Source organism: Paraburkholderia sp. SIMBA_030 (assembly GCF_046535245.1).
GTDB lineage: Bacteria > Pseudomonadota > Gammaproteobacteria > Burkholderiales > Burkholderiaceae > Paraburkholderia.
Genome location: NZ_JAWRXB010000027.1, coordinates 56,269 through 111,625, shown reverse-complemented (window position 1 = coordinate 111,625; position 55,357 = coordinate 56,269). Strand labels below are relative to the sequence as shown.

The 55,357-nt window shown below is 63.5% G+C and carries 60 protein-coding genes and 1 riboswitch (2 of these 61 running past the window's edge); of the genes, 48 read left to right on the top strand and 12 right to left on the bottom strand.

The window, feature by feature from the left end:
- Positions 1–137 carry the end of an iron donor protein CyaY gene (gene cyaY, locus SB772_RS34850; RefSeq protein ID WP_341314110.1) on the top strand. It extends 181 nt beyond the left edge of the window, so 137 of the gene's 318 nt are visible here — the last part of the coding sequence; its start codon lies beyond the left edge, outside the window; its stop codon occupies positions 135–137.
- A 110-nt stretch (positions 138–247) separates the two neighbouring features.
- On the opposite strand, the gene SB772_RS34845 is transcribed toward cyaY, so the two are convergent.
- The gene (locus tag SB772_RS34845) at positions 248–2,650 is read right to left on the bottom strand and encodes a penicillin-binding protein 1A (protein ID WP_410837662.1); all 2,403 of its coding nucleotides are present in this window, start codon (positions 2,648–2,650) and stop codon (positions 248–250) included.
- A gap of 254 nt (positions 2,651–2,904) precedes the next feature.
- On the opposite strand from SB772_RS34845, the gene pilM reads away from it, so the two are divergent.
- The 7 genes from pilM (at position 2,905) to SB772_RS34810 (ending at position 10,267) form a co-directional block, all read left to right on the top strand.
- A complete protein-coding gene (pilM, locus tag SB772_RS34840) occupies positions 2,905–3,909 on the top strand; it encodes a type IV pilus biogenesis protein PilM (RefSeq protein WP_410837661.1) in 1,005 nt (334 codons plus the stop codon).
- Complete coding sequence (locus tag SB772_RS34835) at positions 3,909–4,628, top strand: fimbrial assembly protein (protein ID WP_410837675.1); 720 nt, start codon at positions 3,909–3,911, stop codon at positions 4,626–4,628. The genes pilM and SB772_RS34835 overlap by 1 nt, the downstream gene beginning before the upstream one ends.
- Positions 4,625–5,545 carry a hypothetical protein gene (locus SB772_RS34830; protein ID WP_410837660.1) on the top strand — a complete coding sequence of 307 codons (921 nt, stop codon included), beginning with the start codon at positions 4,625–4,627 and terminating at the stop codon, positions 5,543–5,545. Before SB772_RS34835 ends, SB772_RS34830 begins: the two co-directional genes overlap by 4 nt.
- Positions 5,545–7,248: a type IV pilus secretin PilQ gene (locus SB772_RS34825; protein WP_410837659.1), complete on the top strand. Its 1,704-nt coding sequence runs from the start codon at positions 5,545–5,547 to the stop codon at positions 7,246–7,248. Before SB772_RS34830 ends, SB772_RS34825 begins: the two co-directional genes overlap by 1 nt.
- Positions 7,249–7,354: 106 nt before the next feature.
- On the top strand, positions 7,355–7,906 hold the full coding sequence (locus SB772_RS34820) for a shikimate kinase (RefSeq protein ID WP_410837674.1): 552 nt from the start codon (positions 7,355–7,357) through the stop codon (positions 7,904–7,906).
- Positions 7,906–8,991, top strand: a complete 1,086-nt coding sequence (gene aroB / locus SB772_RS34815; protein WP_410837658.1) for a 3-dehydroquinate synthase — start codon at positions 7,906–7,908, stop codon at positions 8,989–8,991. The genes SB772_RS34820 and aroB overlap by 1 nt, the downstream gene beginning before the upstream one ends.
- A gap of 73 nt (positions 8,992–9,064) precedes the next feature.
- On the top strand, positions 9,065–10,267 hold the full coding sequence (locus SB772_RS34810) for a deoxyguanosinetriphosphate triphosphohydrolase (protein ID WP_410837657.1): 1,203 nt from the start codon (positions 9,065–9,067) through the stop codon (positions 10,265–10,267).
- Between the two features lie 96 nt (positions 10,268–10,363).
- Here SB772_RS34810 and SB772_RS34805 read toward each other — a convergent pair whose 3' ends face one another.
- Both SB772_RS34805 and SB772_RS34800 read right to left on the bottom strand, forming a co-directional pair.
- Positions 10,364–10,744 carry a YqjD family protein gene (locus SB772_RS34805; RefSeq protein WP_410837656.1) on the bottom strand — a complete coding sequence of 127 codons (381 nt, stop codon included), beginning with the start codon at positions 10,742–10,744 and terminating at the stop codon, positions 10,364–10,366.
- 306 nt (positions 10,745–11,050) lie between these two features.
- On the bottom strand, positions 11,051–11,773 hold the full coding sequence (locus SB772_RS34800; RefSeq protein ID WP_410837655.1) for an OmpW/AlkL family protein: 723 nt from the start codon (positions 11,771–11,773) through the stop codon (positions 11,051–11,053).
- A gap of 187 nt (positions 11,774–11,960) precedes the next feature.
- On the opposite strand from SB772_RS34800, the gene SB772_RS34795 reads away from it, so the two are divergent.
- From SB772_RS34795 to SB772_RS34780, 4 genes are all read left to right on the top strand, one after another.
- Positions 11,961–12,668, top strand: coding sequence for a transposase (locus tag SB772_RS34795; RefSeq protein ID WP_410837654.1), 708 nt, complete (start codon positions 11,961–11,963; stop codon positions 12,666–12,668).
- Between the two features lie 297 nt (positions 12,669–12,965).
- A complete protein-coding gene (locus SB772_RS34790) occupies positions 12,966–17,669 on the top strand; it encodes a glutamate synthase-related protein (RefSeq protein WP_410837653.1) in 4,704 nt (1,567 codons plus the stop codon).
- Between the two features lie 120 nt (positions 17,670–17,789).
- A complete protein-coding gene (locus SB772_RS34785) occupies positions 17,790–19,259 on the top strand; it encodes a glutamate synthase subunit beta (protein ID WP_410837652.1) in 1,470 nt (489 codons plus the stop codon).
- Between the two features lie 316 nt (positions 19,260–19,575).
- Positions 19,576–20,508 carry a tyrosine-protein phosphatase gene (locus SB772_RS34780; protein WP_410837651.1) on the top strand — a complete coding sequence of 311 codons (933 nt, stop codon included), beginning with the start codon at positions 19,576–19,578 and terminating at the stop codon, positions 20,506–20,508.
- A 191-nt stretch (positions 20,509–20,699) separates the two neighbouring features.
- Here SB772_RS34780 and SB772_RS34775 read toward each other — a convergent pair whose 3' ends face one another.
- The 3 genes from SB772_RS34775 to SB772_RS34765 are packed head-to-tail and all read right to left on the bottom strand — an operon-like array spanning position 20,700 to position 22,991.
- On the bottom strand, positions 20,700–21,971 hold the full coding sequence (locus SB772_RS34775; protein WP_410837650.1) for an ATP-binding protein: 1,272 nt from the start codon (positions 21,969–21,971) through the stop codon (positions 20,700–20,702).
- On the bottom strand, positions 21,968–22,708 hold the full coding sequence (locus SB772_RS34770; RefSeq protein WP_410837649.1) for a response regulator: 741 nt from the start codon (positions 22,706–22,708) through the stop codon (positions 21,968–21,970). Before SB772_RS34770 ends, SB772_RS34775 begins: the two co-directional genes overlap by 4 nt.
- A gap of 46 nt (positions 22,709–22,754) precedes the next feature.
- Positions 22,755–22,991 (bottom strand): hypothetical protein, encoded by a 237-nt coding sequence (locus SB772_RS34765; protein ID WP_410837648.1) that lies wholly within the window; start codon positions 22,989–22,991, stop codon positions 22,755–22,757.
- A gap of 128 nt (positions 22,992–23,119) precedes the next feature.
- Between SB772_RS34765 and SB772_RS34760 the strand changes: the two genes are divergently transcribed.
- From SB772_RS34760 to SB772_RS34745, 4 genes are all read left to right on the top strand, one after another.
- Positions 23,120–23,302: a hypothetical protein gene (locus SB772_RS34760; RefSeq protein WP_410837647.1), complete on the top strand. Its 183-nt coding sequence runs from the start codon at positions 23,120–23,122 to the stop codon at positions 23,300–23,302.
- A gap of 43 nt (positions 23,303–23,345) precedes the next feature.
- A complete protein-coding gene (locus SB772_RS34755; protein WP_410837673.1) occupies positions 23,346–23,513 on the top strand; it encodes a DUF6726 family protein in 168 nt (55 codons plus the stop codon).
- A 3-nt stretch (positions 23,514–23,516) separates the two neighbouring features.
- Positions 23,517–24,227: a hypothetical protein gene (locus SB772_RS34750; protein ID WP_410837646.1), complete on the top strand. Its 711-nt coding sequence runs from the start codon at positions 23,517–23,519 to the stop codon at positions 24,225–24,227.
- A 90-nt stretch (positions 24,228–24,317) separates the two neighbouring features.
- Positions 24,318–24,989: a flagellar basal body L-ring protein FlgH gene (locus tag SB772_RS34745; RefSeq protein WP_410837645.1), complete on the top strand. Its 672-nt coding sequence runs from the start codon at positions 24,318–24,320 to the stop codon at positions 24,987–24,989.
- A 48-nt stretch (positions 24,990–25,037) separates the two neighbouring features.
- Here SB772_RS34745 and SB772_RS34740 read toward each other — a convergent pair whose 3' ends face one another.
- From SB772_RS34740 to SB772_RS34720, 5 genes are all read right to left on the bottom strand, one after another.
- Positions 25,038–25,778 (bottom strand): response regulator, encoded by a 741-nt coding sequence (locus tag SB772_RS34740; RefSeq protein WP_410837672.1) that lies wholly within the window; start codon positions 25,776–25,778, stop codon positions 25,038–25,040.
- An 88-nt stretch (positions 25,779–25,866) separates the two neighbouring features.
- Positions 25,867–26,445, bottom strand: coding sequence for a hypothetical protein (locus SB772_RS34735; RefSeq protein WP_410837671.1), 579 nt, complete (start codon positions 26,443–26,445; stop codon positions 25,867–25,869).
- A gap of 122 nt (positions 26,446–26,567) precedes the next feature.
- On the bottom strand, positions 26,568–27,029 hold the full coding sequence (locus SB772_RS34730; protein WP_410837644.1) for a hypothetical protein: 462 nt from the start codon (positions 27,027–27,029) through the stop codon (positions 26,568–26,570).
- Between the two features lie 166 nt (positions 27,030–27,195).
- Entirely contained in the window at positions 27,196–27,321 is a 126-nt protein-coding gene (locus SB772_RS34725) for a hypothetical protein (RefSeq protein ID WP_410837643.1), read from the bottom strand.
- Positions 27,318–29,069 carry an ABC transporter ATP-binding protein/permease gene (locus tag SB772_RS34720; RefSeq protein ID WP_410837670.1) on the bottom strand — a complete coding sequence of 584 codons (1,752 nt, stop codon included), beginning with the start codon at positions 29,067–29,069 and terminating at the stop codon, positions 27,318–27,320. Before SB772_RS34720 ends, SB772_RS34725 begins: the two co-directional genes overlap by 4 nt.
- A 364-nt stretch (positions 29,070–29,433) precedes the next feature.
- Positions 29,434–29,558: riboswitch (TPP riboswitch) on the top strand.
- Between the two features lie 220 nt (positions 29,559–29,778).
- Between SB772_RS34720 and SB772_RS34715 the strand changes: the two genes are divergently transcribed.
- The 29 genes from SB772_RS34715 to tatC all read left to right on the top strand — a co-directional run bounded on the left by SB772_RS34715 (position 29,779) and on the right by tatC (position 51,841).
- Complete coding sequence (locus SB772_RS34715) at positions 29,779–30,909, top strand: FAD-dependent oxidoreductase (protein ID WP_410837642.1); 1,131 nt, start codon at positions 29,779–29,781, stop codon at positions 30,907–30,909.
- A 72-nt stretch (positions 30,910–30,981) separates the two neighbouring features.
- Positions 30,982–31,179, top strand: coding sequence for a sulfur carrier protein ThiS (thiS, locus tag SB772_RS34710; protein WP_410837641.1), 198 nt, complete (start codon positions 30,982–30,984; stop codon positions 31,177–31,179).
- A gap of 56 nt (positions 31,180–31,235) precedes the next feature.
- Positions 31,236–32,051: a thiazole synthase gene (locus SB772_RS34705; protein WP_410837640.1), complete on the top strand. Its 816-nt coding sequence runs from the start codon at positions 31,236–31,238 to the stop codon at positions 32,049–32,051.
- A complete protein-coding gene (thiE, locus tag SB772_RS34700) occupies positions 32,048–33,151 on the top strand; it encodes a thiamine phosphate synthase (protein ID WP_410837639.1) in 1,104 nt (367 codons plus the stop codon). The genes SB772_RS34705 and thiE overlap by 4 nt, the downstream gene beginning before the upstream one ends.
- Before the next feature lie 94 nt (positions 33,152–33,245).
- A complete protein-coding gene (locus SB772_RS34695) occupies positions 33,246–34,067 on the top strand; it encodes an ABC transporter ATP-binding protein (RefSeq protein ID WP_410837638.1) in 822 nt (273 codons plus the stop codon).
- Positions 34,064–34,831 (top strand): lipid asymmetry maintenance ABC transporter permease subunit MlaE, encoded by a 768-nt coding sequence (mlaE, locus tag SB772_RS34690; RefSeq protein ID WP_410837637.1) that lies wholly within the window; start codon positions 34,064–34,066, stop codon positions 34,829–34,831. The genes SB772_RS34695 and mlaE overlap by 4 nt, the downstream gene beginning before the upstream one ends.
- Positions 34,832–34,922: 91 nt before the next feature.
- The gene (gene mlaD / locus SB772_RS34685) at positions 34,923–35,480 is read left to right on the top strand and encodes an outer membrane lipid asymmetry maintenance protein MlaD (RefSeq protein ID WP_410837636.1); all 558 of its coding nucleotides are present in this window, start codon (positions 34,923–34,925) and stop codon (positions 35,478–35,480) included.
- 11 nt (positions 35,481–35,491) lie between these two features.
- Complete coding sequence (locus SB772_RS34680) at positions 35,492–36,499, top strand: VacJ family lipoprotein (RefSeq protein ID WP_410837635.1); 1,008 nt, start codon at positions 35,492–35,494, stop codon at positions 36,497–36,499.
- A 114-nt stretch (positions 36,500–36,613) separates the two neighbouring features.
- Positions 36,614–37,246 carry a phospholipid-binding protein MlaC gene (locus tag SB772_RS34675; RefSeq protein ID WP_410837634.1) on the top strand — a complete coding sequence of 211 codons (633 nt, stop codon included), beginning with the start codon at positions 36,614–36,616 and terminating at the stop codon, positions 37,244–37,246.
- A 20-nt stretch (positions 37,247–37,266) separates the two neighbouring features.
- Positions 37,267–37,545, top strand: a complete 279-nt coding sequence (locus SB772_RS34670) for a lipid asymmetry maintenance protein MlaB (RefSeq protein ID WP_410837669.1) — start codon at positions 37,267–37,269, stop codon at positions 37,543–37,545.
- Positions 37,546–37,774: 229 nt separating this feature from the next.
- Complete coding sequence (locus SB772_RS34665; RefSeq protein WP_410837633.1) at positions 37,775–38,707, top strand: ABC transporter ATP-binding protein; 933 nt, start codon at positions 37,775–37,777, stop codon at positions 38,705–38,707.
- A complete protein-coding gene (locus tag SB772_RS34660; protein WP_341314141.1) occupies positions 38,704–39,468 on the top strand; it encodes an ABC transporter permease in 765 nt (254 codons plus the stop codon). The genes SB772_RS34665 and SB772_RS34660 overlap by 4 nt, the downstream gene beginning before the upstream one ends.
- Positions 39,469–39,483: 15 nt before the next feature.
- Positions 39,484–39,723 carry a BolA family protein gene (locus SB772_RS34655; protein ID WP_006052280.1) on the top strand — a complete coding sequence of 80 codons (240 nt, stop codon included), beginning with the start codon at positions 39,484–39,486 and terminating at the stop codon, positions 39,721–39,723.
- 111 nt (positions 39,724–39,834) lie between these two features.
- Positions 39,835–41,097: a UDP-N-acetylglucosamine 1-carboxyvinyltransferase gene (murA, locus tag SB772_RS34650; protein ID WP_410837632.1), complete on the top strand. Its 1,263-nt coding sequence runs from the start codon at positions 39,835–39,837 to the stop codon at positions 41,095–41,097.
- Positions 41,094–41,792: an ATP phosphoribosyltransferase gene (gene hisG, locus SB772_RS34645; RefSeq protein WP_410837631.1), complete on the top strand. Its 699-nt coding sequence runs from the start codon at positions 41,094–41,096 to the stop codon at positions 41,790–41,792. The genes murA and hisG overlap by 4 nt, the downstream gene beginning before the upstream one ends.
- A 48-nt stretch (positions 41,793–41,840) precedes the next feature.
- On the top strand, positions 41,841–43,163 hold the full coding sequence (gene hisD, locus SB772_RS34640; protein ID WP_410837630.1) for a histidinol dehydrogenase: 1,323 nt from the start codon (positions 41,841–41,843) through the stop codon (positions 43,161–43,163).
- 216 nt (positions 43,164–43,379) lie between these two features.
- The gene (gene hisC, locus SB772_RS34635; RefSeq protein WP_410837629.1) at positions 43,380–44,450 is read left to right on the top strand and encodes a histidinol-phosphate transaminase; all 1,071 of its coding nucleotides are present in this window, start codon (positions 43,380–43,382) and stop codon (positions 44,448–44,450) included.
- Positions 44,451–44,553: 103 nt separating this feature from the next.
- A complete protein-coding gene (hisB, locus tag SB772_RS34630; protein ID WP_006052285.1) occupies positions 44,554–45,141 on the top strand; it encodes an imidazoleglycerol-phosphate dehydratase HisB in 588 nt (195 codons plus the stop codon).
- A 48-nt stretch (positions 45,142–45,189) separates the two neighbouring features.
- Positions 45,190–45,810: a MarC family protein gene (locus SB772_RS34625; protein WP_410837628.1), complete on the top strand. Its 621-nt coding sequence runs from the start codon at positions 45,190–45,192 to the stop codon at positions 45,808–45,810.
- Positions 45,807–46,448, top strand: a complete 642-nt coding sequence (gene hisH / locus SB772_RS34620) for an imidazole glycerol phosphate synthase subunit HisH (protein ID WP_410837627.1) — start codon at positions 45,807–45,809, stop codon at positions 46,446–46,448. Before SB772_RS34625 ends, hisH begins: the two co-directional genes overlap by 4 nt.
- A 214-nt stretch (positions 46,449–46,662) precedes the next feature.
- Positions 46,663–47,415, top strand: a complete 753-nt coding sequence (hisA, locus tag SB772_RS34615) for a 1-(5-phosphoribosyl)-5-[(5-phosphoribosylamino)methylideneamino]imidazole-4-carboxamide isomerase (protein WP_410837626.1) — start codon at positions 46,663–46,665, stop codon at positions 47,413–47,415.
- A 169-nt stretch (positions 47,416–47,584) separates the two neighbouring features.
- Positions 47,585–48,358 (top strand): imidazole glycerol phosphate synthase subunit HisF, encoded by a 774-nt coding sequence (gene hisF / locus SB772_RS34610; protein WP_410837625.1) that lies wholly within the window; start codon positions 47,585–47,587, stop codon positions 48,356–48,358.
- 1 nt (position 48,359) lies between these two features.
- Positions 48,360–48,770, top strand: coding sequence for a phosphoribosyl-AMP cyclohydrolase (gene hisI / locus SB772_RS34605; RefSeq protein WP_410837624.1), 411 nt, complete (start codon positions 48,360–48,362; stop codon positions 48,768–48,770).
- Positions 48,767–49,141, top strand: coding sequence for a phosphoribosyl-ATP diphosphatase (locus SB772_RS34600; RefSeq protein ID WP_410837623.1), 375 nt, complete (start codon positions 48,767–48,769; stop codon positions 49,139–49,141). The genes hisI and SB772_RS34600 overlap by 4 nt, the downstream gene beginning before the upstream one ends.
- Positions 49,142–49,226: 85 nt before the next feature.
- A complete protein-coding gene (locus SB772_RS34595; RefSeq protein ID WP_410837622.1) occupies positions 49,227–49,622 on the top strand; it encodes a DUF4870 family protein in 396 nt (131 codons plus the stop codon).
- Positions 49,623–49,722: 100 nt separating this feature from the next.
- Positions 49,723–50,088 carry a histidine triad nucleotide-binding protein gene (locus SB772_RS34590; protein WP_410837621.1) on the top strand — a complete coding sequence of 122 codons (366 nt, stop codon included), beginning with the start codon at positions 49,723–49,725 and terminating at the stop codon, positions 50,086–50,088.
- 135 nt (positions 50,089–50,223) lie between these two features.
- On the top strand, positions 50,224–50,463 hold the full coding sequence (gene tatA, locus SB772_RS34585; RefSeq protein WP_341314152.1) for a Sec-independent protein translocase subunit TatA: 240 nt from the start codon (positions 50,224–50,226) through the stop codon (positions 50,461–50,463).
- Positions 50,464–50,502: 39 nt separating this feature from the next.
- A complete protein-coding gene (tatB, locus tag SB772_RS34580; RefSeq protein WP_410837620.1) occupies positions 50,503–51,027 on the top strand; it encodes a Sec-independent protein translocase protein TatB in 525 nt (174 codons plus the stop codon).
- 34 nt (positions 51,028–51,061) lie between these two features.
- Positions 51,062–51,841 (top strand): twin-arginine translocase subunit TatC, encoded by a 780-nt coding sequence (tatC, locus tag SB772_RS34575; RefSeq protein WP_410837619.1) that lies wholly within the window; start codon positions 51,062–51,064, stop codon positions 51,839–51,841.
- A gap of 48 nt (positions 51,842–51,889) precedes the next feature.
- Here tatC and SB772_RS34570 read toward each other — a convergent pair whose 3' ends face one another.
- Entirely contained in the window at positions 51,890–53,107 is a 1,218-nt protein-coding gene (locus SB772_RS34570; protein WP_410837618.1) for a Do family serine endopeptidase, read from the bottom strand.
- A 19-nt stretch (positions 53,108–53,126) separates the two neighbouring features.
- Between SB772_RS34570 and SB772_RS34565 the strand changes: the two genes are divergently transcribed.
- From SB772_RS34565 to SB772_RS34555, 3 genes are all read left to right on the top strand, one after another.
- Complete coding sequence (locus SB772_RS34565; RefSeq protein WP_410837617.1) at positions 53,127–53,873, top strand: Nif3-like dinuclear metal center hexameric protein; 747 nt, start codon at positions 53,127–53,129, stop codon at positions 53,871–53,873.
- 221 nt (positions 53,874–54,094) lie between these two features.
- Complete coding sequence (gene petA, locus SB772_RS34560; RefSeq protein WP_410837668.1) at positions 54,095–54,715, top strand: ubiquinol-cytochrome c reductase iron-sulfur subunit; 621 nt, start codon at positions 54,095–54,097, stop codon at positions 54,713–54,715.
- Positions 54,716–55,357, top strand: partial view of a cytochrome b gene (locus SB772_RS34555; protein ID WP_410837616.1) — the 5' end (the start) only. It continues 741 nt past the right edge of the window; 642 of the gene's 1,383 nt are visible here — the first part of the coding sequence; it begins with the start codon at positions 54,716–54,718; its stop codon lies off the right edge, out of view.

Below are 55,357 nucleotides of genomic sequence, written 5' to 3'. Positions count from 1 at the left end.
CCGCGAAAGCGGGCGGTTTTCACTTCCGTTTCATTGACGGCGAGTGGCGCGATACCCGTAGCGGCACGGAGTTCTTCGCAGCCTTATCGGACTACGCAACGCAGCAAGCCGGCGAGCCGATCCGCTTTGAAGCGTAAATTTGCAGCGTAAAGTCCGCAATCGATAGTGCAGTTGAAACGAAACCGCCGCGCATCGAGCGCGGCGGTTTCGTTTTTGAACGTTCTGCGCAGTTCGGGCGCTACAGGCGCTAATGCCCGCGGAACAGATTCATGATGTCCTGCTTTTCCTGCTCGCCGACTTGTTGGGGCGCGGCCTCCGCCGCCGAACCGCTGGCCGCCGCATCGAGCGTAGCCTGGCTCACGCCGACTGTCGCGATGAAGCCGTGCCCAGGCGTGAAGTCGTCGAAATACAGTTCCGAACCGATCTCGGTCACGTCGTCCGGCGTCGGCATCGTGTATTCCGGCACGCCTTTGAGCGCACGCCCCATGTAATCGATCCACACCGGCAACGCCAGGCCACCGCCGGTTTCCTTGTCGCCCAGACTGCGCGGATTGTCGTAGCCGATCCATGCGATGGCCGTCAGCGAGTGCTGATAACCGGCGAACCACGCGTCGCGCGAATCGTTGGTCGTACCTGTCTTGCCGGCGAGATCGGTGCGTTTCAGCACATTGGACTTCGCGCCCGTGCCGCGTTGCGCGACGCTTTGCAGCAGGCTGTTCATCACGTATGCATTGCGCGGTTCGATCGCATGCGGCGCGCTTTGCGCGGCGACCAGCGGTTGCGCATGCGCCACCACGACACCGCGCTGATCGGTGACTTCGGCGATCAGGTACGGGTTGATCCGATAACCGCCGTTGGCGAACACCGAGAACGCGCCCGCCATCTGCAACGGCGTGACGAGACCCGCGCCGAGCGCCATCGGCAGGTAGGCCGGATGACGATCCGCATCGAAGCCGAAACGCGTGATGTACTGCTGCGCATACTTGGTACCGATCTGGTTCAGGATGCGAATGGATACGAGGTTCCGCGACTTCTGCAACGCGGTGCGCATCGTCATCGGGCCGTCGAATCCGCCGCCGTAGTTCTTCGGCTCCCACGCCTGACCGCCGGTTTCAGCGGCGCTGAAAAAGAGCGGTGCGTCGTTGATCACCGTGGCCGGTCCGAGTCCTTTTTCAAGCGACGCCGAATAGATGAACGGCTTGAAGCTCGAACCCGGCTGACGCCACGCCTGAGTGACGTGGTTGAACTTGTTCTTGTTGAAGTCGAAGCCGCCGACCAGCGCGCGAATCGCGCCGTCCTGCGGAATCACTGACACGAACGCGCCTTCCACTTGCGGCAATTGCGTGATCGACCAGCTGCCGTCGTCGCCTTTGACGAGGCGAATGATCGCGCCGGGCCGCAGGCGTTGGTTCGGCTGCGCGCGCGTGCCGAGCGCGAACGCGGCGAAGCGCAGACCGTCGCCCTGAATGGTCGCGACATTGCCGTCGATGAAGGTTGCCTGCACCTGCTTCGGGTTCGCCGCGGTCACCACGGCGGCGATGAGTTCACCGTTGTCGGGATGCTCGAGCAGCGCGTCGTCGATTGCCTGTTCACGCTCGTCCGCGTCGGACGGCAAGTCGATGAACGCTTCCGGGCCGCGATAACCGTGGCGCCGTTCATAGTCCATCAGACCTTTGCGCAGCGCACGGTAAGCGACGTCCTGGTCGGCCGAGTCGATCGTCGTCACCACGTTCAGGCCGCGCGTGTAGGCTTCTTCGCGATACTGCGCGTACATCATCTGCCGCACCATTTCCGCGACGTACTCCGCGTGCACGCTGAATTCCTTGCCCGCGCCCTTGACGACGAGCGGCTGTTTGCTCGCCTCGTCGTACTGTTCCTGGGTGATGTAGTGCAGTTCGTACATGCGCTGCAGGATGTACTCCTGCCGTACCTTCGCGCGCTTCGGATTGACGACCGGGTTATACGCCGACGGCGCCTTCGGCAGCCCGGCCAGCATTGCCGATTCCGCCAGTGTCAGATCCTTCAGATTTTTGCCGAAGTACACCCGCGCCGCGCTCGCGAAGCCATACGCGCGCTGGCCGAGATAGATCTGATTCATGTACACCTCGAGAATCTGATCCTTGGTTAGCTTCGACTCGATCTTGTACGCGAGCAGCATCTCGTAGATCTTGCGCGTGTAGGTCTTCTCGCTCGACAGAAAGAAGTTGCGCGCCACCTGCATCGTGATCGTGCTGGCGCCCTGAGTGGCGTGGCCGTTGGTCAGCGCGACGAAGCCGGCCCGCGCGATGCCGGTCAGGTCGACGCCGCCGTGATCGTAGAAGCGCGCATCTTCGATTGCGAGCACAGCCTTTTTCAGGCTATCGGGTACGTCCTGGATATGGACGATGTCGCGCCGCTCTTCACCGAATTCGCCGATTAGCACATGGTCGGCCGTATAGATGCGCAGCGGCACCTTGGGCCGGTAGTCGGTGAGCGCATCGAGCGACGGCAGGTTCGGCGTTGCCACCACCAGTGCATAGCCGAGCACCAGCAGCACGCACAGAATGCCGGCGACGATCAGACCCACAAAGCCAAGGATGAGCTTGAGCCACAACGGGCGTTTGCGCTTCTGCGGCGCGGGCGGCGGGGACGTAGGAGACGTGGATTGCATATGGGCACCAAAAAACAGTCCCGCGATTATAGCCGCCTCGCTTTTCAGCTTTCGGCATGCTTACTGACAGTTTTTGACAGGTCTTCGCGCCGCGCAGGAATGACTTCACTGTAGTCGCTTTGAGCGCATGCAGGGCGCGCGGTACGCAATGTTAGCCATTCGGCTGAGTGTCGCGCAGCGGCGCGGCTGCGCACAATTCTTCCTGGCTACTCGCGTTCGAATGGTTCGTCGCGTGAGTCTGGAGGGAGGGCGTGATGACGTTCAAAAGTTCGTGGCTTCAGGGAATGCAAATGGGCGTGGAGCGCTTGGGAGAGCGCTTTGCGGCGGGGATCGATGTCAATTCGCAGGCGGTGCGTCTCATCGTGGTGAGTCAGCGTCCACGCGCAGGCGCTGTGCTGCGCATCGAATACGTGACGAGCGTGCCGCTTGCGGCCGGCGCGATGGCCGGCACGGAGATCGCCGACCGGCACGCCGTGGCGCGCGCGTTGCGCGATGCCTTCGCGGGCTTGCCGCGCGCCTGCGCGACGCACGCGTTGCGCTGTGCGATGGCGCTGCCCGCCTCGGCCACGCTGACCACCACGGTGCCGCTTACGCGACTTGCCGCGCTTAGCGGTTGCGCGGAAGACTGCGGGCGCGAACTGGCCGAGCTCGAACCGGCGGTGATGAGCGAAGTGGAGCGCATCGTGGGTCTCGAGCGGCATGCGTTGGCAGTCGACTGGTTTCTCGACGAAGCGCCGTCGTCGATTCGCTCGGTGACGATCGCCGCGACCGCACGGCAGCATCTCGAAGCGCGCATCGAATGCGCGGCCACCGCGGGCATCTCGCTCACCGCAATCGACGGCGAGCCGCATGCGGCGTTGCGCGCAATGCGTTACGCCGCCAGTCACGAACTCGATCCGCACGAGCCCTATGTCGCGATCTGGATCGGCGCGGATGGCGTGTACGGGTGGCGCATCGCCGACGACAGCATGGTTGGCGAAATTCGTTATCCGGCGCCCGAGTACTCGGATCTCGCCGACGCATTGCGCGATCTCGCCGATGGTCCCGCACTCGACTGCGCATTGTTGAGTGGCGAGGTCGACTTGCTCGACGGCGTAGGTTTCTCGCTTGCGGATATGGCCGACGTGTTGGGCTGCACGGTATTGCCGTTCGAGTGCGCAGCGCTTGGCGGCCTCGCGCGGTCGCTCACGGATCCGTTGTTACACGAGCCGTCCGGCGCGGTCGCATTCGGCCTCGCGCTGCGCGGGGTGCTCGAATGATGCGGGATCGTTTGCATGCCGATGGTCCAGGCGCGCCGGTTTCATCACGTGGCTCGCGCCCCGCGCGCCCTTGGCTCGGCGGCTTCAATTTGCTGCCCTACCGGCAACGTAACGCGCGGCTTGCGCGGCGGCGCTGCCTGCTCGAATGGACCGGCGCGGCGCTCGCCGGTTGCGCCGCCGTGCTTGCATTGGCCGGATGGCAAGCGTTCGAGCGGGCGCGGCTCGATGCGCAACGCGCGTCGCTCGAACGCTCGCTCACGCAACTGAGCGCGCCGCTCGCCGAGTACGCAAAGTTGCTGCGCGCGCAAGACGAGCGGCGCAAAGGCGCCGCGCGTGCAGCGAGTTTGTCCGAGCCGCTCACGCATCTGCGGGATCTGCTGGATGCGCTGAGCTTCGAACCGGGCAACGGCGTCGTGCTGCAGCAGTTACGTCAGCGCGAGCACGAGACGGAGTTGCTGGCGACTTCGAGTGGCCATATCGCGTCGGCCGACTGGCTCAAACGCTTGAGTGCGATCCGCGGCGTGAAGGGCGCGGAGGTGAGTGACCTGCGTCGCTCGGTGTCGCGCAGCGGTGCAGTTGCAGCCGCTGGCGAAACCGGCCCGATCGAATTCGGCGCGCGCCTGCGTTGGACCGATCCGCCGCCCAAGGTGGCCCATGCGCCGGTCGCCACCGCGCAACGTCCGATGCAGTCTGAACAACAATCCAGAGGTGCGAAATGAGTACAACGTTTGTCGATATGGGCGGCGCGGCAGGTGCGCGGCTATCCCTGTCCCATTGGATGAAACGCGTGCGTTTGCCGCTCGATGTGTGGAGCCGGCGGCGTCGCTGGGTAGTCGCTTTGCTGATTGCCGCGCTGGTGATCGGGCTGGGTGCGCATGGCTGGGTCGTGGCCGACCTCAGTGGCCTCGGGGCGAGCCAGACAGCATTCGATGCCGCCACTCGGCATCTCGCCGATGCGCGGCGCGCGCTGACGCAATTACCCGCGCTGCGTCGCGAAGCCGCGAGCGCGCACGGCGCACATTTGCCGACGCTATGGACCTCCGCCGACGATGTGCGTCTCGTGTCCGAGTTAGCGGCGCAAAATAGCGTCGCGTTGCTCGCGCTGGAACCGGGTGCCGCGAGCGGCTCGGGCGACGAACAGATGCGGCCGATGCGTCTCGCCGCGCAGACCGATTTCGTGCATTTGATGTCGTTTCTGCGCGAACTGTCGGGCTTGCCGGTGCTGATCGTTCCCGAGGACGTGACCGTCAAACGGAACGGCGCCTTGCTCGCCGTGAGCGCGACGCTGCGCGTGTTCAGCGCGCTGCGACCGGCGGTTTCGAGTGCATCTGCGGACGCCTTTGCCGACGACAGCCTCGATACCGAGGCCGGCGAAGACATTGTGTTCTACGACCCGTTCTCGCTACCGCAAATGCTGGCGAACGGGGACCTGCCCGATGCTTCGCAGCTACGTCTGGCCGGCTTGCTGCACGATCGCACACGCGGGCTCGCCTTACTCGAAACGCCGGACGGCGCGGCGACTGTCGCGGCGGGGCAGCAGTTCGGCGCTGAGCGGGTCATGCGGGTCGACGCGCTCAGCATCACGTTGGCCAATGGCGGCGCGACGCGTACGCTGTCGCTCGTGGAGGCATCCTGATGAGGCTTGCGAAACTCATTCGCCACACCGTGTGGTGCGTGGGCGCTCGTCTATGCATCGGCCTCTTCGTTGGCGCAGCGGCCGGCGCCGGCGTCGCGCATGCGTCGGCCCAACTGCAACCGCCGCTGCCGCCGTTGCCCGCGGGCATGCCGCTCGACGACGCCATTGCACCGCTCGATGTTTCGTACAACGCACGGCCACTGCCGCGCGGCATTGCCGCCGAAGTGCCCAATCCGTTTCGCAACGATGCCGCCGATGAGCCGGGGGCGTCGCGCGCGGCGGCAACCGTCGGCAACGACCGCGCAGATGACCCGCTTGGCGACGCGGACGGCTCAGGACCGTTGCGACCGCAATCCGCTGCCATCCGCGACGAGGCCATTGGAGCCATTGGCGCCGCCGGCGCATCCGCACTCGAAGGTCCGCCGGTGCCGCTGCCTCCGCTGACGCGCCTGGGCAACACACCGAAAACCCCGGCAGAAGACAAGCTCGCCGCCGACGATAAACCCATCACGCTGAACTTCCGCCGCGCCGAACTCGGTGACGTGCTCAACGCGTTCGCCGAATTCACCGGACTGAATATCGTTGCTAGCGAAAGGGTGCGCGGCGCCGTCTCGCTGCGGCTCGACAAAGTACCCTGGCGCGCCGCGTTCGACACCTTGCTCGACGTCAACGGCCTGGCGATGGAGCGCCGCGGCAACGTGATCTGGGTCGCGCCGCTCGCCGATCTGGCCGCGCGCGAGCGGCAGCGCTTCGAAGCGCACGCACGGGCCGCCGATCTGGAGCCGCTCGCGAGCCGCACCTTCCAACTGCACTACGCGCGCGCCGAAGACGTGCGGCGCCTGCTGACCGGCGCGGGCAATCAGCGCGTGCTGTCCAAACGCGGTGCCGCGACGGCCGATCCGCGCACCAATCTGCTGTTCGTCACCGACCTCGAGGGCCGCCTCGCGCAGATCACCGCGCTGCTCGCCTCCGTCGACCGGCCGACCCGTCAGGTGCTGATCGAGGCACGCATTGTCGAGGGCGAGCACGGTTTTTCGCGCAATCTGGGTGTGCGTCTGTCGATGGCGGCGGCCAACGCCGACGGCACTGCCCAAGGCCTCACCGGCGGTAAGGACGGCGCCGTCCACGATCTGTCCGCGCGGCCGATTTCCGGGTTCGACGCAGCCACTGCCGGTCTGACGCTGTTCGCGGCGCAAGCCACGCGGCTTCTGAATATCGAACTGAGCGCGCTGGAAGCCGAGGGCCGCGGCGAAATCGTCTCGAGCCCGCGGGTCGTGACGGCGGACCGGATGAAAGCGGTCGTCGAGCAGGGCACCGAGCTGCCGTATCAGGCAAAAGTGGGGCAGGGCGTGTCCGGCGTGCAGTTTCGCCGCGCCACGCTCAAACTGGAGGTCGAACCGCAAATCATGCCGGACGGCCGGGTGGTGCTGGACCTCGACGTCGCCAAAGATAGCGTCGGCGAGCAGACCGACGCTGGCCCCGCGATCAACACCAAACACGTGCAAACGCGGGTCGAAGTCGAGGATGGTGGTACGGTGTCGATCGCCGGCATCTACGCGGCCGATAACCGGGACGATGTGACGCGGGTGCCGCTCCTGGGCAAAATACCGGTTTTAGGCACGCTTTTTCGCCATCGGGCACGTCGCGACCAGCGCAGCGAACTGGCGGTTTTTATCACGCCGCGCGTCGTTCAGACAAATTAGGGGCATGCCGCCGCCGCTCGTGAGCGGCGGCGCGCAGGCTCGACAAGGCAGCCGCTTTGCCAGTAAGCTGCGGCACGAACCATACCGGATTAGCCAGAGGACACCGTTGCAAGCGCGGGACGCACACGCCAATGTATTTTTTGTAGGGCTCATGGGGGCAGGCAAAACCACCGTGGGCCGGGCCGTTGCGCGCCGGCTGGATCGCCCGTTCTTCGATTCCGATCACGAAATCGAGGCGCGCACGGGCGCGCGCATCCCCGTGATCTTCGAACTGGAAGGCGAAGCGGGCTTTCGCGACCGCGAAGCGCACGTGATTTCCGATCTGACCGGGCGCGACAATATCGTGCTCGCAACGGGCGGCGGCGCGATTCTGCGGCCGGAAAACCGTGAAGCGCTGCAAAATCGCGGCGTGGTGATCTATCTGCGCGCCAATCCGCACGATCTGTGGCTGCGCACCCGGCGCGACAAAAATCGCCCGCTTTTGCAGACTGAAGACCCGAAAGCGCGCCTTGAAGCGCTCTACGAAGTGCGCGACCCGCTGTACCGCGAATGCGCGCATTTTGTGATCGAAACCGGCCGGCCCTCGGTCAACGGACTCGTCAACATGGTTCTGATGCAGCTCGAGATGGCCGGCGTCGCCAAACATCCTGCGTCATAATGGACTATATGATTACCGTCAATGTCGAACTGGGCGAGCGCGCCTATCCCATCCATATCGGTGCCGGCCTGATCGGCCAGACCGCGTTGTTCGCGCCGCATATCGCCGGCAACTCGGTCACCGTCGTGACCAACACCACAGTCGAGCCGCTATACGGCGACAAGCTGCGCGCCGCGCTGGCGCCGCTCGGCAAGCAGGTGTCGACGGTCGTTTTGCCGGACGGCGAAGCGTACAAGAACTGGGAAACGCTGAATCTGATTTTCGACGCGCTGCTCGGCGCGCGGGCTGACCGTAAAACCACGCTGATCGCGCTGGGCGGCGGCGTGATCGGCGACATGACGGGTTTTGCCGCGGCCTGCTACATGCGCGGCGTGCCGTTCATGCAGGTGCCGACCACCTTGCTGTCGCAGGTTGATTCGTCAGTAGGCGGCAAGACCGGCATCAACCATCCGCTTGGCAAGAACATGATCGGCGCGTTCTATCAGCCGCAAGCCGTGATCGCCGACATCGGCACGCTGCGCACGCTGCCGGCGCGCGAACTGGCGGCGGGCGTCGCCGAGGTGATCAAGACCGGTGCGATTGCCGACGCCGGCTTTTTCAGCTGGATCGAAGCGAACGTCGAGGCGCTCAATCGTTGCGAGCCGGAGGCGCTGGCCGAGGCGGTCAAGCGCTCGTGCGAAATCAAGGCGTCGGTGGTGGCGCAGGACGAGCGCGAAGGCGGCTTGCGCGCGATCCTCAATTTTGGCCACACCTTCGGCCACGCGATCGAGGCCGGGCTCGGCTACGGCGAATGGCTGCACGGCGAGGCGGTCGGCTGCGGGATGGTGATGGCGGCGGACCTGTCCGTGCGTCAGGGCTATCTCGACGAAGCCGCGCGCAAGCGTCTGGTCGACGTGATCGTCGCAGCGCATCTGCCGACCCGCGCGCCCGCGCTCGGCGAGTCGCGCTACGTCGAACTGATGCGGGTCGACAAAAAGGCCGAGGCCGGCGCGATCAAATTCATTCTGCTGAAGCGTTTCGGTGAAACGCTGATCACCCAGGCGCCCGACGCCGCCGTGCACGCAACGCTGGCCGCCGCCGTCTAGAAACCGGCGAGGCATTGCAGCAAAGCATTACGCACCAGCGTCACGAGGCGCCGCCCATGTTTCGGAGAAACCGGTGACTGACAGGCGCAGCGACGATGTAAAGAATCACCCGGGAGGCGCGGCGGCGATCGGCGTGCCCTCGCCCGAAGCACTCGAAGCGCATCTCGCGCCGTATGCGGCGCATTCCGCGCAGTCGCGCGGCCGCCGCTATCCCGAAGCCGCGCCTAGCGCGCGCACCGAATTCCAGCGCGATCGCGACCGCATCGTCCACTCGACGGCATTCCGCCGCCTCGAGTACAAAACCCAGGTGTTCGTGAATCACGAGGGCGACCTGTTCCGGACACGCCTCACGCACAGTCTCGAAGTCGCGCAGATCGCGCGTTCGGTTGCACGCAATCTGCGGGTCAATGAAGACCTCGTCGAGGCCATTTCGCTTGCGCACGATCTCGGCCATACGCCATTCGGCCATGCCGGCCAGGATGCGCTCAATGAATGCATGCGCGAACACGGCGGCTTTGAACACAATCTGCAAAGCCTTGCGGTGGTCGACGATCTCGAGGAGCACTACGGCGCGTTCAATGGGCTGAACCTCTGTTTCGAAACACGCGAAGGCATCCTCAAGCATTGCTCGCGCGAGAATGCCCGGCGGCTCGGCGCGCTCGGCGAACGTTTTCTCGAAGGACGGCAGCCGTCGATCGAAGCGCAGATCGCGAACGTCGCTGACGAGATCGCCTACAACAATCACGACGTCGACGACGGTTTGCGCTCGGGCTTGCTCACGGTGGAGCAGCTTGCCGAAGTGGAGCTATGGCAGACGCACTACGAGGCGGCGCGCGGCGATTATCCGCAGATCGAAGGGCGCAGGCTGATCCACGAGACGGTGCGCCGCATCATCAATACGCTGATCGTCGACCTGATCGATACGACCACCGTCAATCTGGTTCGGCATGCGCCGGCAACGCTCGACGCAGTGCGAGCCGCACCGCCGCTCGTCGCGCATAGCGAGGCGATCGCTTCGCAGGCCGCGACGCTCAAGCGCTTTCTGTTCAAGAACCTGTATCGCCACTATCGGGTGATGCGTATGGCGAACAAGGCGCGCCGCGTGGTGGTCGGCCTGTTTGCCGCGTTCACGGAAGATCCGCGGCTGTTGCCGCCTGGCTATCAGTCGCCGGACGCGTCGTTGCAGGCGCGCCTGGTTGCACACTACATTGCGGGCATGACGGATCGATATGCGGTGAAGGAATACCAGCGGTTGTTCGTGATCGACGACAACTGATCGGGTCGGTGCCAGTGCGCATCGGTGCCGGGATGCGGCGCCGATGCACATGCCCGTAGTGCTATGCCGCCACTGTGGCGGTGGCCCGGCCGCCGCTTAACGCAACCGCGACGCGATCAGCGCGCCCGCGATCAGCGCGACGCCACCGACGATCGCAATCGTCTGCCATGGATTTTCGCGCACATACTCATTGGCATCCGAGATCGCCACTTCGGCGCGTTGGCGCATGGCTTCGCGGGTGTCGTTCAAACGGGCGCGCGCAACCTCGAGTTGCTTGCTCAATTTGCTGCGTAGCGCCACGGCATCGGCTTGCGTGCCGTCGGCCAGCGTGTCTTCGAGTTCCGACATCAGCCTGCGTAATTCGCCGGCGATGTCTTCGGCCGCGTGGCGGCTACGACGAGCGATTCGCCGCGCACGGCGGCTGGTGGTGGTCCAGGATTCGCCGAGGGCGTCTCGCGTGTTCGGAAGTGCTGTCATGATCGCTCCGTCGATGAGAGTGAGAAAAGTCTCCGCGTACTCATGCGGGAAACGTGGCGTCATGCAACTTCGATGCCAAAGACTGCGCGATGTTCCAGCGAGATCATCGCATACGCGCCGACGGCTTCTGGCGGCAGAAATTGCACTGAAAAGGTCGATCGGTGGTCAAAATTACAATGCATCCGACATTTACCACAATAGATGACAGAGGCATAGAATCAAAAACGCCGTCACATGTGTGACGGCGTTTGGCCGAGGTGCGGACTGTTCGCGACGGTTCGATCCATGCAGGCACAGCCTGCCTCCCTAGAAGACGTAACCTATCTTCGCGAAAGTAACGATCGGGTTGAGTCTGATTTTTGCCTCAGACGTCACGGTCAGGTTGCCGACCGGAGTCGCCGCGTTCGAGGTCAGTTTCGCGGTTACGCTGAGCGGTATGTATGAGACGGAGAACCCCGCGAACCAATGTTTGCTGAACGCATAGTTGAAACCGAGATTAAACACCGGTGCCCAGGAACGATCCGTCGATACCGAGGTCGGACCGTGCAATACGCCTTGTTCAAACGCAGTGTTGGTGATCTTCGCGTCAGTGAACCAGACGTACGTGACGCCGAGGCCGGCATACGGTCGGAACGCCGCGGTGGCGTCGTTGAAGTAGTATTTGAACAGGAGAGCAGGGCTCCATTGCTTCGCGGAGCCGAGCGTACCGAATTGCTCGAAGGTGCCTGTGCCTAGCAGGTTGAATTTCGGCGGAATGCCAATTTCAGCTTCCGCGGCGATGTGATCGGTGACAAAGTAGCCTAGGCTTAAGCCGATGGTGTCGGAGCTGTCGATGCCAGCGCCCGTGCCGGGTATCGAGATGTTGACGGGTGTCCCGCCGACGCTTGTTTCCTTCAACGGATCGCTACTGTCTTGAGGGGCGAAATGGAACCACCCCGTCGTAGCGTAAAAACTGCCGGCCGATTGCGCGTGAGCTGCCGTCATGCAGGCGAGCGCCGCGAGCCCCGTTATGGCCTGTTTTAATTTCATATGTGCTCCTCCAAAAAAGGCCCGCTCATTATGACCACAACGTTTGAAACAAACCATACGCGGCAGTTAGAGCTTTCTCCCTAAGCGCCGGGCGGTTTCTGGCTAAGCCGCGCCGCGCCGAACCCAGCGCCCATGCGGCTTTTCGGACCTTCGGGTATATACCAACGCGACTATTGGATACTTCAGCATGGCACGGCTTGCACGTCTTTATGTCCCTGACCAGCCGCAGCACGTCATCCTCCGTGGACTCGACCAGCAGCCCGCATTTGTCGACGACCAGGACTACGAGCTCTTCATCGACTGTTTGAAAGCAGCTTCGCGCGACCACCATTTGTCGATCCACGCGTATGCGTTGATGCCGGGTGCCGTGCAATTGCTCGTCACGCCGACCGAGGAGTCGAGTCTGCCGAAAGCGATGCAGGCGGTGGGGCGCCGCTACGTCGCCCACTTCAACCGGCGCTATGCACGCCGCGGCACGCTATGGGAGGGCCGCTACCGCGCGACGGTGATCGAGGGCGAGCGTTACTTCCTGCTGGCGAGCCGGGTCGTCGAGATGTGTCCGGTGCGCACGCAGCTCGTGAGCGCACCGGAGGACTACCGCTGGTCGAGCTACCGCCATCACATCGGCCTCACGCTCGACAGCCTGATTACCGATCATCCGTTGTACTGGTCGCTCGGCAACACGCCGTTCGAGCGGCAACGCGCGTATCGCGAGTTGTGCGAGCAGCCGCTCGACGAGCGTGAGGCCAGCCAGCTTCAGCAGGCCACTTTGAAAGGCTGGGTGTTGGGCAGCGAGACGTATCGGGAGTGGGCGGCGCGAGCGGCGAACCGGCGGGTGTCGCCGCTGCCGCGCGGGCGGCCGCGCAAAGTGCGCGAGACACCGCAGACACAATAAAGCGTTTTGCATCAAAGGGCTGCACGCGGAACGGCATCTTCGGATGTCGTTTTCTTTGCACCTTTTTTAATATGGCACCAATAAAAATTGGCCGCAATGCACCAACTTGATAATAGGGGCCCCACCATCAGGTTTTGTTTGCTATTCCATTGATTCGTCGCGTATATTCCGAATTCCGGCGCTTTTTGGTACGCGTAGCATCGAGCGTATTGAGCCGCCGTCGTGGTTGCGATACGAACTGCGGTAATAGAAAAAACGGTTTAACGGCCTGTCCGGCCCCTCACAGACGGTGTCCCCATGAACGACCACCAGCAACCGACTCATCCGGTTCCCGCCGCGCAAGGTCTGTACGACCCGCAAAACGAGCACGACGCCTGCGGCGTCGGCTTCGTCGCCCACATCAAGGGCAAGAAAAGTCACGAGATCATTCAGCAAGGCCTGAAGATTCTCGAGAACCTCGACCACCGGGGCGCCGTCGGCGCCGATCCGCTGATGGGCGACGGCGCGGGCATCCTGATCCAGATTCCGGACGGTTTCTATCGTGAGGAAATGGCCAGGCAAGGCGTCGTGCTGCCGCCGAACGGCGAGTACGGCGTCGGCATGGTCTTCCTGCCGAAGGAACACGCATCGCGCCTGGCGTGCGAACAGGAACTTGAACGTACGGTGAAGGCCGAAGGCCAGGTCGTGCTGGGCTGGCGCGACGTGCCGGTCGACCACACCATGCCGATTTCGCCTACCGTGAAGGCGAGCGAGCCGCTGATCCGCCAGATCTTCATCGGCCGCGGCAAGGACATCATGGTGACCGACGCGCTCGAGCGGAAGCTGTACGTGATCCGCAAGACCGCGAGCCACCGCATCCAGGCGCTCAAGCTCAAGCACGGCAAGGAATACTTCGTGCCGTCGATGTCGGCGCGCACGGTGGTCTACAAGGGCCTGCTGCTGGCCGGCCAGGTCGGCGTGTACTACCGCGACTTGCAGGACGAACGCACCGTCTCGGCGCTGGCGCTGGTGCACCAACGCTTCTCGACCAACACGTTTCCGGCGTGGGAACTGGCTCACCCGTACCGGATGATCGCCCACAACGGCGAAATCAACACGGTGAAGGGCAACGTCAACTGGCTGAATGCCCGTACCGGCGCGATCGCGAGCCACGTGCTCGGCGACGATCTGCCGAAGCTGTGGCCGCTGATCTATCCGGGCCAATCGGACACCGCCTCGTTCGACAACTGTCTCGAACTGCTGGTGATGGCCGGCTATCCGCTCGTCCACGCAATGATGATGATGATCCCGGAAGCCTGGGAACAGCACACGCTGATGGACGACAACCGCCGCGCGTTCTACGAATACCACGCCGCGATGATGGAGCCGTGGGACGGCCCCGCCGCGATTGCCTTTACGGACGGCCGTCAGATCGGCGCGACGCTCGACCGCAACGGCCTGCGTCCGGCGCGTTACCTGATCACCGACGACGAGCTCGTCATCATGGCTTCGGAAGCCGGCGTGCTGCCTATTCCCGAATCGAAGATCGTCAAGAAGTGGCGTCTGCAGCCGGGCAAGATGTTCCTGATCGACATGGAACACGGCCGCATCATCGACGACAAGGAACTGAAGGACAACCTCGCGAACGCCAAGCCGTACAAGAGCTGGATCGACGCTGTCCGGATCAAGCTCGACGAAATCGAGCCGAAAGCCGAAGACGTCGTGACGGAGCGCCGCGAAGCCGCTGCTTTGCTGGATCGCCAGCAGGCGTTCGGCTACACGCAGGAAGACCTCAAGTTCCTGATGGCGCCGATGGCGCAAGCCGGCGAAGAAGCCGTCGGTTCGATGGGTAACGACTCGCCTTTGGCGGTCATGTCCAACAAGAACAAGACGCTCTATCACTACTTCAAGCAGCTGTTCGCCCAGGTGACGAACCCGCCGATCGACCCGATCCGTGAAAACATGGTGATGTCGCTGGTGTCGTTCGTCGGTCCGAAGCCGAACCTGCTGGATACGAACAACATCAACCCGCCGATGCGTCTCGAAGTGTCGCAGCCGGTGCTCGATTTCAAGGACATCGCGAAGATCCGCGCGATCGATCAGTACACGGGCGGCAAGTTCAGTTCGTATGAACTGAACATCTGCTACCCGGTGGCCTGGGGCAAGGAAGGCATCGAAGCGCGTCTCGCGTCGCTGTGCGCGGAAGCCGCCGACGCGGTGAAGTCCGGCTACAACATGCTGATCGTGTCGGACCGCAAGACCGACCGCGACAACGTCGCGATTCCGGCGCTGCTCGCCACTGCCGCGATCCACACGCACCTCGTGCAGCACGGTCTGCGCACGAGCGCGGGGCTGGTCGTCGAAACCGGCTCGGCGCGTGAAACGCACCACTTCGCGTTGCTCGCGGGCTACGGCGCGGAAGCCGTGCACCCGTACCTCGCGATGGAAACGCTCAGCCAGCTCGCAGCCGGCCTGAAGGGTGACCTGTCGGCGGAAAAGGCGGTCTACAACTTCACCAAGGCAGTCGGCAAAGGCCTGCAGAAGGTCATGTCGAAGATGGGCATTTCGACCTACATGTCGTACACCGGCGCGCAGATTTTCGAAGCCGTCGGTCTCGCGGAAGATCTGGTCGCGAAGTACTTCAAGGGCACCTCGTCGAAGGTTGGCGGTATCGGTCTCTTCGACGTGGCGGAAGAAGCGATCCGTCTGCACCGTGAGGCGTTCGGCGACAACCCGGTGCTCGCGAACATGCTCGACGCGGGCGGCGAGTACGCCTACCGCGTGCGCGGCGAAGAACACATGTGGACGCCGGATGCGATCGCCAAGCTGCAACACTCGGCGCGCAGCAATTCGTATCAGACGTACAAGGAATACGCGCATCTGATCAACGATCAGACCAGGCGCCACATGACCTTCCGCGGTCTGTTCGAGTTCAGGCTCGATCCGTCGAAGGCGATCCCGCTCGACGAAGTCGAATCGGCGAAGGAAATCGTCAAGCGTTTCGCCACCGGCGCGATGTCGCTCGGCTCGATCAGCACGGAAGCGCACGCCACGCTGGCGGTCGCGATGAACCGCATCGGCGGCAAGTCGAACACCGGCGAAGGCGGCGAGGACGTGAACCGTTATCGCAACGAGCTGCGTGGCATTCCGATCAAGAACGGCGACACGATGAAGTCCGTGATCGGCGATGAAGTGATCGTCGACATTCCGCTGAAAGAAGGCGATTCGCTGCGCTCGAAGATCAAGCAGGTGGCGTCGGGCCGTTTCGGCGTGACGGCGGAATACCTTGCATCGGCCGATCAGATCCAGATCAAGATGGCGCAGGGCGCGAAACCGGGCGAAGGCGGTCAGTTGCCGGGCCACAAGGTGTCCGAGTACATCGGCAAGCTGCGTTACTCGGTGCCGGGCGTCGGCCTGATTTCGCCGCCGCCGCACCACGACATCTACTCGATCGAAGATCTGGCGCAGCTGATTCACGACCTGAAGAACGCCAACCCGGCGGCCAGCGTGTCGGTGAAGCTGGTGTCGGAATCGGGCGTCGGCACGGTGGCAGCGGGTGTCGCGAAGGCGAAGGCCGATCACGTCGTGATCGCCGGCCATGACGGCGGCACGGGCGCTTCGCCGTTGTCGTCGATCAAGCACGCCGGCACGCCGTGGGAACTCGGTCTGGCCGAAACGCAGCAAACACTCGTGCTGAACCGGCTGCGCGGCCGTATCCGCGTGCAGGCCGACGGTCAGATGAAGACCGGCCGCGACGTCGTGATCGGCGCGCTGCTCGGCGCGGACGAGTTCGGCTTCGCGACGGCGCCGCTCGTCGTCGAAGGCTGCATCATGATGCGCAAGTGCCATCTGAACACCTGCCCGGTCGGCGTCGCGACGCAAGATCCGGTGCTGCGTGCGAAGTTCCAGGGCCAGCCGGAACACGTCGTCAACTTCTTCTTCTTCGTTGCGGAAGAAGCGCGCGAAATCATGGCGCAACTGGGCATCCGCAAGTTCGACGACCTGATCGGCCACGCCGAACTGCTCGACATGAAGAAGGGTATCGAGCACTGGAAGGCAAGGGGTCTTGACTTCTCGCGCGTGTTCTATCTGCCGCAAGTGCCGGCTGAAGTCGCACGCAAGCACGTCGACGCGCAGGACCACGGTCTCGAGAAGGCGCTCGACCACACGCTGATCGAGAAGGCAAAGGCCGCGATCGAGAAGGGCGAGCACGTCTCGTTCATCCAGCCGGTGCGCAACGTGAACCGTACGGTCGGCGCGATGCTGTCCGGCATGATCGCGAAGAAGTACGGCCACGACGGCCTGTCCGACGACACGATTCACATCCAGTTGAAGGGCACCGCGGGTCAGAGCTTCGGCGCGTTCCTTGCGAAGGGCATCACGCTGGATCTGGTCGGCGACGGTAACGACTACGTCGGCAAGGGTTTGTCGGGCGGTCGCATCATCATTCGTCCGACCAACGATTTCCGCGGCAAGTCGGAAGAAAACATCATCTGCGGCAACACGGTGATGTACGGCGCGATCGAAGGGGAAGCGTTCTTCCGCGGCGTCGCAGGCGAGCGTTTCTGCGTGCGTAACTCGGGTGCGACGGCGATTGTCGAAGGCACGGGCGACCACGGCTGCGAATACATGACGGGCGGCACGGTCGTCGTGCTCGGCGAAACGGGCCGTAACTTCGCGGCCGGCATGTCGGGCGGCATCGCTTACGTGTACGACCCGGACAGCACGTTTGCCGGCAAGTGCAACAAGTCTATGGTCGCGCTCGATCCGGTCCTGCAACAGGCCGAACAGGAACGCACGGTCGACAAGGGTTTGTGGCACAGCGGCGCAACGGATGAAGCGCTGCTCAAGGGGCTCATCGAACGTCACTTCCAGTTCACAGGTTCGCCGCGTGCAAAGGCGCTGCTCGAAAACTGGGACGCGTCGCGCCGTCAATTCGTGAAGGTGTTCCCGACCGAATACAAGCGCGCGCTGGGCGAGATGGCTGCGAAGAAGGCGAACAAGGAAGTCCTCGCTGCCTGACCGGCCGACCTGCTGCTCTGTCCGAAGCCGTCACATTTAGCCGTACCCGCCGCCGCTCGATTGTTCGACGCGCGGCGGGTGTAGATCACCCCACCTGATACAGATAGAGAAGAGAACCACATGGGCAAGGCAACCGGTTTTCTCGAGTTCGAGCGCCGCCACGAGGCGTACGAAGCTCCGCTCACGCGTGTGAAGCACTACAAGGAATTCGTCGCGGCACTGACCGACGACGAAGCGAAGATTCAAGGCGCGCGTTGCATGGACTGCGGCATTCCGTTCTGCAACAACGGCTGCCCGGTGAACAACATCATCCCGGACTTCAACGACCTGGTGTTCCATCAGGACTGGAAGAACGCGATCGAAGTGCTGCACTCCACCAACAATTTCCCCGAGTTCACGGGCCGCATCTGCCCGGCGCCGTGTGAAGCAGCGTGCACGCTCGGCATCAACGACGATCCGGTCGGCATCAAGTCGATCGAGCACGCGATCATCGACAAGGCGTGGGCCGAAGGTTGGGTCGCACCGCAGCCGCCGAAGCACAAGACCGGCAAGAAGGTCGCGGTGGTCGGTTCCGGCCCCGCCGGTTTGGCCGTCGCGCAGCAACTCGCGCGCGTGGGGCACGATGTGACGGTGTTCGAAAAGAACGACCGTATCGGCGGCCTGCTGCGTTACGGCATTCCTGACTTCAAGCTGGAAAAGTGGCTGATCGATCGCCGCATGCGTCAAATGGAAGCCGAAGGCGTGACGTTCCGCGCCAACGTGTTCATCGGCAAGCCGGATACGCTGCCGGCGCATATCGGCAACACGGCGAAGGAAACCATTACGCCGGCCGAACTGAAAGAACAGTTCGACGCCGTGGTGCTCACGGGTGGTTCGGAAACGCCGCGCGATCTGCCGGTGCCGGGCCGTGAGTTCGAAGGCATCCACTACGCGATGGAATTCCTGCCGCAGCAGAACAAGGTCAATGCCGGCGACAAGGTTGCGAACCAGCTGCTCGCGAAAGGCAAGCATGTGATCGTGATCGGCGGCGGCGATACGGGTTCGGACTGCGTCGGTACGTCGAACCGTCACGGCGCGAAGAGCGTCACGCAATTCGAACTGCTGCCGCAACCGCCGGAAGAAGAGAACAAACCGCTCGTGTGGCCGTACTGGCCGATCAAGCTGCGCACGTCGTCGTCGCATGACGAAGGCTGCTCGCGCGACTGGTCGGTGGCGACCAAGCGTCTCGAAGGCAAGAACGGCAAGGTCGAGAAGCTGATCGCCGCGCGCGTCGAATGGAAGGACGGCAAGATGCAGGAAGTGCCGGGCTCCGAATTCGAAATGAAAGCCGATCTGGTGCTGCTCGCGATGGGCTTTACGCAGCCTGTCTCGCCGGTGCTCGAAGCGTTCGGCGTCGACAAGGATGCGCGCGGCAACGTGCGTGCGTCGACCGAAGGCGACAGGGCGTATTACACGTCGGTGGATAAGGTGTTTACAGCGGGCGATATGCGCCGAGGCCAGTCGCTGGTGGTGTGGGCGATTCGGGAAGGCCGCCAGTGCGCGCGTTCGGTCGATGCGTTCCTGATGGGAAATTCGGAACTGCCGCGCTAAAAGTCTCCGGCCGGTTCACGCCTGCGGACATGGAAGCCGGCCACAGCTTGCAGGAAGAGGTGGAGACGACAAAGCGGTATATCAAAGCGGTAAAACGAAGCCGGGCACCTGAGAGGGTGACCCGGCTTTTTAACGTCCGCTGAGTGTTTGGCGTGCTATTTGCGCTTCATTCCTCGCCGCGAAACAACTGCAGATAGCCTTGACTTCGGCCATACCCGATCCTTACCAACTACTACCGTGTAACCCGAAAAATATATCTCCCCGTTAAACTGCGCTGGCAGCGCCCAAGCTGCAAAAACCACCTTTACCTCACTCGATGCCCGCAACTGGAAAAACCTGCTCGCCACACCGCCGCCCCGCGAGCACGCCCTTGCGGGTAAGGGCGTCCCCGTCGCGTCGTGCGTTCCTGAAAGGCTCAGCGGGCGTTCTGCTGTTATCCAGTTTGAGCAGCTCGTTGCTCTCCGCCTGCGGCGGCGGCAACCTCGACGCCGACCAACCGGAAACCCCGCGCCTGGCGTCAGTCGCCAATTTCCGGGATGTGGCGGGCGCCGCCGCCGGCTATCCAACCGTCGACGGTAAACAGATGCGCCGTGGCGCCTTCTATCGTGCGAACGCGCTGACACTCAGCGCTGCAGACCAGGCCACCGTAGCCAAACTCGGCATCCTCGCGGTCTACGATCTGCGCACCCCCGGTGAAATCGCACGCACCGCCGACATCCTGCCGGCCGGCGCGACATCGCAAGCCATCAATGTCCTCGGCACAAGCGACCTGGTCGTGCCGTCGCTCGATTCGGCCGCCGCCGCCGTCGCATTCATGGAGGCCGAGGCGCGCGCGTTCGTCACCGGTGCCGCCCAGCGCGCCAGCTTCGGGACGCTCCTCACGCAGCTCGCCAACGGGGCCGGCGCGCAGCTGTTTCATTCGAATGCAGGGAAGGATCGCACCGGCTGGGTCGCGGCTTTGCTGCTCAGCATCGCCAATGTGCCGCTCGACGTCATCATGCAGGACTATCTGCTGAGCAACGTCTATTCGGCCGCGTCGATCAAGGCAAGCACCGACACGCTACGGTCGCAAAACGGCGACGCAGTGGCGGCGATCGAGGCGCCCTTGTTCAGCGTTCAGGAAAGCTACCTGCTGGCGGGGTTCGATCAGGTGCAGGCGAGCTACGGCACGATGGCGAGTTATCTGACGCAAGGCCTCGGGGTGTCTCAGGCGACGATCGATACCTTGCACGACCGCCTCGTGACCTGAATCGCGACGGTCGCGACGCATTCGCCGTGTCGGCGAGCGCAGGCGAAAAAAAGTCCGCCCGAAGTAAGCGGGGCGGACAGAGAAGGGCGGCATCGAGGTTGCCGGGGCTGACTATAAGTCCGCAGTCACCAGGAAAACCTATCCGGTAAGGGCGCGTAAGTGGGTACATCGGCGCCGGCGCACGATCCTTCTCACGTTTCTGCCAATCCGGCCGGTAGTTGGATCCGCACTTCCAGGCCGCCTTGCGCATGATTGCGCACGTGACAGCGACCGCCGCGATCGTGCGCGAGCCGCGCGACAATCGCCAGTCCAAGGCCGCAATGGCCTTCGCCGCCACGCGCGGCGTCGAGTCGTACGAATGGTTTCATTGCCGCGGCGATGCGGTCGTCGGGAATGCCGGGCCCGTGATCGCGCACGCTAATGATCCAGTGCCGGTCGTTACGCGCAGTCGCGATATCGACCGGTGGCGCGCCGTGCTCGAGTGCGTTGTCGACGAGATTCGTCACCAGCCGGTCGAGCAGCGTGCGCGGCAGCCTGAATGACGAGCCGGCTCGCAGATCGAGCGTGAAAAGCGGCGTCTCGGTGCTGTCGCTGGCGGAAAACTGTTCTTGCAGAAACGCGTCGACTTCAACCGGTGGCCCGGCGTCGGCGGATTGGCCGGCGAACTCCAGAAACTGCTGGACGATGTTGGTCAGCGAGTCGACGTCGCGAATCAGGCCCGCGCGCTCGCTTTCCGCGACCAGCACGCTTGCGCGCAATTTGAGCCGCGTCAGCGGCGCTTTCAGATCGTGCGCGACGCCCGCCAGCATCACCGCCTGGTCGTCGCCGGCTTCGTTCAGGCGCCGCATCATGTCGTTGAACGAGCCGATCAGTTCGCGCAGTTCGCGTGGACCCTGCACGGTGACGGGCTCCGGTCGTCCGCCGGAGCCGAACTCGAGCGCGGCATCAGCCACGCGCGACAAGGGCCGTTGCATCTGCCAGACCGCCAGCAGCGACAGGATCAGCGCGCCCAGCAGCATCGATACCGATTCGACGAGAAAGTGCGGGCGCGGCGGAACGTCGACCGGCACGACGACCCAGTTCGATTTGCCGGGGAACAGGACCCACAACTGAGGCGGGCGCAAATCATCGACGGCAATCTGCGTGCCGGGCGGCAAGTTTTCGCGCAGATGCCGGCTCAGTTCGACCAGCGGATGACGGGTCGGCGTGTGCAGATGGACGCTCGCCGGCATGTTCCACGTCGGCACGAGGTGCACGCGCATCGCGGGCGCGAGCGCGGCGCCCTTGATCGGCTCGCCGTTGAGCGCCTGTAACACCAGCAGAATGCCGCGCGCGAAGCCGTCGATTTCATGACGCGGCGGCTGCATCACCACCAGCACGAACCAGCCCGCCTGAATCGCGAACAACACCGCTGTCGACAACAAGGCCATTCTGCCGAACAGCGTGTTCAGCGGGTTTTTCATGCGTTTGAGGCAGCCTCGTCGGCGAAGGGCGTGCCGTCGGCGTCGGGCACGAACACGTAGCCTTTGCCTCGCACTGTTTGCACGTAGCAGGGGTTGGACGGATCGTCTTCGATCACCCGGCGCAGGCGCCAGATCGGCACGTCGAGGCTGCGGTCGCGAAAGGCGAGATTGTCGCGATGCACGAGATCGTGAATCAGCACGCGCGACAGCACCTTGTACGGATTGTTGACGAAGATCTTCAGCAGCGCGAACTCACTGTCGCGCAGCGGGAGCTTCGAGTCGTCGCGCGAAAGCGAACGCGTGGCGAAATCGAGTTCGAATGGACCGAAGCGATACGGCTTGCGGGCCTCGGGCGCACTCGTGGTGGAGGGACCGCGGCGACGCAGCACCGTATGGATCCGCGCGAGCAATTCGCGGGGATCGAACGGCTTGGTCAGATAATCGTCAGCACCGAGCGAGAGCCCGACGATCCGGTCGGCCACCGTGCCGCGCGCCGTCACGAAGATCACTGGGATGTCGTCGCCGGCGGCGCGCAACGCGGTGAGCGCGCGCAGGCCGTCGGTGTTCGGCATCATGATGTCGAGCACGACGACCGACGGCCGTTCACGTTCGAGCCGGCGCTGCAGATGAGTGCCGTCGTGCAGCACCGACGCGTCGAAGCCGTTCGATTGCAGAAACTTGCATAGCAGATCGCGTACGACCGGGTCGTCGTCGACGATAAGGACCTGTGGATTCATGGCGAAATTCTAGACTGGCGCGCACGGCGCGAGGCCGACTGTTTTCTTACCAATGCTTACGGAACTGCGCGCCGCGCGCGCCGCCTTCCCGCGCGAGGCCCGCAGCCAAAGGCTCACTGCACATTTCAACATTGCCATATTCGGCAACCCGCTCAGCGGCGTTGAAGACGTTTTGCATCGCTGATATTCCTCCGATGAAAGAATTGGCGCGCGATCGCAACGACTGGCAACCAATCGCAACGGCTCGTAAGAACCGCCGAAAAGGGCGCTTTTCTTCGTGCATCGCCACCTCGCGTGCGGCGAGATGATTCGTCGTGCAGTACGTTGCGCCGCATGTCGAAAACAGCCTAACGCCTTGGGCCCCGCGACAGGCGGCGTGAAATCGAAACCTAGCGCCACGCGAGGCTCATCATGACCGTTCATAGCAATCTCAGTTCAACCCGCTTTTCCTCACTGGCGCCCACGCCGGCGGCGGAGAAGCCCGCGGCTGCGGGTAGCCCGTCGGCGACGCCGCAAGCACGGGGCGCGGCCACCCAGGCGTTGCCGCCGGTGCCTGCCGGTCTCGTCGGGCATAACGTCAACACGACCGCCTGACCCCGAGGCCCGTGTGTCGACCCAGAAAATTCTAGACCGCTTCATACGTGTCGCTGCGTGGTCGACGCTCGGCGCGGCGCTGCTGCCGCTCGGCGGCTGCGGCGTCGCCGCGCTGCCGTGCCGGCTGACCTCGGCGACGCTGAAAATCGTCCCGGTGATCGGCCATGCGGCAGCCACGCCGTTCGACGCGTGTTCATCCGCCATCGACTGAATCATGATACTCAAACGGATTGCCTGTGCATTGGCGCTGTTCGGCGCAATGTCCCAGTTGGCCGCCCTGGCGCAGCCGGCGGCTCGCGAAGCGGCGGCCAGTGCGGCGGCCAAGGGTGCGTCCGCCGATGCGCGCAAGCGTTCGCAGGACGTTCCGTTTGCGTTTCGCGGCATCGCGCTCGGCATCACGCTCGACGAATTCCGTTCGGGCTCGACCGTGCGGGCGACGCCGCTCGGCAGCGTGCCTGTCTGCGAGACGGATGTGCAGGCGGGCGCGCTCGGCATGCGCCTGAAATCACACGAGAGTCTGACGGTCGCGTGCCGCTGGGCACATCGCGGCGACGAAGGCTGGGCCGTGTCGCAAGCCGTCGTCGACGGCGCACCGGCGCAGGAGCATGTGCTGCGTTTCGCGCGCGTCGACGGGCAGAGCGCGCTGCGTCTGTACGAGATTTCTTTCGTGATCGACGAGGTCACCGCCGAAGACCTGCGCGACGCGCTTGCCGACCGTTACGGCGCGCCGCGTCTGGCCACGCAACAAGCGTCGTCGTCCGGGGCGATGCCGATGTATGTCTGGGACAACGCGGTGAGTTCGATCACGTTGTGTTTTCTGCCCGGCACCCGCAACGGCACGCTCACCTATCTGCTGAAGGGTTCGGACGCATGGGTGAAATCGGTCGTGCGGCAATGGGAAGCGAGCGGTGCCGATGCGGGCTGATGTGCCGCTTCCGCTATCGCGCGTGCGACCTTTTCCGCACGAGGACCGTAAGTTCGTTTTTAACCTGGCCGATCCGGCCAAGGAGCGCGCATGACTGCGCTACGTGTCACTGTCGCGCTAGGCGCGGCGGCCTGCCTCGCGGCTTGCGCGGGCAGCAACCAGAACTCGATCGTCGAGACGCCGATGTCGCCGCCGCTTGCGTCGACGCCGCTGAACGTCAATACGCAGGGCGCGATCTATCAGGCCGGCACGCCGCTGCTGCTTTACGAAACACCGCGCGCGCAGCATATCGGCGACGTGCTGACGATCCGCCTCGCGGAGTCGTATAGCGACAGCAATAGCTCGACCGCGGCGGCGAACCGTTCGAGCAGCATTACCGCGGACGCCGCCGATCATTCGACCAACGCGGCCGCGCGGCTCGCGAGGCTCTTCAACATCGGCTCGGCCAGCACCGAGTACAAAGGGCAGAGCAGTCTCACCGATGTCAGCGGCATGACCGGCACGTTGGCGGTCACCGTGATCGGCACGATGTCGACCGGCAATCTGGTCGTATCGGGCGAGAAGGTGATCGCGATGAGCGGCAACCGCGACCGCCTGCGCCTGTCCGGTATCGTCAATCCTAAGGATATCGAAGCAGGAAATTACGTCGCTTCGAGCAAGGTCGCGAACGCTCGCATCGAGCAGGCCGGCGTGGGGATGGTGTCCGACGCGACGACGATGGGCTGGCTGCAGCGAATGTTCCTGAGCGTGCTGACTTTCTAGAATCGGCGTGTCGGCGCCTGGAGTGCGAGGCGCAGCTGGTTTTACGCGCTAGGCGAGCGGCGGCGCGCTGCGCTCCGCCGCACCGATTTCGCCGTCCGGCACGAACACATAGCCACGTCCCCACACGGTTTGCACGTAGCGCGGCTCGGACGGATCGACTTCGATGAGCCGCCGCAAACGCCAGATCGACACATCCAGGCTGCGATTGCGATGCACCTCGCTATTGCCGTGCAGTTTCTCAAGCAACTGCGCGCGCGTCAGCACGGTCATCGCGTGGGTGACGAACACCTTGAGCATCGCGAATTCGCTGGAACGCAGCGTGATGCGTTCGCCGTCACGGCGCAATTCGCGCGCCGGGAAATTCACCTCGAAGCGGCCGAAGCGATACGGCGCGCGATGCTCCGGCGCGCTCGGTGCAATCGCGCCACGGCGGCGTAGCACCGTACGAATTCGTGCGACCAGCTCGCTCGGTTCGAACGGCTTGCCGAGGTAATCGTCGGCGCCGAGTTCGAGGCCGATCACGCGGTCGATCGGGTCGGCGCGCGCGGTCAGCATAATCACGGGAATATCGTCGCCGGCGACGCGCAATGCGCGCAGCGCACTGATGCCGTCGAGCTCCGGCATCATGATGTCGAGCACGACCAGCGCGGGACGCTCGTCCTGCAATTGACGCTGCAACGCCATACCGTGTTCGAGCACGGCGACCCTGAAACCGCGCCCTTGCAGATATTGGCTGACGAGCTCGCGTACGATGGGGTCGTCGTCGACGACCAGAATGGATTGGTTCATCCAGGTCATCTTAGTGATCCGCGCGAGCGCCGCAAAGCGCGTAACGCTTTCGAATCCTTTCCCGCGTAAGAGAAAGCAAGCGGCCTGCTCAGTTGGCTTGGGAAGTTTGAATGGTCTGCATCGGCTGCGGACCGAGGGCAGTCTGATCGACCACCATCCGGTCGATCAAACCGTTGAGCTTGGTCGACGCGCTGGAGAAGCGATCGGCGTTGAGGCCGCCGGTCTGGTAACGCGCGGTGACCAGAATACGGCCGTGCTGGAGCAGCGTCAGAACGATGATCGACAGGTACTGAATCGATTCGTCGCTGAACGAGCGGCGGCCGTAATCGATCGCGGCGTTATAGACGAGCCGCGCCTCGCAACCGGCCGGCGAAGTGCCCGGATTGTAGACGTCGGAACGAATACCGCGCCGCTCGAGCGCATATTGCAGCGCCGGTACAAAATCGCCGACCGACACCGCCTGATTCACTTCGATGCAGATGTCGTGCACGGCGGCGGGCCGGCCGTTGACAAAGGTCGGCGACGAATAGTTTGCTGCGATCGCGTAGCCCGCCTGAATCACCGAACCGGTGGCGTCGGCCGCCGAGATCAGCGTCCAGGCGCAGCCGTTCAGGCCGAGCGCCATGATGGCGGATGCGGCAAGCCGGGCGCCGGGCCGCCGCAACATGACCCACCCAGCCAGTGTGGCTCGCGTTAAAGCGACAGCGCGCAAGCTCGGCGTGAAGGTCATGGTGCGCGGTGCCTCGCGACCGCGAAGAGGGCGATGGACAACGGCGATCGAGTTCACGCTCAGCGCGTGACGCGCAGGCGCAATTCGTTTTGTCCTTGCACGCTTGCCGTGACGTTGACGCGCCGCTCGGCGGTGGTCACGATGAAATGCTGTCGCGTCGGCGTGTTGACGTCGTGCACGACGTTCGGAAAGCATGCGGCGATATCGGCGCCGAATTCTTCGAGCGGATCGTTGACGACGCCGTCCGCTTGCCAATGTGCGCGCCAATGGCAATCGTACGAGTGGCTGTTCGCGCGGCAATCGTCCGCGTCCGGCAACCCCGGCAGTTGCGCGGCGGGTTGTGCGCGCAGTTGCTTGAAGTCGGGTGCTTCGACGATGTGTTTGAGCGCGGGGCAAACGTCTGCCGGCTCGTTGGGCTGGGTGGCTTGCGCAGCGTGTGCGGTGCCCGAGAGCAGCCATGCTGCGCCGAGAGCGAGCGCGAGGCGCTGGGTCAAAGGACGGGAGCGGCGATCGAATGACATGTGCGAAGAGTCCGGTAGCAGTGAATGGCGTGGCGGGCCGAACGTGGTATGGCCCGCACGACAATCGTCGCCGCTACACTGCGTTTTCAAAGCGGGGAACAGCTTGCCCGCTTCGCAAATGCTTTCTAACTCTTCTCGCGTGTTTCCGGATCTTGCGGCGTGTCGCTCAGCCGGGCGTGAGACCGCCGTCGACGTGGATCACCTGGCCGGTGATGTGACGGGCGAGCGCCGCACCGATGCTGGAGCCGGCTCCGGTGATCAGCACGACGCGCTCGAGTTCAGCGCCGCTCAAGCAGCGACCGGTTCGTCCGAGCGTTCGACATCGAGCGTTTCCGCGTGGAACGCCGCTAGCGATTCGCGATGTGCGACGCTGACGATCGCCGCCTTCGGCAGCCGTTCGGTGAACAGGTGGTACAGACGCGCTTCGTTTTCTGCATCGAGCGCGCTGGTCGCTTCGTCGAGGAACAGGTAGTCGGGCTTGTGCAGCAATACCCGGGCGCCGGCGAGGCGTTGTTGTTCGCCCGGCGAGAGAATCCGCGTCCAGTGTCCCGATTCCTGCAGCCGGTCCGCATACTCCGACAGACGACAGACGCGCAGCGCTTCGCGGCATTCGTCGTCGGTATAGGTATTGGCGGGGGACGGGTAGGTGAGCGCCGCTTTCAGCGTGCCGATCGGCATGTAGCTGACCTGCGGGATGAACATCATGCGCGCGTTGACCGGCGCGTCGATCGAGCCGTCGCCGAATGGCCAGAGCCCGGCGAGCGCACGCATCAGCGTGCTCTTGCCCGAGCCGGACGGACCGCGCACCAGCCAGCGCGAGCCCGGCTGGATCGCGATATCGCGGATGCGCGACAGCGGGTTGCCATTCGGCAGCGCGAGCTTGAGGCCGTCGGTGGAAAGCTTGTCGTCGTCGACGAAATGCAGGTTGATGCCGCCATGCGCGGTCGCCGGCGACACCGATTCCTTCAGACGCGGCGCATGCACGACGCGCTTGAATTCACGCAACCGGTTCACGGTAGCGCGCCATTCCACCAAGCTTGTGTAACTGTTGATGAACCACGAAAACGAATCGCTGACGGTGCCGAACGCGCTCGAGATCTGCATCAGCACGCCGAACGTAAAGGCGCCCGCGAAGTAGCGCGGCGCGGCGACCACCAGCGGAAAGATGATCGCGATCTGACCATAGAAAGCCGACACGAAGGTGAGCCGCTTGGTGTACTTCATCACCTGCCACCAGTTATCGCGGATGCGGCCGAACAGCGTGTGCGTGTTCGTTTTCTCGGTTTCCATGCCGTTGTAGAAGGCGATCTGCTCGGCGTTTTCACGCAGACGGATCAGGCCGAAACGGAAATCCGCCTCGACTTTCTGTGCCTGGTAATTGACCGACACGAGCGGATGGCCGACCTTCTGGATGACCAGCGAACCGGCCACCGCATAGAGCGCCGCGGCCCACACCATGTAGCCGGGAATCTGCACCGGCATGCCGCCGAGCGAGACCGTCAGCGCGCCGGCGAGCGACCACAGGATCGTCATGAACGACACCAGCGTGACGACCGTCGACAGCAGGTCGAGCGTCAGCGACAGCGTGGTGGTGGCGAACGATTGCAGGTCGTCGCTGATCCGCTGGTCGGGGTTGTCGGCGAGCCGGTCGCGTTCGATCCGGTAGAAGGCGCTGTCATGCAGCCATTCGTTCAGGTAACGCGTGGTCAGCCACTGACGCCAGCGGAAGCCGAGCATCTGCCGCAGATAGCGGCCGTACACCGCGAGGACGATGAAGGCAAACGCGAGTCCCGAGAACACCATCAACAGGTGCGGGAAATCGTGCACGTTCTTGGTTTGCAGCGCGTTGTAGAAGTCGGCGCTCCAGCGGTTCAGGCGCACGTTGATCCACACGACGAGCAGATTCATCACGATGATCGCGACGAGCAAGCCCCACGCCGTCTTTCGTTCTTCGGAGACCCAGTAAGGTTTAATCAGGCTCCAGGCGGAGACTTTGTCGTCCGGCTGCAGCGCGGGGCTGGCAGAGGTATTCGGTGTCATGAGCATCCTGATGTAGTGCTGGCCCATCAAGGGCTGACCCATTGGGGGCCGCCCCACGGCGGGTTTGCGGTGCATGCCCGGGTGTCGTGCTCGACGAACGCGCGCCCGAGCGAGCGTCCGATTCTGGCGCGACCCCCTTAAGCGAAAATTAATTTCCACCTGCGGGACTCGCCCCGATGCCGCCGTCGCGCGGGCAGCGGAGCATGCCGCCGAGGCAAGGCTCCTGCGGCATCCGGTCTCGGCATTGTGCCAGAGCGGCGCGCGGCCATATTGATGAATCGAAAGAGGTGCCGGATCAACAACTGTAGGCGCCCGCGCGAGCCGCTGGTTTGCGGGCATCGCGCCTTTTATGGTCTAATGACCTTCGACGAAACAGGGGTGCTTCGCACGCCGGCAGCGTGGATGTCCACGCAGCGGCAGCGAGGCTGAGAGAGACCCTTTGCACCCGATCCGGGTAATACCGGCGCGGGAAGTTTCCGGAAGCAGCCAATCTTCCATTCCCCGCCGGGCGTCCGTCATTTTGACGCGCGTGTTGCCCGGCCGGCCTTACCCGCCGGTTTCGTCCTGGGTACGTGCGCTTGTTGCCGTACGGAAAGGACTCGATGACCGCCTATTCTTCAGACATGAGTTTTGCTCTTCGCCACGCTGCTGTCGGCGTGCCGCGCTGCTTTAGCGTTGCCTGCCGTTGCGGTGATCGGGAGTGCGCACGATGAACCGTCCTGCTCAACCCGATTTCGCGGTGCTCGGCGGCGGCCTGTGCGGACGCCTCGTCGCGTGGCGGCTTGCCGGGCAAGGGTATCGCGTGGCGCTCTACGAGCGTGGCGACGCCGCCGGTTCGCAAGCTGCCGCGTGGGTCGCCGCGGCGATGCTGGCGCCGCTTGCCGAGGCCGCCAGCGCCGAGTTGCTGATTACGCGGCTGGGCGCGAGCTCGCTCGAAAGCTGGCCGCGTGTGCTGGCCGAATTGCCCGAACCGGTGTTTTTCCAGCGCAACGGCACGCTGGTCGTATGGCATCACGCCGACCGCACCGAAGCGCCGCTGTTCGAACGCCGGGTGCGCTCGAACGCGCCTGCCGAACTGCTCGACGGCGGCTTCGTGACGCTCGCCGGTGCGCAGGTCGGCACCGCCGAACCCGCGTTGGCGGGCCGCTTCAATCAGGGCTGGCTGCTGCCGCTCGAAGGGCAACTGGATAACCGCCAGGTATTGTCCGCGCTGGCCGCGGGCCTTGCCGAGCGCGGCGTCGAAACGCATTGGAACACGGCTGTCGACGATCATGCGTTGCCGCCCGCGCGCATCACGATCGATTGCCGCGGTCTCGGCGCGAAGGCGGTTCTGCCCACATTGCGCGGCATTCGCGGCGAAGTCGCACGCGTGCATGCGCCCGGTATCAACCTGACGCGGCCGGTGCGCCTGTTGCATCCGCGCTATCCGCTCTATATCGCGCCGAAGCAGGACGATCTCTACGTGATCGGCGCGACCGAGGTGGAAGGCGAGGACATGTCGCCAGTCAGCGTGCGCTCGGCGCTCGAACTACTGAGCGCGGCATTTTCCGTGCATCCCGGTTTTGGCGAGGCTCGCATCCTCGAACTGAATTCGCAGTGCCGCCCGACTTTGCCGGACCACCGTCCGGCGTTGCTGTGGGACGGCGCGCAGACCTTGCGCGTGAATGGCCTGTACCGGCACGGCTACATGATCGTGCCCGAAGTCGCCGACGAAGCCGTGCGCTTCGCCGCGGCGCTGTTCGACGGCCGCATCGGCGATGCCGATGCATTTGCGGACTGGCAACGCGACGCGCGTTGGAGCGAGCTGTTTCAACTGGATTCCGCGCGGGAGCCGGCATGAGCGCTGCGGTTTTCAATGCACGCATTGCACGCTGCGCCGCCATCGCCATCGATTGAACCGTATTCAAACACCATGGACATTCATATCAACCAGAAGCCGTTGTCGCTGCCCGAAGGCGCGACAGTCGCCGATGCGCTCGCCGCGTTCGGCGCGCGTGCGCCGTTCGCGGTCGCGCTGAACGGCGATTTCGTCGCGCGCACCCAGCATGCGGCGCGCGCGCTGCAACCGGGCGACAAGCTCGATGTCGTGCAACCCGTGGCCGGCGGCTGAGCTTCGTCGAGGCCTGCCTGAACCGCCACGCATTGCCGGAGACAAGGATGATGCAAATGACTTCCCCCCAACCCGCGGACGCGCTCACGCTCTACGGCGAAACCTTCGCCAGCCGCGTGCTGCTGGGCACCTCGCGCTATCCGTCGCTGCAATCGCTGTCCGATTCGATCGACGCCGCGCGGCCCGGCATGGTCACCGTCGCGCTGCGCCGGCAGATGAACGAAGGCGGCGCCGAAGCCGGCTTCTTCGATCTGCTCAAGCGCCACGGCGTGCCGCTGCTACCGAACACCGCCGGCTGCCTGACCGTCGGCGAAGCGGTGACGACCGCGCACATGGCGCGTGAGATTTTCGAAACCGAGTGGATCAAGCTCGAACTGATCGGCGACGACTACACGCTGCAGCCCGATCCGGTCGGCCTGATCGAAGCGGCCGCGCAGTTGATCAAGGACGGCTTCAAAGTCCTGCCGTATTGCACCGAAGATCTGGTGATCGGCCGCCGTCTGCTGGATGCGGGCTGCGAAGCGCTGATGCCGTGGGGTGCGCCGATCGGCACCGGCAAGGGCGTGATCAATCCGTACGGCCTGCGTGTGTTGCGCGAACGGCTGCCCGACGTGCCGCTGATCGTCGATGCAGGCCTCGGCGTGCCGTCGCATGCGGCGCAAGTGATGGAGTGGGGCTTCGATGGCGTGCTGCTGAACACCGCCGTATCGCAGGCGACGCATCCCGACGCTATGGCGCGCGCGTTCGCGTTGGGCGTCGAGGCGGGCCGCCAGGCCTTTCTGGCGGGACCGATGGCAGAGCGCGAAAGCGCGCATGCGAGCACGCCGGTGGTCGGCATGCCGTTCTGGCATCAAGACGGGAGCGCTGCATGACGCAGACTTTGCCTTTAAAGGATCGCGAGCTCTTCTGGCCGCCCGCCGACGAACTCACCGAAGCCGCCGAGCGCATCCGTGCCCGTCTGGGCGACTGGCCGCCGACGCACGCGCCGTGGCGCATCTGCCTGACCGCGCCGGACGCGCCGAACGGCGGTGACCTGCTTATCGTCGCCGACGCGCAGCAGCATGGCGAGCAGGTGGCGCGCTGGCTGGTACAGGGCGCGGGCGTGATCGAAGCCGCGGAGAACCGCGCGGCGCTGCATCTGGGCGGCGAGAAATACCGTCTGGAGGGCCATCTGGCGGAGGACTGGATCGCCGCGCTGGCCGCGTTTCTGGACTGCGGTTTCGATCCGCACGACGCGCTGGTACTGGCGCTGGCGTGGCGCGACGGCGACGAAACCCGTGCGGACGACGCATTTCCGGCCGACCTCGGGCGTTTCCCGCGTATCGCCGGTTTGCCGGACGCGCCGGCGCAAGCGTTCGCACGTTGCCCGGACCGGTTGGGCCTGTATCCGGTGCTGCCGACCGCGGAATGGCTCGAGCGCGTGGTGGGCTTCGGTGTGAAAACCGTTCAGTTGCGCCGCAAATCGGCCGAACCCGCCGATGAACTGAAGCGCGAAATCGCCCGCTGCGTCGCCGCCGGCCGTGAGCACGACGCCCAGGTTTTCATCAACGATCACTGGCGAGCCGCGCTGGCTGCGGGCGCATACGGCGTCCATCTCGGCCAGGAAGATGTCCATACCGCCGACTTGCCGGCGCTTGCCGCGGCGGGTGTCAGGCTCGGTTTGTCGACTCACGGTTTCTACGAGATTCTGACAGCGCTGCATTTCCGGCCAAGCTATATTGCATTGGGCGCGGTGTTCCCCACCACCACCAAAGTCATGCCCACTGCGCCACAGGGCCTGAGGCGCCTCGCGCGGTACGTGCGGCTGCTCGACGGCGTCGTGCCGCTCGTGGCGATCGGCGGAATCGATCTGCAGGTGTTGCCGGACGTGCTGGCGACCGGCGTGGGTTGCGCAGCGGTGGTGCGGGCGGTGACGGAAGCGGCCGATCCGGCTGCCGCCGTTTCTGCATTGCAACAAGCGTTTACGCAATAATCGTCAACTTGAGTAAAGGGACAGGGCACCTCACGGCAACTTTCGCATGATGGCCCTATAATTCGGCCTTCCGTGTAAAAGGACTGTCAGTTTCGTGTCTTCCTCCCCCGAGACCTTACTCGAGTTGCGCGACGTCGACTTCGGTTATGGCGACCGGCTCGTCCTGTCGAACCTGAATCTGCGCTTCAAGCGCGGCCAGGTCGTCGCGGTCATGGGCGGCTCGGGTTGCGGCAAAACCACGGTGCTGCGTCTGATCGGCGGTCTGGTGCGCGCACAGCGCGGCGAGATCCTGTTTCAGGAGCAGGATGTCGGCCAGCAGACGCGCGAAGGCCTCTACGCGCTGCGCCGCAAGATGGGCATGCTGTTCCAGTTCGGCGCGCTGTTCACCGATATGTCGGTGTTCGAAAACGTCGCCTTCGCGTTGCGCGAGCATACCGACCTCCCCGAAGAACTGGTCCGCGACCTCGTGTTGATGAAGCTCAACGCGGTCGGTCTGCGAGGCGCCCGCGATCTGCTGCCGTCCGAGATTTCCGGCGGCATGGCGCGGCGCGTGGCGTTGGCTCGCGCGATTGCCCTCGATCCCGACCTGATGATGTACGACGAGCCGTTCGCCGGCCTCGATCCGATCTCGCTCGGCATTACCGCGAACCTGATTCGCGCGCTGAATCAGGCACTTGGCGCAACGTCGATCCTCGTCACGCACGACGTGCCCGAATCGTTCGCGATCGCCGATTACGTGTATTTCCTCGCCAACGGCGGCGTTCACGCTGAAGGCACACCGGCCGAACTGCGCGCGTCGACCGATCCTACGGTGCGTCAATTCATCGACGGCGCGCCGGACGGCCCGTTCAAATTCCACTATCCCAGCAACACGCCGCTTGCGGCGGATTTCGGCATCGGCGGGGGGCAGTCATGATCAGTACACTCGGTCGCTCGGTGCTCGACGGGCTGGGGACGGCCGGCTACGCCACGCGCTTCTTCTTCAGGCTGGTGCTCGAGTTTTTCCCCTTGCTGCGCCGTCCGCGCCTTGTCACAAAGCAGATCCACTTCGTCGGTAATTATTCGCTGGTGATCATTGCGGTGTCGGGTCTGTTTGTCGGCTTTGTGCTCGGCTTGCAGGGCTACTACACGTTGAACCGGTACGGCTCCGAACAGGCGCTCGGCTTGCTGGTCGCACTCTCGCTGGTGCGCGAACTCGGGCCGGTGGTGACGGCGCTGCTGTTCGCGGGGCGCGCCGGCACGTCGCTGACGGCCGAAATCGGCTTGATGAAAGCGGGCGAGCAGCTAACCGCGATGGAAATGATGGCGGTGGACCCGGTCAAGGTCGTGGTCGCGCCGCGCCTGTGGGCCGGCATTATTTCCATGCCGGTTCTGGCCGCGATTTTCAGCGCGGTCGGTGTGCTCGGCGGTTACGTGGTGGGCGTGCTGCTGATCGGCGTCGATGCCGGCGCGTTCTGGTCGCAGATGCAAGGCGGCGTCGATGTCTGGCGCGACGTCGGCGCCGGTGTCGTCAAGAGCGTGGTGTTCGGCTTCGCAGTGACGTTCGTGGCGCTGTTTCAGGGCTACGAAGCCAAGCCGACGCCGGAAGGCGTGTCGCGCGCCACGACCAAGACCGTCGTGTATGCGTCGCTTGCGGTGCTCGGCCTCGATTTTCTGCTGACTGCACTGATGTTCAGTTAAGACTGCGCCGCACGTTTTCCGTCGGCGGGCGCGGCACTGGCCGCGCGCGGCGGGAGTGCGGATGGCGCGGCGGATTCACTTTGGGATGACGATGAAAAAGACTGCTCTCGACTTCTGGGTCGGCCTGTTCGTGGTGTTGGGTTTCGTGGCGTTGTTGTTTCTCGCGCTCAAGGCCGGCAACATGAGTTCGTTGTCGTTTCAGGCAACGTACCCGGTCAAGCTCAAGTTCGACAATATCGGCGGACTGAAGGCGCGCGCGCCGGTGAAAAGCGCGGGCGTGACGGTTGGCCGGGTCGCGTCGATCGGCTTTGACAGCAACTCGTATCAGGCGGTCGTCACGATCGATCTCGACAAGCAATACCAGTTTCCGAAAGACAGCTCGGCGAAGATCCTGACCTCGGGTCTGCTCGGCGAGCAATACATCGGGCTCGAACCCGGCGGCGACAGCGAGATGCTCAAGGCGGGCGACACCATCTCCATGACGCAATCGGCGATCGTGCTGGAAAACCTGATCGGACAATTTCTGTACAGCAAGGCGGCAGACTCGGGTGCGTCCAAATCCGGCTCATCTGCTGCCGCACCTGCCGCGGCGCCAGCGCCGGCGGCTCCGGCACCGACCCCGCACGCCTCCGGCGCGGCTGGTCAATAAGGGAAACAAGAATGCAGACCATACGGATCAGAGGCGTGCGCGCCTTCCAGGTCGCGACACTGGCGGTGGCGGCGGCCACGCTCGCCGGCTGCACGACCGTGCAGACGCCGACCAAGGGCGACCCGCTGGAAGGCTTGAACCGCACGATCTTCACCGTCAACGACAAGCTCGACCAGTACGCGCTGAAACCGGTCGCGAAGGGCTACGTCCGGGTGACGCCGCAACCGGTGCGCGACAGCGTCACCAACTTCTTTTCGAATATCGGCGACGTCTACATCGCGGCTAACAACCTGCTGCAATTGAAGATCACCGACGGCGTCGAAGACATCATGCGGATCGTGATCAACACGGTATTCGGTGTCGGCGGCCTGTTCGACGTGGCGACGCTCGCGAAGCTGCCCAAGCATGACAACGATCTCGGTCTGACGCTTGGCCACTATGGCGTGCCGGCGGGGCCTTACCTCGTGCTGCCGCTGTTCGGGCCGAGCACGGTGCGCGACGCCGTCGGTTCGATCGGCAACTATTATGTGAACCCGTTGAGCTACATCGATCCGCCGGGTTTGAGCTGGGCGCTGTATGGCCTGAATGTGATCAACACGCGGGCGAATCTGCTTAACGCGAGCGACGTGCTGGAAGGCGCCGCGCTCGACAAGTACTCGTTCGTGCGTAACGCCTATCTGCAACGCCGTCAGTATCTGCTGTCGGACGGCAAGCAAGCGCAGGCGCTGCCGAACTATGGCGAGGAAGCGCCGCTGCCGAAGTACGAAGACGTCGAGGGCGGCGCGGCTGCGGCAGGCACGCAGGGTGCTCCGGCGAAGGCGGCGACAGCGCCGCAGGCGGCTTCAGCGGCTGGTGCGACCACAGGTGCGACCAGCAACGCGGCTGCGCCCGAAGCCGCGTCCGGCACGTCGGAAACGCCGCCGCTCGATATGAACGGCGGTCCTGAAACGACGCAGATTCCGGCCGGCCAACTGGTCCCGCCGACGCGTTTTAACTTTCCGTCATTCAAATTGCATTGATTGTGTAGCCGTAACACCTCGATACGACTCTCGCAGTTTGCGCATGGATTGCTGCTGAACTCGCGTGTTAATGTCGGCTCAAACGGTTGCACTATTTTTAAGGCAAGGCTCGATATGAAAAAATTCTTTCTGATTCCGTTCTTCGTCGCGTTGTTTTCGTTCGGAAGTGCTGGCGCATCGGCACAAACCGTCGATTCGAGTTCGCCGGATACGCTGATCAAGACCGTCACCCAGCAGGTGATCGACGCGATCCACGCCGATAAGTCGATCCAGCAAGGCGACATTACGCACATCACGCGTCTCGTCAACGAAAAGATCCTGCCGTACACGGACTTCCGCCGCACCACGCAACTGGCGATGGGCCGCAATTGGCGTACCGCCACGCCAGACCAGCAAAACGCCGTGGTCGAGCAGTTCAAGGCGCTGTTGATCCGCACGTACTCGGGCGCGCTCGCCCAGGTCCGCGACCAGCAGATTCAGTTCAAGCCATTCCGCATGAACCCGGACGACACCGACACGGTGGTGCGCTCGGTGGTGATGAACAACGGCTCGCCGATCGAACTCGACTACCGTCTGTACAAGACGCCGCAAGGCTGGCGCGTGTATGACCTCAACGTGCTCGGCGCATGGCTGATCCAGGCATATCAGCAGCAGTTCAACGAGCAGATCCAGCAAAAGGGCGTGGACGGACTGATCCAGTTCCTCACGCAGCGCAATCAGCAACTGGCTGCGGGCAAACAGTCGTGAGCGAGGTGCTGAATCCCGTCGTGAGCCGTTTCGACAGCGGCGCGACGCTGACCCACGCGAGCGCGAAAGCCGCGCTCGCGGCGGGTTTGCAGCGGATCGCAGCAGGCGCGAAGGGGGTCGATTGCGCGTCGCTCGCGCAGTTCGATTCGTCCGCGCTTGCCGTGCTGCTCGCGTGGCAGCGTGCCGCCCAGGCACGCGGCGCCGCGTTCGAGATCGTCGATCTGCCGGCTGGTCTCGCCAGTCTCGCGCAAGCCTACGGCGTCGATACCTTGCTGTGTCGACCGGAGTTAGCGCTTTAGCGCTTACTCCGGTCCCATGCAGCATGGTTGCTGCCGGCGCGACATTGACGCCTAATTGACGTGTTCGTCGCGTCACTTCCAATCCCCTGGCCGAGCAGGGGCTGTCGATTTTTGCCCTATAATCAAACGTTTTTTGGGGCATATAACCGGCCCCAATTTCGTTCCTTCCAGCACTTTTGCGCCCCCGTCAGGGCTCCTTTAGGCGCCGCGATGCCCGCGGCGCACAGTCATGTCAGCCATAGAAATTCGTAACGTCAAGAAGCGCTACAAGGACTTGCAGGCGCTCAAGGGCGTCAGCCTCACGGTGGAAGAAGGCGAGTTTTTCGGACTGCTCGGTCCGAACGGCGCGGGCAAAACAACGCTCATCAGCATCCTCGCCGGTCTCGCGCGTGCCGATGAAGGCAGCATCGCCGTGCTCGGGCACGACGTCGTCGACGATTTCCGTCTGGCGCGCCGCGCGCTCGGCGTGGTGCCGCAGGAACTCGTGTTCGATCCGTTTTTCACGGTGCGCGAAACCTTGCGCATTCAGTCCGGCTACTACGGCCTGCGCAATAACGACGCGTGGATCGACGAAATCATGGCCAATCTCGACCTCACTGACAAAGCCGACGCCAACATGCGCGCGCTGTCCGGCGGCATGAAGCGCCGCGTGCTGGTCGCGCAGGCGCTGGTGCACCGGCCGCCGGTGATCGTGCTCGACGAGCCGACCGCGGGTGTCGACGTGGAATTGCGTCAAACCTTGTGGAAATTCATCTCGCGCCTGAATCGCGAAGGTCACACGATCGTGCTGACCACGCACTATCTGGAAGAGGCTGAATCGCTGTGCGACCGTATCGCGATGCTGCGGCGCGGCGAAGTGGTCGCGCTCGAGCGCACCAGCACGCTGCTGCAACGCTTTGCCGGCATGCAATTGTTCCTGCGCTTCGCGCAAGGCGCGCTGCCCGTCGAGCTGCGTCCGCTCGAAGTGGAAAGCGGCGCGGGCAACGGCAATGGCCGTCAGCATCTGCTGCGGCTGGCGAGCTACGACGACGTCGAGCGGATTCTCGCGCAGTGCCGCGCGGCGGGCTGCACATTGGAAGAAATCGAGGTCCGCAAAGCCGACCTCGAAGACGTGTTCGTTCAGGTGATGAACGGTCCGGAAGTGATCGAGGGGCTTGCATGAGCGGCTATAGTGGATTCGGTACGCTGTTCTACAAGGAAATCCTGCGCTTCTGGAAGGTGTCGTTCCAGACCGTGCTGGCGCCCGTCATCACCGCGCTGTTGTACCTGACGATTTTCGGCCACGCGTTACGCGATCATGTGCATGTGTATCCGGGCGTCGAATACACGAGCTTCCTGATTCCGGGCCTCGTGATGATGAGCGTGTTGCAGAATGCCTTTGCGAACAGCTCGTCGTCGCTGATCCAGTCGAAGATTACCGGCAACCTGGTGTTCGTCCTGTTGCCGCCGCTGTCGCACTATGAGATGTTCGGCGCCTATGTGCTCGCCGCCGTCGCGCGTGGTCTGGCGGTCGGCTTCGGCGTGTTCATCGTGACGATCTGGTTCGTGCCGGTCAGCTTCAGCGCGCCGTTGTACATCATTCTGTTCGCGGTGTTCGGCGCGGCGATCCTCGGCACGCTCGGATTGATCGCCGGGATCTGGGCCGAAAAGTTCGATCAGCTTGCCGCGTTTCAAAACTTTCTGATTATGCCGCTCACGTTCCTCTCTGGCGTGTTCTACTCCACTCACACGCTGCCACCGGTGTGGCGCGAAGTGTCGCGGCTCAATCCCTTTTTCTACATGATCGACGGCTTTCGCTACGGTTTCTTCGGGATGTCGGATATCGATCCGCTCGTGAGCCTCGCGATTGTTGCCGGTTTCTTCGTGGTGCTGGCCGTGGTGGCGATGCGTATGCTCGCCTCCGGCTACAAACTGCGCCACTGATCAGGAGCTTCTCTCATGTTGCCGACTCCCGAACAGGTCAAGCAATACATTGCAGCTGGGCTCGCTTGCCAGCATCTCGAAGTCGAAGGCGACGGCCAGCATTTCTTTGCGACGATCGTTTCGCCGAGCTTCGAAGGCAAGCGTCTGATCCAGCGCCATCAACTCGTGTACGCGGCGCTCGGCGACCGCATGCGCGAAGAAATCCACGCGCTCAGCATGAAAACGCTGACGCCCGCCGAATGGCAGAACGCGTAATCTGGAAATTTAGTGCGAATTACTCAAGAAGGGCGCGACGTCGGTAGCGGCGCGTCGAATACAGGCAAAGCAGGCCCGGCCGAAGTCCGGGTAGATCAGGAACTGACAGGCATGGATAAACTCGTCATTGAAGGTGGCTACCCGCTTTCGGGTGAAGTCGTCGTCTCAGGTGCGAAGAACGCGGCGTTGCCGATCCTGTGCGCGGGTCTGCTCAGCGCGCAGCCGGTGCATCTGGAAAACGTCCCCAACTTGCAGGACGTGCGCACGATGCTCAAGCTGCTCGGCCAGATGGGCGTGCGTATCGAGAGCGGCGCGGGGCGTGTGTCGCTGGATGCGTCGAAGGTCGATAACCTCGTCGCGCCGTATGAACTGGTGAAGACGATGCGTGCGTCGATCCTCGTGCTCGGCCCGCTGGTCGCGCGCTTCGGTCACGCCAGGGTGTCGCTGCCGGGTGGCTGCGCAATCGGCGCGCGTCCGGTCGATCAGCACATCAAGGGCTTGCAGGCGATGGGCGCCGAGATCACGATCGAGCACGGCTTCATCGAAGCACGCGCGACGCGCCTGAAGGGCGCGCGCATCGTGACCGACATGATCACCGTGACCGGCACGGAGAACCTGCTGATGGCGGCCGTACTGGCCGAAGGCGAAACGGTGATCGAGAACGCCGCGCGCGAGCCGGAGGTCGGCGACCTCGCGCATCTGCTGGTCTCGATGGGCGCCAGGATCGAAGGCATCGGCACGGATCGTCTGGTGATTCAAGGCGTCGACAAGCTGCATGGCGCGAAGCACACTGTGATTCCGGATCGCATTGAAGCCGGCACGTTCCTGTGCGCGGTGGCTGCCGCAGGTGGCGACGTCACGTTGCGCAAAGTGCGTCCGCTGATTCTCGAAGCCGTGACGGACAAGCTGCGCGAAGCGGGCGTGACGATCGAGGAAGGCGAGGACTGGATGCGCGTGCGCATGGATAAGCGTCCGAGCGCGGTTACCTTCCGCACTTCCGAATACCCCGCGTTCCCGACCGACATGCAAGCGCAGTTCATGGCGCTGAACACGATCGCTGACGGCACTTCGCAAGTCGTTGAAACGATCTTCGAAAACCGCTTCATGCACGTGCAGGAATTGAACCGCCTCGGCGCCAATATCACGATCGACGGCAACACCGCGCTCGTGACCGGCGTCGATCAGCTCTCGGGCGCGAAGGTGATGGCCACCGACCTGCGCGCGTCGGCGAGTCTCGTGATCGCCGCACTGCGTGCCGACGGCGAAACGCTGATCGACCGCATCTATCACCTGGACCGCGGCTACGATCGGATGGAAGCCAAGCTCACCGCCATCGGCGCGAAAGTGCGCCGCATCGCCGGGAGCCAGGCATGAGTTCGATGCCGCAAACGTCGTCGTCGCCGGCGGTGCGCGCGCCGCTCACGCTGGCTTTGTCGAAAGGGCGTATCTTCGAAGAGACGCTGCCGCTGCTCGCCGCAGCAGGCATCGAAGTGGCTGAAGACCCGGAAACGTCCCGCAAGCTGATCCTGCCGACCACCGATGCGAACCTGCGCGTGATCATCGTGCGCGCGACCGATGTGCCGACCTACGTCGAGTACGGTGCCGCCGACTTCGGCGTGGCCGGCAAAGACGTGCTGCTCGAACATGGCGGCAGCGGGCTGTATCAACCGGTCGATCTGGATATCGCGCGTTGCCGGATGTCGGTTGCGGTGGCGGTGGGCTTCGATTACGCCAGCGCGGTGCGCCAGGGCGCACGCCTGCGTGTAGCCACCAAATACGTCGAAACCGCGCGCGAGCATTTCGCCGCCAAGGGTGTTCACGTCGATCTGATCAAGCTGTACGGCTCGATGGAACTGGCGCCGCTGGTTGGCCTCGCTGACGCGATCGTCGACCTGGTCAGTTCGGGCAATACGTTGCGCGCCAACCATCTTGTCGAGGTGGAGGAGATCATGCAGATTTCGTCGCGCCTCGTGGTGAACCAGGCGGCGCTGAAGCTCAAGCGCGCCGCGCTGCGGCCGATCCTCGACGCGTTCGAACGCGCGTCGAAGCCTGGTGCTGCGGCGGCCTGAGTCGTTCGACCCCGCTGTAAAGCGCGCCTTACCGAAACGGATACCCGTATGTCTATCAAGATTCGCAAACTCGATTCCACGGCTGCCGACTTCCAGAAGTCGCTGCACGCGGTGCTCGCGTTCGAGGCGAGCGAGGACGAAGCAATCGAGCGCTCGGTCGCGCAGATTCTGAATGACGTGAAGGCGCGCGGCGATGCCGCGGTGCTCGAGTACACGAACCGCTTCGACCGCGTCGATGCGACGAGTGTCGAGGCGCTCGAGTTGCCGATGGCGGAACTCGATGCGGCGCTCGAAGGCCTCGAGCCGAAGCGTCGCGCTGCGCTCGAAGCGGCGGCTGCGCGCGTGCGCGGCTACCACGAGAAGCAGAAGATCGAGTGCGGCAGCCACAGCTGGCAGTACACGGAAGCCGACGGCACCGTGCTCGGCCAGAAGATCACGCCGCTGGATCGCGCGGGTATTTACGTGCCGGGCGGCAAGGCGGCGTACCCGTCGTCGGTGCTGATGAACGCGATTCCGGCGCGGGTGGCCGGCGTGCGCGAGATCATCATGGTCGTGCCGACGCCGGATGGGGTGAAGAATCCGCTGGTGCTGGCGGCTGCCTTGCTGGGCGGCGTGGATCGCGTGTTCACGATCGGCGGCGCGCAGGCCGTGGGCGCGTTGGCGTACGGCACGCAAACCGTGCCGCCCGTCGACAAGATCTGCGGCCCGGGCAACGCGTACGTCGCATCGGCCAAGCGCCGCGTGTTCGGCACGGTCGGCATCGACATGATCGCCGGGCCGTCGGAAATTCTCGTGCTGTGCGACGGCACCACCGATCCGCGCTGGGTCGCGATGGACCTGTTCTCGCAAGCCGAGCACGACGAACTCGCGCAATCCATTCTGCTGTGCCCGGACGACGCGTTCATCGGCCGTGTTCAGGACGCGATCGACGAACTGCTGCCGACCATGCCGCGTCGGGATGTGATCGGCGCATCGCTCGAAGGCCGCGGCGCGCTGATCAAGGTGCGCGACATGGCCGAAGCCTGCGCGATCGCCAACGATATCGCGCCGGAGCACCTCGAAATCTCCGCGCTGGAGCCGCATCAATGGGGCAAGCTGATCCGCCACGCCGGCGCGATCTTCCTCGGCCGCTACACCAGCGAAAGCCTCGGAGACTACTGCGCGGGGCCGAATCACGTGCTGCCTACGTCTCGTACCGCACGGTTTTCGTCGCCGTTGGGCGTCTATGATTTCTTCAAGCGCTCGAGCGTGATCGAAGTCAGTGCGGAAGGCGCACAGACGCTCGGTGAGATCGCCGCCGAACTCGCCTACGGCGAAGGCTTGCAGGCGCATGCCCGCAGCGCCGAATACCGGATGCGTCAGAACGGCTAAAAGAACGGCTAAAAGAACGGGTAAAAGAACGGCTGCACGAGTCCGGATGCGGAGAACCTGACGATGGCGCAGGCGGGCGTCGAACCGATGCCCGCAAACTCCACCGACGGATTTCGCGCGGTTTCCCGTTAAATAACGACAATACAGACCAACCTGGAGCCCGGCCTACCGCCGATGCCAGGCCGGATTCTCCCTTGCGGCCCGGTCCGCTGACTTATGACGACACCTCAAGACATCATCCGCCGCGACGTGCTCGCGATGACGAGCTATCCGGTTCCGGACGCGACGGGCTACATCAAGCTCGACGCGATGGAAAATCCGTTTCCGCTGCCGCCGGTGCTGGCCGCGCATCTTGGCGAGCATCTGGCCGGTGTCGCGCTGAACCGTTATCCGGCACCGCGTCCGGAAGCGCTGATCGAGAAGATCAAGCGCGTGATGGGCGTGCCGGCCGGCTGCGACGTGCTGCTCGGCAACGGCTCGGATGAAATCATCAGCATGGTGTCGATCGCATGCGCCAAGCCGGGCGCCAAGGTGCTCGCGCCGATGCCGGGTTTCGTGATGTACCAGATGTCGGCGAAGCTGGCGAATCTGGCGTTCGTCGGCGTGCCGCTGAAGGCCGACTTCACGCTCGACACCGAAGCCATGCTGGCCGCGATCGCCGAGCATGAGCCGGCCGTCGTTTACCTGGCGTATCCGAACAACCCGACCGGCACGCTCTACGACGACGCCGACATGGAGCGCATCATCGCCGCGGCGAACCGGAGCCTCGTGGTGATCGACGAGGCTTATCAGCCGTTCGCGCAGCAAAGCTGGCTGCCGCGCGCCGATGCGTTCGACAACGTCGTCGTGATGCGCACGGTGTCCAAGCTCGGTCTGGCCGGGATCCGCCTCGGTTATCTGGTGGGCAAGCCCGCGTGGTTGACCGAATTCGACAAAGTGCGGCCGCCGTACAACACTAACGTGCTGACCCAGGCCACCGCCGATTTCCTGCTCGACCACGTCGACGTGCTCGACACCCAGGCCGCGCAACTGCGCGAAGAACGCAAGAAACTGGCGCAAACCGTGGCCCAATTGCCGGGCGCCGAAGTGTTCCCGAGCGCCGGCAACTTCCTGCTGGTGCGGGTGCCCGATGCATCCGTTATGTTCGAAACGCTGCTGGCGGCACGGGTTCTGATCAAAAACGTGAGTAAAATGCATCCATTGCTGGCTAATTGTGTGCGTTTGACCGTCGGTTCCCCTGAGGAAAATGCCCAACTGGTCGCCGCACTGAAACTCGTGCTGCATTGAATGGCGTTAAATAGCCGCGTCGGCGCTTGTGCATAGCGCGCGCGGCCAGCCGTTTTCCCCTCCCACACTACTATCGCTTTCTAGCTCGATTCGAGGAATTACCATGCGCCTTGCGGAAGTCGTTCGCAATACCAGCGAAACGCAGATCCGTGTGAAGATCAATCTGGACGGCACCGGTCAGCAGAAACTGGCCACCGGCGTGCCGTTCCTCGATCACATGCTCGACCAGATCGCGCGGCATGGGTTGTTCGATCTCGACATCGAAGCGCATGGCGACCTGCATATCGACGACCACCACACGGTCGAAGACACCGGCATCACGCTCGGCCAGGCGGTCGCGAAGGCCATTGGCGATCGCAAGGGCATCCGCCGCTACGGTCATTCTTACGTGCCGCTCGACGAAGCGCTGTCGCGCGTCGTGATCGACTTTTCCGGTCGTCCCGGGCTCGAATTCCATGTGCCGTTCACCCGCGCGCGCATCGGCACGTTCGACGTCGATCTGTCCATCGAATTTTTCCGCGGTTTCGTGAATCACGCCGGCGTGACGCTGCATATCGACAACCTGCGCGGCCTGAACGCCCATCACCAGATGGAAACCGTGTTCAAGGCGTTCGGACGTGCGTTGCGCATGGCCGTCGAACTGGACGAACGCGCGGCGGGGCAGATTCCGTCGACCAAGGGCAGCCTTTAAACGACTCACTGACCAGGACCGGCTGCGCTCGCGTGCGCCCGGTAGGCGATGGACATTCTGAAGTCGTTTATTTCGCTGTTGGCGCTGATCAATCCGGTCGGCGCCATCCCGTTCTTCATGAGCCTGACGGCCCATCAGGGCGACGCCGAGCGGCGCAGAACCATCCGCATCGCGGCGATTTCGGTGTTTTGCGTGATTGCGGTGACCACGCTGCTCGGGCAGCAGATCATCAGCTTCTTCGGCATTTCGGTCGGCTCGCTCGAAGTGGGCGGCGGGATCATCATGCTGTTGATGGCGGTCAACATGCTGAACGCGCAGATCGGCAACAGCCGTTCCACGCCGGAAGAGCGCGACGAAGCCGAGCAGAAGGACAACATCGCGGTTGTGCCGCTGGCGATTCCGCTGCTGACCGGCCCGGGTGCGATCAGTACGACGATCATCTACGCGGCGGGCTCGGCGCACTGGTACGACCGGCTCAGCCTGATCGCAATCGGTGCGGCGCTGGCGGCGATCTGCTTTTTTTCGCTGCGCCTCGCCGAACCGATTGCCCGCTGGGTGGGTCGCACGGGTATCAATATCGGCACGCGGCTCATGGGTTTGATGTTATCGGCGCTGGCGGTGGAATTCATCGTCGATGGATTGAAGGCATTGCTGCCTAACTTGAAATGAAAACTTCGATAGCGATTGTGGATTACGGAATGGGCAACCTGCGTTCGGTTGCTCAGGCGCTGCGCAAAGCCGCGCCGGAGGCGGACGTGGCGATCGTCGATCAGCCGGAGGCGATTCGCTCGGCCGACCGCGTGGTGTTGCCCGGCCAGGGCGCGATGCCGGACTGCATGCGCTGTCTCGGCGAGTCCGGCCTGCAGGAGGCGGTGATCGAGGCGTCGCGCACGAAGCCGCTGATGGGCGTGTGCGTCGGCGAGCAGATGCTGTTCGACTGGAGTGCCGAGGGCGGCACGCCCGGCCTCGGTCTGCTGCCCGGCAAGGTGCTGCGTTTCGACCTCGAAGGCCAGGTGCAGGACGACGGTTCGCGCTTCAAGGTCCCGCAGATGGGCTGGAACCGCGTGCGTCAGGCGCAGCCGCATCCGCTGTGGGACGGCGTCGCGGATAACGCGTTCTTCTATTTCGTGCACAGCTATTACGTCGTGCCGGAGAATGCGGCCCATACCGCGGGCGAAACGGTGTACGGCGTGCCCTTTACCTCGGCGGTGGCGCGGGATAACATCTTCGCGACCCAATTTCATCCGGAAAAGAGCGCCGAAGCGGGCCTGCGCGTGTATCGCAACTTCGTGCACTGGAACCCGTGAGCGCCTTTCTTCTTCCTGTTGCCGTGCGCTGTTGCGCCACAAGCGTGGCGGCTGCCGCGCGCTACAACCGCAGCATGACGATTTCCCAGCTCCATCGCGCCCAGCAAGGATGCCGAAAGAGTTGTACTAAACTAGCGGAACGGCGTTGCGGTGAGCTGGCTCACCAGCCGCTGCCGCCGACCTTCAACCACCTCCCGGACAACACCCGATTGCTATGCTGCTGATTCCCGCCATCGACCTGAAAGATGGTCAGTGTGTACGCCTCAAACAAGGCGATATGGACCAGGCGACGATATTTTCCGAGGAACCGGCGGCGATGGCCCGGCATTGGGTCGACCGCGGCGCCCGGCGTCTGCATCTCGTCGACCTGAATGGCGCATTCGCCGGCAAGCCGAAGAATGAAGACGCGATTCGCGCGATCATCGACGAAGTGGGTGGCGAGATTCCCGTCCAGCTGGGCGGCGGCATCCGCGACCTGAACACGATCGAACGTTATCTGGACGACGGGTTGTCGTATGTGATCATCGGTACGGCGGCGGTAAAGAATCCGGGCTTTTTGCAGGATGCGTGCACGGCGTTCGGCGGCCATATCATCGTCGGGCTGGATGCGAAAGACGGCAAAGTCGCGACCGACGGCTGGAGCAAGCTGACCGGCCATGAAGTGGCGGATCTGGCGCGCAAATTCGAGGATTACGGCTGCGAATCGATCATCTACACCGACATCGGCCGCGATGGCATGCTGCAAGGCATCAACATCGAAGCGACGGTGCGCCTTGCGCGCGCGGTGAAGATTCCGGTGATCGCGAGCGGCGGCCTGTCGAACCTGACGGACATCGAATCGTTGTGCGAGGTCGAGGACGAAGGCATCGAAGGCGTGATCTGCGGCCGGGCAATTTACTCGGGCGATCTCGACTTCACGGCTGCGCAGACCCTCGCGGACCGGCTGCGCGAATCGGACGACGCCTGAACGGCGCAATCCGCTCAAGCGGACTTAAGCGGACGACACGGCGCGTCCCGAAGGCGCCTCATGCCGTACGTGGTCGACACATCTGCGGCGTGACGCGGCTAGCCGCGCCGGCACAGTGCCGCTCAAGAATGAGCGGCCTCATCAGCGATATTGGCAGAATTGCAAGATCATGGCTCTAGCTAAACGCATCATCCCCTGTCTCGACGTCACGGCTGGCCGTGTGGTCAAGGGCGTCAACTTCGTCGAATTGCGCGATGCGGGCGACCCGGTCGAAATTGCGCGCCGCTACGACGATCAGGGCGCCGACGAACTCACCTTCCTCGACATCACCGCCACCTCCGACCAGCGCGATCTGATCCTGCCGATCATCGAAGCGGTCGCCTCGCAGGTGTTCATTCCGCTGACGGTCGGCGGCGGCGTGCGCGCCGTCGAAGACGTGCGGCGTCTGCTGAACGCGGGCGCGGACAAGATCAGCATGAACTCGTCGGCGGTCGCGAATCCGCAACTGGTGCGCGACGCAACGGACAAATATGGCTCGCAATGCATCGTCGTCGCAATCGACGCGAAGCGCGTGTCCGCCGACGGCGAACCGCCGCGCTGGGAAGTCTTCACCCATGGCGGGCGCAAGGCGACCGGGCTGGAGGCCGTCGAATGGGCACGCAAGATGGCCGAACTCGGCGCCGGCGAAATCCTGCTGACCAGCATGGACCGCGACGGCACCAAGAGCGGTTTCGATCTTGCACTTACACGCGCGGTGTCGGACGCGGTGCCGATTCCGGTGATCGCGTCGGGCGGGGTCGGCTCGCTGCAGCATCTGGCCGACGGCATCAAGAACGGTCACGCGGACGCGGTGTTGGCCGCCAGCATCTTCCACTACGGCGAACACACCGTGGGCGAGGCCAAGCGCTTCATGGCCGATCAAGGTATTTCGGTGAGGTTGTGACGTGGTGAATTCCTCGGAAGTGGACTGGCTCGACAAGGTCAAGTGGGACGCGAACGGCCTTGTGCCGGTGATCGCGCAGGAAGCGTCGACGAACGACGTGCTGATGTTCGCGTGGATGAACCGCGAGGCATTGGCGAAAACCGTCGAAACCGGCCGCGCGGTGTATTTCTCGCGTTCGCGCCAGCGCCTGTGGTTCAAGGGCGAAGAGTCCGGCCACGTGCAGCATGTGCACGAACTGCGGCTCGATTGCGACGAAGACGTCGTGCTGCTGAAGGTCGAGCAGGTGTCGGGCATCGCCTGCCACACCGGCCGCCATTCGTGCTTTTTCCAGAAATTCGAAGGCACGGCCGACGACGGCGACTGGGTCGCCGTCGAGCCCGTGCTGAAAGACCCCGAACACATCTACAAATGACGCAATCCACGCAATCGACTCACGACACGCTGCTGCGTCTCGCTGCCATCATCGACAGCCGCAAGGGCGGCGATCCGGACGTTTCGTACGTCTCGCGCCTGTTCCACAAGGGCGACGACGCGGTTCTGAAGAAGATCGGCGAGGAAGCCACCGAAGTCGTGCTGGCCGCCAAAGACACGCGCCATGGCGGCGCGCCGAAGGCGCTGGTCGGCGAAGTGGCCGACCTGTGGTTTCATTGCCTCGTGATGCTGTCGCATTTCGATCTGAATCCGGCGGACGTGCTCGCCGAACTCGAGCGCCGCGAAGGCCTGTCGGGGCTTGAGGAAAAGGCGCTGCGCAAGAGCCGCGAACGCGAGCAGAACGGCGACTGATTGCCACATACTGTCTTGAAGTAGCGAACGCCGGCGCCCACATTGCACTGAACACATCCGACGGCATCCTCAGGAGGACCCAAGCATGGAACAGTCGCACAACAGTTACCCGCCGCCGGCGTATCGCAACGCGATCGACTCCGACCGCGAGCGCAGTCTGCGCACGCTCACCCATGTGCTGTACGCGTTGTATGCGGTCCATTGGCTGACGGGCGGGATTTCGATTCTGATCGCGGTCATCATCAACTATGTGAAGCGGCAGGATGTGGCCGGCACGCCGTATGAAGCGCACTTCGAGTGGCAGATCCGCTCGTTTTGGATGGGCCTCGCCGGCTATCTGATCGGCGCCGCGCTGGTTTTCGTCCTGATCGGCTTTCCGGTTCTGTGGGCAGTCAGCATCTGGATGTTGTACCGTATTATCAAGGGCTGGCTGTATCTGTACGATAACAAGCCGCTCGCGGATCCGCGCGGCTGGTTTTGAGTTTCGTCTGCTGGCTATTGAGCCGGAATAGAAAACCGCGGAACCGCGCCGCACGCTTCGTGCTTTAGCCATACTGCGGCCATACCGCGTCAGGAATACGATGAGTCACGACCCGAACTGCCTTTTCTGCAAGATCGCCGCCGGCGAGATTCCGTCGACCAAAGTCCACGAAGACGAAGAGTTCGTCGCCTTCCGCGACATCCGTCCGGCGGCCGAAACGCACGTGCTGGTGGTTCCGCGCAAGCACATCGCGACGTTGTCGAACTGCACCGAAAGCGATGCATCGCTGCTTGGTAGAATGCTCGTTTTGGTGGCGCGTTTGGCCGACCAGCTGGGCATCGCGTATACCGGTGGTGAAACCGGGTTTCGCACGGTAATCAATACCGGTCCTGGTGGCGGGCAAGAGGTGTATCACCTGCACGCGCATATTCTGGCGGGGCCGCGTCCGTGGCACCGAATGGGCTGACGAATGGGCGGCCGCCGGTTGAATCGTAAGAGCCAGCGGTAACGTATAGATGAAGCGCACGCGCTTCGATTCACGCCGCAAGGCATAAGAGTTTTGCCGCATCTGTAGGCGGCGTCGGGGTTAAGGAGAGTCATCATGGGTTCATTGAGTATTTGGCATTGGCTGATCGTGTTGTTGATCGTCGCTTTGGTGTTCGGCACGAAGAAGTTGCGTAATATCGGCACCGATCTGGGTGGCGCGGTGAAGGGTTTCAAGGAAGGCATGAAAGAAGCCGAAACGCCGGCTGACGCGCAACAGCAGCGCGAACTGCCGCGCAACGGCGCCGTGGATGTGGACGCGAAGGAAAAGACGCCCCGTTCCGGCGATTACCGCTAAAGCGCGGCCCAACCGCGTTACTGACGGACACTTCACCTCATGCTGGACCTCGGTCTAACCAAGATGGCGCTGATCGGCGTCGTCGCGCTGGTCGTACTCGGGCCTGAGCGCCTGCCACGCGTGGCCCGCACGGCCGGCGCGCTGTTCGGCCGCGCGCAGCGGTATATCAACGACGTCAAGGCCGAGGTCACGCGCGAAATCGAACTCGACGAATTGCGTCGCATGAAGAGCGAGTTCGAAGCGGCGGCGAGCAACGTCGAAACCACTGTTCACGACAATCTGCGCAAGCACGAAACCGAGCTGAACGATGCCTGGAATTCGGGCACGTCGGTGTCGCCGAGCATTGCCGGCGGCGCACTCGAAGGTGACGTGGGCACTTCGTCGTGGCAGACCAGCACGCCGCCGCCCGCGGGACCCAGGCGCAAGAACTGGCGCGTCAAACAGACGGCCATGCCCACCTGGTACAAGCGCGCCACGACGCGCCGCACACGCGTGCAATCGGGCGCCGCGCGCGTGGCCCGTCACACGCCGGCCACCATGCGTCGTCCGACGCGGTTCTTCTGATGACCAGAACGACAATCTCTAACCGAGGGCCGGTGTGAGCGACCCCCAGCAAACCCAGGACGAAGGCACTGAAGAGACCTTCATTTCCCATCTCGTTGAATTGCGCGACCGCATCATCCGCGCAGGCCTTGCCGTCATCGTGGTGTTTGTCGGACTCGTGTATTGGGCGCCGGACATCTTCCGGCTGCTCGCGCGGCCGTTGATGATGAATCTGCCGAAGGACGGCAAGATGATCGTCACCGACGTCACCGGTTCGTTCTTCGTGCCGATGAAGGTCACCATGCTGGTCGCCTTCGTGATCGCGTTGCCGATCGTGCTGTACCAGATCTGGGCGTTCGTCGCGCCGGGTCTCTATCAGCATGAAAAGAGGCTGGTCGGGCCGCTGGTGGGCAGCAGCTACACGCTGTTTCTGTGCGGCATGGCGTTTGCGTACTTCGTGGTGTTTCCGACCATCTTTCGCGTGATGGCGCACTACAACGCGCCGCTCGGCGCGGAGATGACCACCGATATCGACAATTACCTGAGTTTCGTGCTGACGATGTTTATTGCGTTCGGCGTGACCTTCGAGGTGCCTATCGTGGTCGTGCTGCTGGTTCGCATGAACGTGCTGACCATCAAGAAGCTCAAGGAAATTCGCCCGTATGTGATCGTCGGCGCGTTCGTGGTGTCGGCTGTGGTGACACCGCCGGACGTATTCTCGCAGCTGATTCTGGCGATTCCGCTGATCGTGCTGTATGAGGCCGGCATCATCGCGGCGCGGCTGATCGTGGGCAAGCAGCCGGCGGTGGTCGAAGACGCGAGTCCGCCGAACTGATCTGAAGCCTCACGCGCTGGCCGCGGCTTCGGCCTGCGCCGCGTTGCATCAACCGCCGTCGTCGTCCTGCTGATCGCCGCTGCTGTCCGCCGGTTGCTTCGGCGGCGGAGGGCGCTTGCCGATCGCCACGTCCAGATCCATTTCACGGCCCTTGCGCACCAGATGAACCTTCGCGGCCGTGCCAGGTTTGATCTGCGCGATCACGTTCAACAGACGCGTGGTATCGGTGATGTCCTGGCCGTTCACGCTCACCAGGATGTCGCCTGGCTTGATGCCGGCGCGGTCGGCCGGACCGTTCTTCAGCACGCCCGCGACGATCGCGCCGGACTTCTGATCCAGCCCGAACGACTCGGCGATCTCCGGGGTCACATCCTGCGGCTCGACGCCGATCCAGCCGCGCGTCACCGAGCCGGTCGTGATGATGCTCTCCAGCACGCTGCGCGCCGTCGACACGGGAATCGCGAAGCCGATGCCGAGCGAGCCGCCCGAGCGTGAATAGATCGCCGTATTGATGCCGAGCAGATTGCCGTTCACATCGACCAAAGCGCCACCCGAGTTGCCCGGGTTGATTGCCGCATCGGTCTGAATGAAATTTTCGAAGGTGTTGATGCCGAGGTGATTGCGCCCGAGCGCGCTGACGATGCCCATCGTCACCGTCTGGCCGACGCCGAACGGATTGCCGATCGCAAGCACCACGTCACCCACGCGCGTCTGGTCCATGCGGCCGAGCGTGATGGTGGGCAGACTGGTCATGTTGACCTTCAGCACGGCGAGATCGGTTTCCGGATCGATGCCGATCACCTTCGCATTGGTGGTGCGACCATCGGCCAGCGCGATTTCAATCTGATCGGCGCCGTCCACGACGTGCTGGTTCGTTAGAATGTAACCTTCCGAACTCACTATCACACCCGAGCCAAGATTGGAGGCGGGTTGTTCCTGCTGCTTGCCCTTGTTCTTGTCGCCGAAGAAGTAGCGGAACAACGGATCTTTCGCGCGGGGATCGGGCGGCAGCGAGCCGTCCTTGCTCGAGAACACATTGACGACCGCGGGCATGGCTTTCTGCGCGGCGTCCGCATACGACTCCTGTAGAGGGCCGCTGCCGATGCCTGGCGCCACTTCCCGAAGCGCGACGATCGGTTCGGCGAGTTGCTTGCCGAATTGCCCTTGACGCTGGAGCCACTGCGGTTTGAGCGTCGCAATGATGAACATCAGCGCCAACAGCACAGTCACCGCTTGGGCAAAGAACAGCCAAAAGCGTCTAAGCATCTGAAGACTAGAGGTTTATATGGATCGGATCGAACTTGAATTGTACTTGAACAAGCTCCTTGAAACCGCGCGCTTCAAGGACTATTGCCCCAATGGATTGCAGGTCGAAGGGCGCCGCCGGGTCAGCAAGCTCGCGACCGGCGTGACCGCTTCAGTGGCCTTCCTGGAGGCCGCGCTCGACTGGGGCGCCGACGCCGTGCTGGTTCATCACGGCTACTTCTGGCGCAACGAGGCGCCGCAGATCACCGGGCGCAAATACGCGCGCCTGAAACTGCTGCTTGCCAACGACCTGAACCTGTTCGCCTACCACCTGCCGCTCGACGACCACCCCGAGTTCGGCAACAACGCGCAGATCGGCGCGAAGATGGGCTGGATCAGCGACGCGCGCTTCGGCGAGAACGACCTTGGCTGGCTCGCCACGTTTCCGATGCCGATCACGCTCGCGCACTTCACCGCGCAAATCGAGCAGACGCTCGGCCGCACACCGCTCGTATTCGGCGACCCGGACCGCGAACTGCGCCGTGTCGGCTGGTGCACGGGCGCCGCGCACGGCATGTTCGACGCCGCGATCGACGCCGGCGCCGATGTCTACTTGACCGGCGAGGTGTCGGAGTCGGTGATGCACACGTCGGCGGAAAGCGGTGTCGCGTTCCTCGCGGCCGGCCATCACGCGACCGAGCGTTTCGGCGTGCAGGCGGTCGGCAAGCATCTATCCGAGTCGTTCGATATCGAACACCTGTTTATCGATATCCCTAATCCCGTTTGAATTGAAAATCCGCATTAGAGAAGAAAAAGGCATGAATAACGGAGGGGGCGCTTAAAAGGAGGAACAAAAAAGTTTGCGATCCGTACGGAGAAACCCTGAGATATCAATGGCTTCGCACGGTTTTTGGCAATCGGGCCTTGTAAATGCCGACTCCATTCGCGCAAACTAGCGGCGGTAGAAGCGACGTGAAGGAAAAATCCAACTCAGAAGTGGGGCGTGTGATGCGAGACAAGGAAGATGAACGCGTCGACGGCAGCCGCCGTACCTGGCTGATAGCGACGACCGTAGCAGGTGGCATAGGAGGCGTAGCCACTGTCGTACCCTTTGTTAGTTCGTTTGCACCATCTGAAAAGGCCAAGGCGGCAGGCGCGCCGGTCGAAGTCGATATTAGCGATCTCAAGCCTGGCGACATGAAGACCGTTGCCTGGCGCGGTAAGCCGGTGTGGATCATCAACCGCACCGACAAGATGCTCGCCGATGTCCAGAAAGCCGATAAAGAAGTAGCGGATCCCCAGACCAAAAATCCTTTTTCCATGCCGTTGCCGGAGTACTGCAACAACGAATTCCGTTCGCGGACCGATCACAAGAACCTGTTCGTCGCCGTCGCCGTGTGCACCCATCTGGGCTGTACGCCGACGCCGCGCTTCCAGGAGGGCGCGCAGCCCAATCTTCCCGACGACTGGCCAGGCGGCTTCCTGTGCCCTTGCCACGGCTCGACCTACGACATGGCCGGCCGCGTCTTCAAGAACAAACCTGCGCCGCAGAATCTGGACGTCCCGCCTTACATGTTCACGTCGGCGACCTCCCTCGTGATCGGCAAGGACGAGAAAGGAGAAGCGTAAATGGCGATCGAACACGAAGTGGAGACGACAGGGCTGGCCGGCTGGATCGACCGGCGCTTTCCGATGACGTCGACGTGGAAAAAGCACGTCTCCGAGTACTACGCACCGAAGAATTTCAACTTCTGGTACTTCTTCGGCTCACTGGCGCTGCTGGTGCTGGTGAATCAGATCGTCACCGGCATCTTCCTTACGATGAACTACAAGCCCGACGCGACGCTCGCGTTCTCGTCGGTCGAGTACATCATGCGCGAGGTGCCGTGGGGCTGGCTGATCCGCTATATGCACTCCACGGGCGCGTCGATGTTCTTCGTCGTCGTGTATCTGCACATGTTCCGCGGACTGATGTACGGCTCGTATCGCAAGCCGCGCGAACTGGTGTGGCTGTTCGGCTGCGCGATTTTCCTGAGCCTGATGGCCGAGGCGTTCTTCGGCTACCTGCTGCCGTGGGGCCAGATGTCGTTCTGGGGCGCGCAGGTGATCGTCAACCTGTTCTCGGCGATTCCATTCATCGGACCGGATCTGTCGCTGTGGATTCGTGGCGATTATGTCGTCTCGGACGTCACGCTGAACCGCTTCTTCGCGTTTCACGTGATCGCGATTCCGCTGGTGCTGATCTTGCTGGTGGTCGTGCACCTGGTGGCG

Coding starts and splice junctions, on each gene's coding strand:
- SB772_RS34745 (WP_410837645.1), top strand. CDS start 24,318: ATGACTGCGCTACGTGTCACTGTCGCGCTAGGCGCGGCGGCCTGCCTC.
- SB772_RS34705 (WP_410837640.1), top strand. CDS start 31,236: ATGACTTCCCCCCAACCCGCGGACGCGCTCACGCTCTACGGCGAAACC.
- SB772_RS34675 (WP_410837634.1), top strand. CDS start 36,614: ATGAAAAAATTCTTTCTGATTCCGTTCTTCGTCGCGTTGTTTTCGTTC.
- mlaD (WP_410837636.1), top strand. CDS start 34,923: ATGAAAAAGACTGCTCTCGACTTCTGGGTCGGCCTGTTCGTGGTGTTG.
- tatA (WP_341314152.1), top strand. CDS start 50,224: ATGGGTTCATTGAGTATTTGGCATTGGCTGATCGTGTTGTTGATCGTC.
- SB772_RS34655 (WP_006052280.1), top strand. CDS start 39,484: ATGTTGCCGACTCCCGAACAGGTCAAGCAATACATTGCAGCTGGGCTC.
- SB772_RS34590 (WP_410837621.1), top strand. CDS start 49,723: ATGAGTCACGACCCGAACTGCCTTTTCTGCAAGATCGCCGCCGGCGAG.
- hisH (WP_410837627.1), top strand. CDS start 45,807: ATGAAAACTTCGATAGCGATTGTGGATTACGGAATGGGCAACCTGCGT.
- mlaE (WP_410837637.1), top strand. CDS start 34,064: ATGATCAGTACACTCGGTCGCTCGGTGCTCGACGGGCTGGGGACGGCC.
- SB772_RS34715 (WP_410837642.1), top strand. CDS start 29,779: ATGAACCGTCCTGCTCAACCCGATTTCGCGGTGCTCGGCGGCGGCCTG.
- SB772_RS34665 (WP_410837633.1), top strand. CDS start 37,775: ATGTCAGCCATAGAAATTCGTAACGTCAAGAAGCGCTACAAGGACTTG.
- hisF (WP_410837625.1), top strand. CDS start 47,585: ATGGCTCTAGCTAAACGCATCATCCCCTGTCTCGACGTCACGGCTGGC.
- SB772_RS34740 (WP_410837672.1), bottom strand. CDS start 25,778: ATGAACCAATCCATTCTGGTCGTCGACGACGACCCCATCGTACGCGAG.
- murA (WP_410837632.1), top strand. CDS start 39,835: ATGGATAAACTCGTCATTGAAGGTGGCTACCCGCTTTCGGGTGAAGTC.
- SB772_RS34780 (WP_410837651.1), top strand. CDS start 19,576: ATGCCCGCAACTGGAAAAACCTGCTCGCCACACCGCCGCCCCGCGAGC.
- SB772_RS34790 (WP_410837653.1), top strand. CDS start 12,966: ATGAACGACCACCAGCAACCGACTCATCCGGTTCCCGCCGCGCAAGGT.
- SB772_RS34805 (WP_410837656.1), bottom strand. CDS start 10,744: ATGACAGCACTTCCGAACACGCGAGACGCCCTCGGCGAATCCTGGACC.
- SB772_RS34570 (WP_410837618.1), bottom strand. CDS start 53,107: ATGCTTAGACGCTTTTGGCTGTTCTTTGCCCAAGCGGTGACTGTGCTG.
- tatB (WP_410837620.1), top strand. CDS start 50,503: ATGCTGGACCTCGGTCTAACCAAGATGGCGCTGATCGGCGTCGTCGCG.
- hisG (WP_410837631.1), top strand. CDS start 41,094: ATGAGTTCGATGCCGCAAACGTCGTCGTCGCCGGCGGTGCGCGCGCCG.
- thiE (WP_410837639.1), top strand. CDS start 32,048: ATGACGCAGACTTTGCCTTTAAAGGATCGCGAGCTCTTCTGGCCGCCC.
- SB772_RS34720 (WP_410837670.1), bottom strand. CDS start 29,069: ATGACACCGAATACCTCTGCCAGCCCCGCGCTGCAGCCGGACGACAAA.
- SB772_RS34600 (WP_410837623.1), top strand. CDS start 48,767: ATGACGCAATCCACGCAATCGACTCACGACACGCTGCTGCGTCTCGCT.
- SB772_RS34625 (WP_410837628.1), top strand. CDS start 45,190: ATGGACATTCTGAAGTCGTTTATTTCGCTGTTGGCGCTGATCAATCCG.
- SB772_RS34835 (WP_410837675.1), top strand. CDS start 3,909: ATGCGGGATCGTTTGCATGCCGATGGTCCAGGCGCGCCGGTTTCATCA.
- petA (WP_410837668.1), top strand. CDS start 54,095: ATGCGAGACAAGGAAGATGAACGCGTCGACGGCAGCCGCCGTACCTGG.
- SB772_RS34660 (WP_341314141.1), top strand. CDS start 38,704: ATGAGCGGCTATAGTGGATTCGGTACGCTGTTCTACAAGGAAATCCTG.
- hisD (WP_410837630.1), top strand. CDS start 41,841: ATGTCTATCAAGATTCGCAAACTCGATTCCACGGCTGCCGACTTCCAG.
- SB772_RS34830 (WP_410837660.1), top strand. CDS start 4,625: ATGAGTACAACGTTTGTCGATATGGGCGGCGCGGCAGGTGCGCGGCTA.
- SB772_RS34565 (WP_410837617.1), top strand. CDS start 53,127: ATGGATCGGATCGAACTTGAATTGTACTTGAACAAGCTCCTTGAAACC.
- SB772_RS34765 (WP_410837648.1), bottom strand. CDS start 22,991: ATGCACGAAGAAAAGCGCCCTTTTCGGCGGTTCTTACGAGCCGTTGCG.
- hisC (WP_410837629.1), top strand. CDS start 43,380: ATGACGACACCTCAAGACATCATCCGCCGCGACGTGCTCGCGATGACG.
- SB772_RS34730 (WP_410837644.1), bottom strand. CDS start 27,029: ATGTCATTCGATCGCCGCTCCCGTCCTTTGACCCAGCGCCTCGCGCTC.
- hisB (WP_006052285.1), top strand. CDS start 44,554: ATGCGCCTTGCGGAAGTCGTTCGCAATACCAGCGAAACGCAGATCCGT.
- SB772_RS34735 (WP_410837671.1), bottom strand. CDS start 26,445: ATGTTGCGGCGGCCCGGCGCCCGGCTTGCCGCATCCGCCATCATGGCG.
- thiS (WP_410837641.1), top strand. CDS start 30,982: ATGGACATTCATATCAACCAGAAGCCGTTGTCGCTGCCCGAAGGCGCG.
- SB772_RS34760 (WP_410837647.1), top strand. CDS start 23,120: ATGACCGTTCATAGCAATCTCAGTTCAACCCGCTTTTCCTCACTGGCG.
- SB772_RS34770 (WP_410837649.1), bottom strand. CDS start 22,708: ATGAATCCACAGGTCCTTATCGTCGACGACGACCCGGTCGTACGCGAT.
- SB772_RS34680 (WP_410837635.1), top strand. CDS start 35,492: ATGCAGACCATACGGATCAGAGGCGTGCGCGCCTTCCAGGTCGCGACA.
- SB772_RS34775 (WP_410837650.1), bottom strand. CDS start 21,971: ATGAAAAACCCGCTGAACACGCTGTTCGGCAGAATGGCCTTGTTGTCG.
- SB772_RS34825 (WP_410837659.1), top strand. CDS start 5,545: ATGAGGCTTGCGAAACTCATTCGCCACACCGTGTGGTGCGTGGGCGCT.
- pilM (WP_410837661.1), top strand. CDS start 2,905: ATGACGTTCAAAAGTTCGTGGCTTCAGGGAATGCAAATGGGCGTGGAG.
- SB772_RS34595 (WP_410837622.1), top strand. CDS start 49,227: ATGGAACAGTCGCACAACAGTTACCCGCCGCCGGCGTATCGCAACGCG.
- SB772_RS34785 (WP_410837652.1), top strand. CDS start 17,790: ATGGGCAAGGCAACCGGTTTTCTCGAGTTCGAGCGCCGCCACGAGGCG.
- SB772_RS34750 (WP_410837646.1), top strand. CDS start 23,517: ATGATACTCAAACGGATTGCCTGTGCATTGGCGCTGTTCGGCGCAATG.
- aroB (WP_410837658.1), top strand. CDS start 7,906: ATGGACTATATGATTACCGTCAATGTCGAACTGGGCGAGCGCGCCTAT.
- hisA (WP_410837626.1), top strand. CDS start 46,663: ATGCTGCTGATTCCCGCCATCGACCTGAAAGATGGTCAGTGTGTACGC.
- SB772_RS34795 (WP_410837654.1), top strand. CDS start 11,961: ATGGCACGGCTTGCACGTCTTTATGTCCCTGACCAGCCGCAGCACGTC.
- SB772_RS34845 (WP_410837662.1), bottom strand. CDS start 2,650: ATGCAATCCACGTCTCCTACGTCCCCGCCGCCCGCGCCGCAGAAGCGC.
- SB772_RS34800 (WP_410837655.1), bottom strand. CDS start 11,773: ATGAAATTAAAACAGGCCATAACGGGGCTCGCGGCGCTCGCCTGCATG.